Annotated in this window: 42 protein-coding genes; 32 read left to right on the forward strand and 10 right to left on the reverse strand. The window is 67.6% G+C overall.

Features of this window, described 5'->3' with window-relative positions; translation table 11 throughout:
- The first annotated feature begins 125 nt into the window (after positions 1-125).
- Together KGR00_RS15480 and KGR00_RS15485 are read left to right on the forward strand one after the other, a co-directional pair.
- The gene (locus KGR00_RS15480) at positions 126-1,001 is read left to right on the forward strand and encodes an alpha/beta hydrolase (protein ID WP_224419570.1); all 876 of its coding nucleotides are present in this window, start codon (positions 126-128) and stop codon (positions 999-1,001) included.
- Positions 1,002-1,017: 16 nt separating this feature from the next.
- Positions 1,018-2,043 carry a patatin-like phospholipase family protein gene (locus KGR00_RS15485; protein ID WP_224419571.1) on the forward strand — a complete coding sequence of 342 codons (1,026 nt, stop codon included), beginning with the start codon at positions 1,018-1,020 and terminating at the stop codon, positions 2,041-2,043.
- Positions 2,044-2,068: 25 nt separating this feature from the next.
- Here the strand turns inward: KGR00_RS15485 and KGR00_RS15490 are convergent, their stop codons facing one another.
- The gene (locus tag KGR00_RS15490; protein ID WP_129142180.1) at positions 2,069-2,641 is read right to left on the reverse strand and encodes a Smr/MutS family protein; all 573 of its coding nucleotides are present in this window, start codon (positions 2,639-2,641) and stop codon (positions 2,069-2,071) included.
- Between the two features lie 132 nt (positions 2,642-2,773).
- Between KGR00_RS15490 and prmB the strand changes: the two genes are divergently transcribed.
- From prmB to phaC, 5 genes are all read left to right on the forward strand, one after another.
- Positions 2,774-3,727, forward strand: a complete 954-nt coding sequence (gene prmB, locus KGR00_RS15495; RefSeq protein WP_224419572.1) for a 50S ribosomal protein L3 N(5)-glutamine methyltransferase — start codon at positions 2,774-2,776, stop codon at positions 3,725-3,727.
- 19 nt (positions 3,728-3,746) lie between these two features.
- Positions 3,747-4,832, forward strand: a complete 1,086-nt coding sequence (gene aroC / locus KGR00_RS15500; RefSeq protein WP_224419573.1) for a chorismate synthase — start codon at positions 3,747-3,749, stop codon at positions 4,830-4,832.
- A gap of 201 nt (positions 4,833-5,033) precedes the next feature.
- Complete coding sequence (locus tag KGR00_RS15505; RefSeq protein ID WP_129142177.1) at positions 5,034-5,372, forward strand: hypothetical protein; 339 nt, start codon at positions 5,034-5,036, stop codon at positions 5,370-5,372.
- Between the two features lie 108 nt (positions 5,373-5,480).
- On the forward strand, positions 5,481-5,924 hold the full coding sequence (locus KGR00_RS15510) for a phasin family protein (protein WP_129142176.1): 444 nt from the start codon (positions 5,481-5,483) through the stop codon (positions 5,922-5,924).
- A 144-nt stretch (positions 5,925-6,068) separates the two neighbouring features.
- Positions 6,069-7,907: a class I poly(R)-hydroxyalkanoic acid synthase gene (gene phaC, locus KGR00_RS15515; RefSeq protein WP_224419574.1), complete on the forward strand. Its 1,839-nt coding sequence runs from the start codon at positions 6,069-6,071 to the stop codon at positions 7,905-7,907.
- Positions 7,908-7,949: 42 nt separating this feature from the next.
- Here phaC and KGR00_RS15520 read toward each other — a convergent pair whose 3' ends face one another.
- Positions 7,950-8,843, reverse strand: coding sequence for a LysR family transcriptional regulator (locus tag KGR00_RS15520; RefSeq protein ID WP_129142090.1), 894 nt, complete (start codon positions 8,841-8,843; stop codon positions 7,950-7,952).
- Positions 8,844-9,021: 178 nt separating this feature from the next.
- Here KGR00_RS15520 and leuC point away from each other — a divergent pair, with 178 nt between their 5' ends.
- The 22 genes from leuC (at position 9,022) to KGR00_RS15630 (ending at position 33,215) form a co-directional block, all read left to right on the forward strand.
- Positions 9,022-10,461 carry a 3-isopropylmalate dehydratase large subunit gene (gene leuC, locus KGR00_RS15525; protein ID WP_129142089.1) on the forward strand — a complete coding sequence of 480 codons (1,440 nt, stop codon included), beginning with the start codon at positions 9,022-9,024 and terminating at the stop codon, positions 10,459-10,461.
- 3 nt (positions 10,462-10,464) lie between these two features.
- The gene (leuD, locus tag KGR00_RS15530; RefSeq protein ID WP_129142088.1) at positions 10,465-11,112 is read left to right on the forward strand and encodes a 3-isopropylmalate dehydratase small subunit; all 648 of its coding nucleotides are present in this window, start codon (positions 10,465-10,467) and stop codon (positions 11,110-11,112) included.
- Positions 11,113-11,247: 135 nt separating this feature from the next.
- Positions 11,248-12,327: a 3-isopropylmalate dehydrogenase gene (gene leuB, locus KGR00_RS15535; protein ID WP_224419575.1), complete on the forward strand. Its 1,080-nt coding sequence runs from the start codon at positions 11,248-11,250 to the stop codon at positions 12,325-12,327.
- Between the two features lie 115 nt (positions 12,328-12,442).
- Positions 12,443-13,555: an aspartate-semialdehyde dehydrogenase gene (gene asd, locus KGR00_RS15540; protein WP_224419576.1), complete on the forward strand. Its 1,113-nt coding sequence runs from the start codon at positions 12,443-12,445 to the stop codon at positions 13,553-13,555.
- A gap of 242 nt (positions 13,556-13,797) precedes the next feature.
- A complete protein-coding gene (locus KGR00_RS15545) occupies positions 13,798-16,248 on the forward strand; it encodes a FimV/HubP family polar landmark protein (protein ID WP_224419577.1) in 2,451 nt (816 codons plus the stop codon).
- Between the two features lie 45 nt (positions 16,249-16,293).
- Complete coding sequence (gene truA / locus KGR00_RS15550) at positions 16,294-17,229, forward strand: tRNA pseudouridine(38-40) synthase TruA (protein WP_224419578.1); 936 nt, start codon at positions 16,294-16,296, stop codon at positions 17,227-17,229.
- A gap of 4 nt (positions 17,230-17,233) precedes the next feature.
- Positions 17,234-17,878, forward strand: coding sequence for a phosphoribosylanthranilate isomerase (locus tag KGR00_RS15555; protein WP_224419579.1), 645 nt, complete (start codon positions 17,234-17,236; stop codon positions 17,876-17,878).
- 28 nt (positions 17,879-17,906) lie between these two features.
- Positions 17,907-19,121, forward strand: a complete 1,215-nt coding sequence (trpB, locus tag KGR00_RS15560) for a tryptophan synthase subunit beta (RefSeq protein WP_129142082.1) — start codon at positions 17,907-17,909, stop codon at positions 19,119-19,121.
- A 10-nt stretch (positions 19,122-19,131) separates the two neighbouring features.
- Positions 19,132-19,935, forward strand: coding sequence for a tryptophan synthase subunit alpha (trpA, locus tag KGR00_RS15565; RefSeq protein ID WP_129142081.1), 804 nt, complete (start codon positions 19,132-19,134; stop codon positions 19,933-19,935).
- Positions 19,936-20,019: 84 nt separating this feature from the next.
- Positions 20,020-20,997: an acetyl-CoA carboxylase, carboxyltransferase subunit beta gene (accD, locus tag KGR00_RS15570; RefSeq protein WP_224419580.1), complete on the forward strand. Its 978-nt coding sequence runs from the start codon at positions 20,020-20,022 to the stop codon at positions 20,995-20,997.
- A complete protein-coding gene (gene folC / locus KGR00_RS15575) occupies positions 20,998-22,305 on the forward strand; it encodes a bifunctional tetrahydrofolate synthase/dihydrofolate synthase (protein WP_224419581.1) in 1,308 nt (435 codons plus the stop codon). It begins immediately after the preceding gene.
- Between the two features lie 9 nt (positions 22,306-22,314).
- A complete protein-coding gene (locus KGR00_RS15580) occupies positions 22,315-22,986 on the forward strand; it encodes an SPOR domain-containing protein (protein ID WP_224419582.1) in 672 nt (223 codons plus the stop codon).
- A complete protein-coding gene (locus tag KGR00_RS15585) occupies positions 22,983-23,540 on the forward strand; it encodes a CvpA family protein (protein ID WP_224419583.1) in 558 nt (185 codons plus the stop codon). The genes KGR00_RS15580 and KGR00_RS15585 overlap by 4 nt, the downstream gene beginning before the upstream one ends.
- A 62-nt stretch (positions 23,541-23,602) precedes the next feature.
- Positions 23,603-25,120 carry an amidophosphoribosyltransferase gene (gene purF, locus KGR00_RS15590; RefSeq protein WP_129142076.1) on the forward strand — a complete coding sequence of 506 codons (1,518 nt, stop codon included), beginning with the start codon at positions 23,603-23,605 and terminating at the stop codon, positions 25,118-25,120.
- A gap of 11 nt (positions 25,121-25,131) precedes the next feature.
- Positions 25,132-26,328: an O-succinylhomoserine sulfhydrylase gene (locus KGR00_RS15595; RefSeq protein ID WP_224419584.1), complete on the forward strand. Its 1,197-nt coding sequence runs from the start codon at positions 25,132-25,134 to the stop codon at positions 26,326-26,328.
- A gap of 146 nt (positions 26,329-26,474) precedes the next feature.
- Entirely contained in the window at positions 26,475-27,158 is a 684-nt protein-coding gene (locus KGR00_RS15600) for a type 1 glutamine amidotransferase domain-containing protein (RefSeq protein WP_129142074.1), read from the forward strand.
- A 149-nt stretch (positions 27,159-27,307) separates the two neighbouring features.
- Positions 27,308-27,868: a cytochrome b gene (locus KGR00_RS15605; protein ID WP_224419585.1), complete on the forward strand. Its 561-nt coding sequence runs from the start codon at positions 27,308-27,310 to the stop codon at positions 27,866-27,868.
- A 37-nt stretch (positions 27,869-27,905) separates the two neighbouring features.
- Positions 27,906-28,484, forward strand: coding sequence for a YceI family protein (locus KGR00_RS15610; protein WP_129142072.1), 579 nt, complete (start codon positions 27,906-27,908; stop codon positions 28,482-28,484).
- A 223-nt stretch (positions 28,485-28,707) separates the two neighbouring features.
- Positions 28,708-29,847, forward strand: a complete 1,140-nt coding sequence (locus KGR00_RS15615) for an ABC transporter ATP-binding protein (protein ID WP_224419586.1) — start codon at positions 28,708-28,710, stop codon at positions 29,845-29,847.
- Between the two features lie 90 nt (positions 29,848-29,937).
- Positions 29,938-31,038 (forward strand): extracellular solute-binding protein, encoded by a 1,101-nt coding sequence (locus tag KGR00_RS15620; protein WP_224419587.1) that lies wholly within the window; start codon positions 29,938-29,940, stop codon positions 31,036-31,038.
- 67 nt (positions 31,039-31,105) lie between these two features.
- On the forward strand, positions 31,106-32,359 hold the full coding sequence (locus KGR00_RS15625; protein WP_129142069.1) for an ABC transporter permease: 1,254 nt from the start codon (positions 31,106-31,108) through the stop codon (positions 32,357-32,359).
- Between the two features lie 4 nt (positions 32,360-32,363).
- Positions 32,364-33,215: an ABC transporter permease gene (locus KGR00_RS15630; protein WP_129142068.1), complete on the forward strand. Its 852-nt coding sequence runs from the start codon at positions 32,364-32,366 to the stop codon at positions 33,213-33,215.
- Positions 33,216-33,237: 22 nt separating this feature from the next.
- Here the strand turns inward: KGR00_RS15630 and KGR00_RS15635 are convergent, their stop codons facing one another.
- A complete protein-coding gene (locus KGR00_RS15635) occupies positions 33,238-34,371 on the reverse strand; it encodes an FAD-dependent oxidoreductase (protein WP_162500929.1) in 1,134 nt (377 codons plus the stop codon).
- A gap of 345 nt (positions 34,372-34,716) precedes the next feature.
- Between KGR00_RS15635 and dkgB the strand changes: the two genes are divergently transcribed.
- Together dkgB and KGR00_RS15645 are read left to right on the forward strand one after the other, a co-directional pair.
- A complete protein-coding gene (dkgB, locus tag KGR00_RS15640) occupies positions 34,717-35,565 on the forward strand; it encodes a 2,5-didehydrogluconate reductase DkgB (RefSeq protein WP_224419588.1) in 849 nt (282 codons plus the stop codon).
- Between the two features lie 129 nt (positions 35,566-35,694).
- Positions 35,695-36,996, forward strand: coding sequence for an MATE family efflux transporter (locus tag KGR00_RS15645; RefSeq protein ID WP_224419891.1), 1,302 nt, complete (start codon positions 35,695-35,697; stop codon positions 36,994-36,996).
- Positions 36,997-37,104: 108 nt separating this feature from the next.
- On the opposite strand, the gene KGR00_RS15650 is transcribed toward KGR00_RS15645, so the two are convergent.
- Genes KGR00_RS15650 through KGR00_RS15660 form a run of 3 tightly spaced genes read right to left on the reverse strand, consistent with a single transcriptional unit; the run spans position 37,105 to position 38,831 of the window.
- Positions 37,105-37,746: a LysE family translocator gene (locus KGR00_RS15650; protein WP_224419589.1), complete on the reverse strand. Its 642-nt coding sequence runs from the start codon at positions 37,744-37,746 to the stop codon at positions 37,105-37,107.
- 34 nt (positions 37,747-37,780) lie between these two features.
- Entirely contained in the window at positions 37,781-38,362 is a 582-nt protein-coding gene (locus KGR00_RS15655) for an exopolysaccharide biosynthesis protein (protein WP_224419590.1), read from the reverse strand.
- Between the two features lie 58 nt (positions 38,363-38,420).
- A complete protein-coding gene (locus KGR00_RS15660) occupies positions 38,421-38,831 on the reverse strand; it encodes a TM2 domain-containing protein (RefSeq protein ID WP_129142063.1) in 411 nt (136 codons plus the stop codon).
- Positions 38,832-39,324: 493 nt separating this feature from the next.
- Between KGR00_RS15660 and KGR00_RS15665 the strand changes: the two genes are divergently transcribed.
- A complete protein-coding gene (locus tag KGR00_RS15665; protein ID WP_031382855.1) occupies positions 39,325-39,528 on the forward strand; it encodes a cold-shock protein in 204 nt (67 codons plus the stop codon).
- 236 nt (positions 39,529-39,764) lie between these two features.
- On the opposite strand, the gene KGR00_RS15670 is transcribed toward KGR00_RS15665, so the two are convergent.
- The 4 genes from KGR00_RS15670 to KGR00_RS15685 all read right to left on the reverse strand — a co-directional run.
- On the reverse strand, positions 39,765-41,342 hold the full coding sequence (locus tag KGR00_RS15670) for an aldehyde dehydrogenase (NADP(+)) (RefSeq protein WP_224419591.1): 1,578 nt from the start codon (positions 41,340-41,342) through the stop codon (positions 39,765-39,767).
- A 28-nt stretch (positions 41,343-41,370) separates the two neighbouring features.
- Positions 41,371-42,369 carry an AraD1 family protein gene (araD1, locus tag KGR00_RS15675; RefSeq protein ID WP_224419592.1) on the reverse strand — a complete coding sequence of 333 codons (999 nt, stop codon included), beginning with the start codon at positions 42,367-42,369 and terminating at the stop codon, positions 41,371-41,373.
- A 23-nt stretch (positions 42,370-42,392) separates the two neighbouring features.
- A complete protein-coding gene (locus tag KGR00_RS15680) occupies positions 42,393-43,694 on the reverse strand; it encodes a TRAP transporter large permease subunit (protein ID WP_224424449.1) in 1,302 nt (433 codons plus the stop codon).
- On the reverse strand, positions 43,694-44,227 hold a 534-nt coding region (locus tag KGR00_RS15685), incomplete at its 5' end, for a TRAP transporter small permease subunit (RefSeq protein WP_224417646.1). The genes KGR00_RS15685 and KGR00_RS15680, both read right to left, overlap by 1 nt.

The following is a 44,227-nucleotide window of genomic DNA, read 5'->3' on the forward strand; positions in this document are numbered from 1 at the left end:
ATGGTAAACCCGTTAGCCTGCTAGTCCCAGCCGGATCGCCGGGGTGGGCCATCGGGGCCGCCCATGGCGCCGCCGCGAACCTTCGCCGCCCGTGCTGTCCATCACTCGCTTGGAGATTCCTGCCCATGACCGAACCCGTCGACATCACCCTGGCCGGAGGGCGCCTCGCCGGCCTGAGCTGGGGGCCGCAGGCGGCGCCGATCTGGCTGGCCCTGCATGGCTGGCTAGACAACGCCGCGAGTTTCTCGCGCCTGGCGCCATTGCTGGTCGAGCGGCTGGGCATTCGCCTGGTCGCCCTGGATTTCGCCGGGCACGGCCTGTCGCGGCACAAGAGCGTCGACAGCGACTATGCGATCTGGGACTTTCTGCACGACGTGCTCGACGCGATGAGCGATCTGGATCTGACGTCCACCACCGTGGTGGGCCACTCGATGGGCGCGGGAGTCGCCGGGCTGCTGGCGGCGTCGGTCCCCGAACGGGTGGAAAGGCTGATACTGCTCGACGGCCTGGGGACGCTCAATACCCCCGTGGAGCAGACCGCGTCGCAACTGCGCAAGGGGCTATTGGGGCATCGTCGTCCGTTGTCGGCGCCGCCGCGCTATGCTGACATCGAGGCCGCCATCGCCATGCGGGTCAACGGCGGCGTGACGCCCATCGACGCGGTCACCGCCGAACCGCTGGTCCGGCGCAACGTGATGCTCGAGGCCGATGGGGCGTGTCGTTTCCGGACCGACGGTCGCCTGCTGCGCCCCTCGCTGGTGCGCTTCAGCCCCGAGCAGATCGTGGCCCTGCTGTCGAGCATCGAGGCGCCGGCGCTGCTGGTCGAGGGCGAGCAGGGGATCCTCGGCGGACGCGAATTCGCCGGGCGGGCCCGTCAGGCCGTGAGGCGTCTGGAACGTCGGGTTCTCGCCGGCGGTCACCACCTGCATCTCGAGCCCGGGGCCGTCGACGCGGTGGCCGAGGCCATCGTGGACCACGTGCAAGCGTCGCAAGGTCGATAGAGGGGGGCGAAAGGGCATGAACAAGCGGGTCGCGCTGGTGCTGGGCAGTGGTGGAGCGCGGGGCTACGCCCATATCGGAGTCATCGACGAACTCGAGAGTCGCGGTTACGAGGTGGTGGCGATCGCCGGCTGCTCGATGGGGGCGGTGATCGGCGGGGTCTATGCGGCCGGCGAGCTCGAGGGCTACCGCGACTGGGTCACCCGCCTCGACTACTTCGACGTCCTGCGGCTGGTCGACGTCACCTGGAGCCCGATGGGCGCGATGCGTGCCAGCAAGGTGATGTCCAAGCTCGAGAGCCTGCTGGGCAGGCTCTCGATCGAGGATCTGGCGATTCCCTTCACCAGCGTCGCCACCGACCTGCTGCGTCAGCGTGAGGTGTGGTTCCAGTCCGGGCCGCTGTTGCGGGCGATCCGCGCCTCGATCGCCGTGCCGGGCCTCATCACCCCGGTCCACCATGGCGATCAGGTGCTGGTCGACGGCGGGTTGATGAACCCCTTGCCGATCATCCCCACCGTGGCGGCGCACGCCGACCTGATCCTGGCGGTCAACGCCACCGCCCAGACCCACCGGCCGGTCAGCCTGGAAGAGCTGCTGCCGCCCGCCGAGGCGGCCGAGGAGCAGGCGCGCGAGGCGCAGCGGGGTGGCGAGGGCAGCGGTCTCGGTGAGTGGTTCAACGGCGTCAGGACCCGTGCCCAGAAGATGTTCAGCAATGGCACAGGGGAGGGCGATGCGGGCGACGAGCGCCATTCGGCGCGTGCCGTCGAGCGAGCCTGGGGCAAGCTCGACATCATGCTGACCTCGTTCGAGATCACCCAGGCAGCGCTGGCCAAGTACAAGATCGCCGGCTACCCGCCGGACGTACTGGTCGAGATTCCCAAGACGGTCTGCGGCGCCTACGAGTTCCATCGCGCCGAGGCGCTGATCTGCCTGGGACGGCATCTCGCCCGCCAGGCGCTGGATCGCTACGAGGGCCCGGGCGGCGCCTTGTCCGAGGGGCAGGCCATGGTCAGCGCGCCGGATACCGGCAAGCCGGCCAATTGAACGCCGGCAGGTTTTCGTAAAGCACCTAGTGCTCGCCGCGCCGGCGCAGCAGCACGTAGACCGCGCCGGTGCCGCCGTCGGCGTCGGTGGCCGAACAGAAGGCCAGCACGCTCGGCCATTCGCGCAGCCAGGCGTTGACGTGGCTCTTGATCACCGGATAGTCGGCCATGCCCGTCCACGCCTTGCCGTGGACCACCAGGACGCAGCGCAGGCGTTGGCCGCGGGCATCGTGAAGGAAGGTCTCGAGCTGGTCACGTGCCTCGTCGAGGGTATAGCCGTGCAGGTCGAGGCCGGCCTCCCAGTCGATCCGCCCGCGTTGCAGGGCGCTACGGGTGCGGTAGGGCAGGTCGGGGACCGCGAAGTCGAGTCGCGCACTGGGGCGTACCGGTTCGACGCGGCCGTCGCTGGTGCGGCTGGACGGCGCATCGCTGGCCGACGACATGGCGGCATCGCGGCGCGCGGCCACCCGCTCCCGGTCGTCGCGACGCGGCTTGCCGGGGTCGGCTCGGTCGCTGGTCAGGCGTCTGACGCCGGCCTCTTCCAGGGCCTGGCGAAACAGCGAGACCTCCTCATCGGACGCGCCGCGGCGTCGGCTCATGCGACCCTCTCCTGGCTGGTTCCGGGCGGTGAATGGCGAGCGCCCCAGTATAGCGGCTGCACACCGACTGTGAAGCGTGATCCCGGACGGGTACAATCCCCGCTCACCCTTGGCATCAGCACAGGACTCCGTGTGAGCGCTTCCCGTTCTTCTCCCGACAGCACCCTGACACTCGACGACGCCCGGATCGCCGCGCAACTGGTCACGCTGCGCGACTGCCTGCGCTGGGCAACCAGCGAGTTCCACGTCGGTCGGCTGCATTTCGGCCACGGTACCGCCAGTGCCTGGGACGAAGCGGTGGCGCTGGTGCTCGGCGCGCTGCATCTCCCCTGGGATGTCGATCCCGCGGTGCTCGACGGTCGCCTGCTGGACGTCGAGCGCGCCCGCATCGTCGCCCTGGTGCGCGCACGCATCGAGACGCGCAAGCCGTTGCCCTACCTGCTGGGCGAGGCCTTCTTCGCCGGTTATCCGTTCGTGGTCGACGAGCGGGTGCTGATTCCGCGCTCGCCGATCGCCGAGTTGATCGAGCATGACTTCGCGGCCTGGTTCCCCGACCAGCCGCCGGCCCGGGTGCTCGACCTGTGCACCGGCTCGGGCTGCATCGGCATCGCCACGGCGCTGCATCTGCCCACCGCCGAGGTCGACCTGGCCGACATCAGCCCCGATGCCCTGGCGGTGGCCAAGATCAACATCACCCGCCACGAGGTCGGCTCCCGCGTGCGTGCCGTGGCCTCGGACCTGTTCGAGAGGCTGGCCGGCCAGCGCTACGACCTGATCGTCGTCAATCCGCCCTACGTCGATGCGCGCGACTTGACCGGCATGCCCGCCGAGTTCCGCCACGAACCGTCGCTGGCGCTGGGCGCCGGCCAGGATGGCCTGGACATCGTGCGCCGGCTGCTGCGCGAGGCGCGCAGCCACCTCGAGGACGACGGGGTGCTGATCGTCGAGGTGGGCAACTCGGACCGCCATCTCGAGGCGGCCTATCCCGAGGTGCCGTTCCTGTGGCTCGAGTTCGAGCGCGGCGGCCACGGCGTGTTCGCGCTCACCGCCGCCGAGCTCGACGAATACGCCGCCCATTTCGCCTGAGTCTATCGAGGATCGCTGCATGTCCGGCAACACCTTCGGCAAGCTGTTCACCGTCACCACCTTCGGCGAGAGCCACGGCCCGGCACTGGGGGCCATCGTCGACGGCTGCCCGCCGGGGCTCCCGCTGACCGAGGCCGACCTGCAGCGCGATCTCGACCGCCGGCGGCCGGGCACCTCGCGTCACACCACCCAGCGCCGCGAGCCCGACGCGGTGCGCATCCTCTCAGGCGTCTTCGAGGGCGTGACCACCGGTACGTCGATCGGACTGTTGATCGAGAATACCGACCAGCGCTCCAAGGATTATTCCGAGATCAAGGACCGTTTCCGGCCGGCGCACGCCGACTACACCTACCATCACAAGTATGGTCTGCGCGACTACCGGGGCGGGGGCCGCTCCAGCGCCCGCGAGACGGCGATGCGCGTCGCCGCCGGGGCGATCGCCAAGCAGTACCTGGCCACCCAGGGCATCCGGGTGCGCGGTTACATGAGCCAGCTCGGCCCGCTGACCCTCGACTTCAAGAGCTGGGAGGCCGTCGACGACAATGCCTTCTTCTGCGCCGACCCCGAGCGTGTGCCGGAGCTCGAGGCCTTCATGGACCAGCTGCGGCGCGATCAGGACTCGGTGGGCGCGCGCATCAGCGTGGTCGCCGAAGGCGTGCCGGTGGGGCTGGGCGAGCCGGTGTTCGACCGCCTGGATGCCGAGCTCGCGCATGGCCTGATGAGCATCAATGCCGTCAAGGGCGTCGAGTTCGGCGACGGCTTCGCGTCGGTCGCCCAGCGCGGCAGCGAACATCGCGACGAGATGACCCCGGCGGGTTTTCTCTCCAATCATGCCGGCGGGGTGCTGGGCGGCATCAGCTCGGGGCAGACGCTGATCGCTCACCTCGCCTTGAAGCCGACCTCGAGCATTACCGTGCCCGGGCGCTCCATCGACGTCGCCGGCAACCCCGTCGAGGTCGTCACCAAGGGGCGTCACGACCCCTGCGTGGGCATCCGCGCCACGCCGATCGCCGAGGCGATGATGGCGCTGACGCTGATGGACCATCTGCTGCGCCATCGTGCCCAGAATGCCGATGTCCGGGTCGATACGCCGCGGCTGACCTGAGTCGTTTTCCGCGCCCGGCGTTCGCCGGGCGCACCCTGCCTTTTCCGTCGCTTTTCCCCAGCCGCCGGCTTTGTCGGCACCCGGGCCATCCCGGTCGGCTTCGCCGGTCAGGACGCCTGGCGAGGCGTTGTCCAGGGCGTTGGCCGGCAGCCGTGCCAGGCCTGCTACACTCAGGGCAACACACCCGAGACGAGTCATGCCATGAAGATAAACGTCGAGTTCGATCTCACGCCGGCCGAGTTTCGACAGTCGTTGGGGTTGCCCGATGTCGATGCTTTCCAGCGCGACATGCTCGCGCGCATTCAGGAGCAGATGGAAGCCGGGGTCGAGGGCTATGACCCGTGGAGCCTGATGCAGCCGTTCTTCCAGCAGAGCATGACCCAGGGCATGGCCAACTTCGGCAATTACCAGCAGATGATGATGGACATGCTGCGCAAGGCGGGCAGTGGCCGTTCGACCGGCAACGACGAGGCGTCGGCCGAGTCGACGACGCGCCCGTCGAGTGCCCAGGCGACGTCGCGTCAGGGGCGCAAGACGTAAATTCGCGGCCGGCTGTTGCAAGCCAAGGGGTCTCGGACTACGCTTTGTGCGGTGCAGCAATCGACGTTCGCTGTCTCGACCACGCCGTTCCTCCAGGGGGGATTCGTGATGCAACAAGACCAGATGTTCAACGCCTTCGCCGACCAGGCCAAGAGCTTCTTCGAGCCGATGCGCAAGCTCAACGGCCTGATGCTGGACAACATGGAGAAGATGACCCAGTACCAGCTCGAGGCCATGAAGCGCTATACCCAACTGGGTACCGAGCGCATGCGTGCCGCGTCGGAGATCAAGGACGCCGACGACATGCGCGACTTCACCACGCGCCAGGCCGAGTTGATGAACGAGCTGTCCAAGCAGATGATCGAGGACGCTCGCGCCATGACCGAACTGAGCATGGCCTTCAAGTCGCAGGTCGAGACCACCTTCAACGAAGTCTCCGAGAAGGCGGTCGACCAGGCCAACCAGACGGTGGAGAAGGCCGCCCAGACGGCGAAGGAATCCACGGCTTCCGCCAAGTCCACCAGCCAGTCGTCGTCTCGCAAGTCGAGCTGATCCGACGACCGTGGTCACGCTGGCATCGGGGCCTTCGTCGGCCCTGGTGAGCGACGCCATTGGCGACGACATGTCGATGCCCCAGGGGGCGTCGACATGTCTTGGCGTGTCTGGCGCATCACAATGACAGGGGGAGGAGGGTCTATGACCTCGGAGTTGCCCAATGAACTGGGTGTCCCGGTGAACCCGGAACTGGCCGCCCAGATCGAGGCCATCAGTCAGGAATACCACAGCCTGATGCAGGAGATGTTCACTCGATTGTGGCCGAGCGAGGCGGCTTCGGCGGTCTACAGCGACGTCCGGGACAGCGTGATGGCTGCCCTGGAAGCGCTCGCCCAGCGGCCCGAGACGATCTATGGCGCCCAGGTTCGTCTCGCTCAGGATCAGTTGCAGCTCTGGCAGCAGACGATGCGCGAGATGATGGGCGAGCCCGGCGAGATGGTCGTCGCGCCCGATCCCAAGGACCGGCGTTTCCGCGACGAGGCCTGGCAGCAGGACCCCTTCTATCGCAACATCCTCCAGCAGTACCTGATGTTCGCCCGGCTGGTGGAACAGCTGGTCGAGGGCGCCGACAACCTGCCCGACAAGCAGAAGCAGAATCTGGCCTTCTACGCCCGCCAGTACGTCAGCGCCCTGGCGCCGACCAACTTCGTCACCACCAACCCCGAGGTGATGCGGCTCACCCAGGAAACGCAGGGGCAGAATCTGGTGGACGGCCTGGCCCGCCTGCGCGAGGACCTGGCCAACTCGGCCGAGGGCATCAACGTGGCGATGACCGACCGCGAGGCCTTTCAGGTCGGCACCAACATCGCCGTGACGCCGGGCCAGGTGATCTACGAGAACGAACTGATCCAGCTGATCCAGTACACCCCGACCACCGAGGAGGTGTTCAAGACACCGCTGCTGGTGGTGCCGCCCTGGATCAACAAGTACTACATTCTCGACCTGCGCCAGGACAATTCGCTGATGAAGTGGCTGGTCGATCAGGGCCATACGGTGTTCCTGATCTCGTGGCGCAACCCCGGCCCCGAGCAGCGCGACATGACCTGGGCCGACTACATGCAGCTGGGGCCGATCGCCGCCATGGGGGCGATCGAACAGGCCTGCGGCGAGAAGTCGGTGAATCTGCTCAGTTACTGCGTGGGTGGCACCCTGGCGGCGAGCACGGTGGCCTATCTGACCAGTACCCGGCGCGGGCGCAAGGTGCGCTCGGTCACCTACATGGCGACCCTGCAGGACTTCAGCGATCCCGGCGAGATCGGCGTGTTCATCAACGAGCCGGTCCTTCAGGGCATCGAGCGGCAACTCGAGGCCGACGGCTATCTCGACGGCCGGGTGATGGCGTTCAGTTTCAACCTGCTGCGCGAGAACGACCTGTTCTGGTCGTTCTTCGTCAACAACTACCTCAAGGGCGAGACCCCGGCGGCCTTCGACCTGCTCTACTGGAACACCGACGGCACCAACCTGCCGGCGGCCACCCATGGCTGGTACCTGCGTCACATGTATCTGGAAAATCGGCTGGTCGAGCCCGGCGGCATCGAGCTCGACGGGGTCAAGATCGACCTGCGCAAGATCTCCACGCCCAGCTACTTCGTCTCGGCCCGCGACGACCATATCGCCAAGTGGAACTCCACCTACTACGGCACCCAGTACCCCAAGGGGCCGGTGACCTTCGTGCTCGGCGGCTCCGGCCACATCGCCGGGATCGTCAATCCGCCGAGCAAGAACAAGTACGGCTACTGGACCAACGACGCACTGCCGCCGACGCCGCGGGAATGGTTCGAGGGCGCCACCCAGCATGAGGGATCCTGGTGGCCGCACTGGCAGGCCTGGATGACCGACAACAAGTACGCCGACCCCGACAAGCGGGTGCCGGCCCGTCAGCCGGGCGACGGCGAACTGGAACCGATCGAGGCGGCGCCGGGGCGCTACGTGCGCCAGACCATTCCCGAGGTGCTCGCTTCCCAGGCCGCTGCCGACTAGATCCCTTCGTAAGCCTCACCCGTCGTATCGTGAAGCCCGCCGTCATTCCCGACGGCGGGCTTCCTGCGTTCGGGCCTCGTCGAGCATCGCGATCATCGAGCGGGCCGCGTTGGACAGGGTGCGGCTCTTGTGGAACAGGTAGCCCAGCGGGCGCTCGATGGGGCGGTGCTCGATCGGCAGGACGCTGAGCTCGTCGTCGATCAGCGATTCCGGCAGCACACTCCAGCCCAGGCCGATCGCGACCATCATCTTGAGGGTCTCGAGGTAGTTGGTCGACAGGGCCACCTCCACCTGCAGCCCCTCCCGCGCGAAGGACTCGACGACGATCCCGCGGGTGAAGGTCAGCGGTCCCGGCAGCACCGCATCGAAGTCCGACAGCGCGGCGAGCGGCAGTGTCTCGTGCCTGGCCAGCGGGTGCTCGTTGCCGCACACGAAGCGTAGCTTGTCGACCCATACCGGCACCACGGTGAGCTGTGGATTGGGGGAGGGCGCCAAGGTCACCACGGCGAGCTCCAGTTCACCGTCCAGCACTCCCTGATAGGCCTGTTCGGAATCCAGGAAGCGCATGTCCATGCGCACCTCGGGGTGTGCCTGGGTGTAGGCCTTGAGCAGCGGCGGCAGGCGGTGCAGGCCGATGTGATGGCTGGTGGCCATGGTCAGGCTGCCGCCGACGTCGCCGGACAGGTTGGCCAGGGCCCGGCGGCTGTCGTCGACCATCACCAGGATCTCGCGGGCCCGGCCGAGCAGCAAGCGACCGGCTTCGGTGAGGGTGACGCGGCGTCCGATGCGATCGAACAGCCGGGCGCCGACCTGATCCTCCAGGCTGGCGATACGCTTGCTGACCGCCGGCTGGGTCAGAAACAGCTGCTCGGCGGCCAGCGAGAAAGAGCCGTTGTCGGCCACGGCGACGAAGGCCTGAAGGCTTTGGGTGTCCATGGGGCTCGCCTGACTTGATGAATTCCTGTTTGGAATCCAAAGAATGAAAAACATGAATTGCTTTCATGATGGCAACTTCTTAGGCTAGTCGGCAAGCAAGACATCCCAGAATGTCGATATGCCGGACGCCCCGGCCCACGTGACAACCCGGCTCGGACGAGCCCGCTGGAGGAGACCCATGGCAGGCCAGACGCTTTACGACAAGTTGTGGTCGCAACACTTGGTCAAGCAGCGCGACGATGGCAGCGCCCTGATCTACATCGACCGCCACCTGCTGCACGAGGTGACCTCGCCGCAGGCCTTCGAAGGGCTGCGTCTGGCCGGCCGCCGGCCGTGGCGACTCGACGCCAACCTGGCCACGCCGGATCACAACGTGCCGACCACGCTGGTCGAGCGCGCCGAGGGCAATGCCGGCATCAAGGATCCGGTATCGCTGATCCAGGTCCAGACCCTGGACGACAATTGCGAGAGTTTCGGCATCGAGGAGTTTCGCATCAACGATGCCCGCCAGGGGATCGTGCACGTGGTGGGCCCCGAGCAGGGCGCCACGCTGCCGGGCATGACCGTGGTCTGCGGTGATTCGCATACCGCCACCCACGGCGCCTTCGCCGCCCTGGCGCACGGCATCGGCACCTCCGAGGTCGAACACGTGCTGGCCACCCAGTGCCTGGTGGCGCAGAAGATGAAGAACCTGCGGGTGCGCGTCGAGGGCCAACTGGGCGCCGGCGTCACCGCCAAGGACATTGTGCTGGCGGTGATCGGCCGCATCGGTACCGCCGGCGGCACCGGTTACGCGGTCGAGTTCGCCGGCAGCGCGATCCGCGACCTGTCGATGGAAGGGCGCATGACCATCTGCAACATGGCCATCGAGGCCGGCGCGCGGGTCGGCCTGGTGGGCGTCGACGACACCACCATCGACTACCTGCGCGAGCGTCCCTTCGCGCCCGCCGCCGACATCTGGGAGGCCGCGGTCGCCGACTGGCGCGAGCTGGTCTCCGACGACGACGCGGTATTCGACAAGGAGGTGGTGCTCGACGCCGCCGAGATCGCCCCGCAGGTGACCTGGGGCACCAGTCCCGAGATGGTCGCGCCGATCACCGGCGAAGTCCCCGATCCGGCGGCCGAGGCCGACGAGACGGTCCGCGGCGGCGTGACCCGAGCGCTCGACTACATGGGCCTGGCGCCGCGTCAGAAGATCGCCGACATCCGCCTCGACAAGGTGTTCATCGGCTCGTGCACCAACTCGCGCATCGAGGACCTGCGCGAGGCCGCCCGGGTGGCGCGTGGCGGCAAGGTCGCCGACTCGGTCAAGCTGGCGATGGTCGTGCCGGGGTCCGGTCTGGTCAAGCGCCAGGCCGAAGCCGAGGGACTCGACAAGATCTTCATCGAGGCCGGTTTCGAGTGGCGCGAGCCGGGCTGTTCGATGTGCCTGGCGATGAACGCCGACAAGCTCGAGCCGGGCGAGCACTGCGCCTCGACCTCGAACCGCAACTTCGAGGGGCGCCAGGGCTACGGCGGGCGTACCCATCTGGTCAGCCCGGCGATGGCCGCCGCCGCTGCCCTGGCCGGGCATTTCGTCGACGTCCGTGAATTCAACCGCCAGCCCGAGGAGGCCTGAGCCATGCAAGCACTGAAACAGCACCAGGGCCTGGTGGCCCCGCTCGACCGGGCCAACGTCGACACCGACCTGATCATTCCCAAGCAGTTCCTCAAGTCGATCAAGCGCACCGGCTTCGGGCCCAACCTGTTCGACGAGCTGCGCTATCTCGACGAGGGCTATCCGGGGCAGGACGCCAGTCAGCGTCCGCTCAACCCCGACTTCGTGCTCAACCAGCCCCGTTACCAGGGGGCCAGCGTGCTGTTGGCACGGCGCAACTTCGGTTGCGGCAGCTCCCGCGAGCATGCCCCCTGGGCGCTCGAGGACTTCGGTTTCCGGGTGATCATCGCGCCGAGCTTCGCCGATATCTTCTACAACAACTCGTTCAAGAACGGCATCCTGCTGATCACCCTCGACGAAGCCACGGTCGAGCGGCTGTTCCGGGAAGTCGAGGCCAACGAGGGCTACCGGCTCGACGTCGACCTCGAGGCGCAGACCGTGACCACGCCGAGCGGCGAGGTGCTGACCTTCGAGCTCGACGCCTTCCGCAAGCACTGCCTGCTCAACGGGCTCGACGACATCGGTCTGACCCTGCAGCATGAGGAAGCGATCCGCGAGTTCGAGCAGGCGCATCGGCAAAAGCGCCCCTGGCTGTTCCGCCAGGCGGGCTGATCGGCGCTTGTCAGCGCCCAGACAACCACAACGCTGGACACAAACCGGGACACCGTCGCACGACGGCCGCGCAAGGACAGCGCCCCATTCACGACGCGTCGGCCCAGCGGGGCCGACGCCATTCAGGAATCGCTCATGAGTCGCAAGATTCTCGTTCTGCCGGGTGACGGCATCGGTCCGGAAATCACCGCCGAGGCGGTCAAGGTACTCGAGGCCTGCCGCGAGCAGGGGCTCGACGTCACCCTCGAACAGGGCCTGGTCGGCGGTGCCGGCTATGATGCCCACGGCGAGCCGCTGCCGGCCGAGACGCTGGCCAAGGCGAAGGCCGCCGACGCCATCCTGCTGGGCGCCGTGGGCGGGCCCAAGTGGGACAAGCTGGAGGACATCGCCAAGCGCCCCGAGAAGGGCCTGCTGGGTCTGCGCAAGCAGCTCAATCTGTTCGGCAACCTGCGCCCGGCGCTGCTCTACCCGCAGCTGGCCGAGGCCTCCAGCCTCAAGCCGGAAGTGGTTTCCGGGCTCGACATCATGATCGTGCGCGAACTCACCGGCGGCATCTACTTCGGCCAGCCGCGCGGCATCGAGGAACGTGACGGTCAGCGCGTCGGCTACAACACCTACGTCTACTCGGAAGCCGAGATCGAGCGCATCGGTCGGGTCGCCTTCAAGATGGCCCAGAAGCGCGGCAAGAAACTGTGCTCGGTCGACAAGGCCAACGTCCTCGAGGTCACCATGCTCTGGCGCGAGGTGATCGAGCGCCTGGCGGCGGAGTATCCGGACGTCGAGCTGTCGCACATGTACGTCGATAACGCCGCCATGCAACTGGTCCGCGCGCCCAAGCAGTTCGACGTGATCGTCACCGGCAACATGTTCGGCGACATCCTCTCCGACGCCGCGGCGATGCTCACCGGCTCGATCGGCATGCTGCCTTCGGCCTCGCTCAACGAGCAGGGGCAGGGCATGTACGAGCCGTGCCACGGCAGCGCGCCGGATATCGCCGGCCAGGGCCAGGCCAACCCCTTGGCAACCATTCTCTCGGTGGCCATGCTGCTGCGCTACAGCCTCGGCGAGGGCGAACTGGCCGCGCGCATCGAGCGCGCCGTGGGCCGGGTGCTCGACGATGGCCTGCGTACCGCCGACATCGCCTACGCGGGCACGCGGCGTGTCAGTACGGCGGAAATGGGCGATGCTGTGGTGGCGGCCTTTCGGCAGGCCTGATATCCGCGATGAGTCATCTGAAGCATAGCGTCAGATTATTTGTTACCCTGGTTTTCAATAATTCACGATTATCCCGGTTCACGGGGCAACCCCAGAACGTCAGGAGGACAGTTTCATGTTGAAAGTCGGTTTCGTCGGATGGCGGGGCATGGTGGGCTCCGTTCTCATGCATCGCATGCGTGAGGAGAACGACTTCGCCGGTCTCGAGCCGGTCTTCTTCACCACCTCGCAGGTCGGCCAGCCCGGCCCGGACGTGGGCGTCGACGTGCCAGCGCTCAAGGATGCCTTCGATCTCGAGGCGCTCAAGGCGCTCGACGTCGTCGTCACCTGTCAGGGCGGCGACTACACCGAGAAGGTCTATCAGCCGCTGCGCGAGTCAGGCTGGAAGGGCTACTGGCTGGATGCCGCCAGCACCCTGCGCATGAGCGACGACGCGACCATCGTTCTCGATCCGGTCAACCGCCACGTGATCGATGCCCAGCTGGCCCGGGGCACCCGCACCTTCACCGGCGGCAACTGCACGGTCAGCCTGATGCTGATGGGTCTGGGTGGTCTGTTCGAGGCCGATCTGATCGAGTGGATGACCTCGATGACCTATCAGGCCGCCTCGGGCTCCGGCGCCAAGCACATGCGCGAACTGCTCAACCAGATGGGCTCGCTGCGCGACAGCGTCAAGAGCGAGCTCGACGATCCGGCCAGTGCGATCCTCGACATCGATCGCAAGGTCGCCGAGACGATGCGCGGCGACGGTTTCCCGATCGACAACTTCGGCGCGCCGCTCGCCGGCGGGTTGCTGCCGTGGATCGACAAGCCGATGGACAACGGCCAGAGCAAGGAAGAGTGGAAGGGCGGTGTCGAGTCGAACAAGATCCTCGGCCACACCGACAACCCGATCCCCATCGATGGGCTCTGCGTGCGTATCGGCGCCATGCGCTCGCACAGCCAGGCCTTCACCATCAAGCTCAAGAAGGACGTGCCGCTCGACGAGATCGAGGATCGCATCGCCAGGCACAACGACTGGGTCAAGGTCGTGCCCAACGAGAAGGAAGCCACCCTGCGCGAGTTGACCCCGGCCGCGGTGACCGGAACCATGACGGTACCGGTGGGGCGTCTGCGCAAGCTGGCGATGGGCGGCGAGTACCTGACCGCTTTCTCGGTCGGCGACCAGTTGCTGTGGGGCGCCGCCGAGCCGCTCAAGCGCATGCTCTCGATCCTGCGCGAGCAGTGAGCGCCCGGCGCGACCCGGTCGCGCCGCTCGGCCATGACGAACGCCTCCTCCGGGAGGCGTTCTTGTGTTGACGAGGCATGAATAGCGAACGCTTTCGGTCGCTGTTATCGCGATTTCGAATGAGGTCGTGTAGTAATGATAGTGTCTGACCATTCCGATACGAAAAAACGACGCCGTCACGATCTCGCCAAGACGCCATGAGAGCGTTGCGAGAGTGACGTGGAACCGGCGCGGGGAAAACGATGAGACGTACACTTTCCTGGGGCGCCTGCCTGGCGTTGCTGGTGGCCAGCCCCGTGACGCTGGCGCTGGGGCTGGCCGAGCCGGAGGTTCGCTCCAGCCTCGATGCGCCCCTTCGGGCACGCCTGCCGTTGACCGATCTCGGCGGGCTGGATCCGTCGCTGCTCAAGGCTCGTCTGGCCAGTGCCGCGGCCTTCGACGAGGCGGGCATTCCCCGCACCACCCTGGCGGAGAGCGTCAAGGTGGCCATCGAGCGCAGCCGCGGCGATCTGGCGGTGACACTCACCACCCGCCAGCCGGTCAACGAACCCTATCTCGACCTGCTGCTGACGCTGGAATGGCCGGGGGGCCGCCAGCGTCGCGAGATCACGCTGCTGCTCGATCCGCCCGGCTACGCACAGATGCCAGCCCTGGCGCCCGGCGCGGCGACGCCGGCCCGGCCCGCGAGCTCCGCCGGCAGCGTGGCGACCGGCGAGTCGTCTTCCCCGGCGGAGGGCGCCGCCGCATCGGCCGCCGCGACACCGCAGTCGCTGCGCGTCGCCCCGGGCGACACCCTCTCGGGCCTGGCCAGCCGGGTCCGGCCAGCCGGCGCGAGTCTCGAACAGACCATGCTGGCGTTGCAGCGTGCCAACCCCGATGCCTTTGCCGACGGCAACGTCAACAACCTGCGCGCCGGCGTCACGCTGGACGTGCCTTCCCGTGACGCGATTCTGGCCCGTGAGCCCGAGGTCGCCGATCGACAGATTCGGGACCAGACGCGCCAATGGCAGAGCGAGGACTCGACGTCGCCACCGGACACCGCGACATCATCGGGTACCGGCGAAGCGAACGCGGCCACGAACGAGGGCCCGGCGTCGCAACCCGACGCGGACGACGGCGAGCCGTCGCCGGGAGGCTCGCGGCTGAGCGTGCTCGACGACCGGGCGCTGGCCGCCGGGAGCGCGGCGGACGCCGGTCGTCAGCCGCTGTCGCCGGCAGCGCTGGCCGCCGCCCTGCAGGCGAGCCAGTCGACACGCCTCGCCGAACTCGAGTCACAGCTGCAGACGACCCGACAGCGCTTGAACGACGCCCGCGCCCAGCGTGACCAGTTGACCGAGCAGGTCGGCGAGCTGCGCACCGAGATCAGCGGGCTGCGCGATCAACTGGCCACGGCCCTGACCACACGCCGCGAGGCGCCCGCCAGCGATGCTGGCCGTGATGCGCCGACGGCGGCGCCGAACGAGAGAGACGCTGCCCCCGAGCGGGGCATGCTCGACTGGCTGGTCGACAACCTGGCCCTGCTGGGCGGTGCCGCGATTGCCCTGTTGCTGGGGCTCTGGGCCTGGCTGAGGCGTCGCGAGCACCGTCAAGCGTCCGACGAACCGCCTGCCAGGCCGTTCTCGTCACTCCAGGGGACGGCGGCCGGCGATCGGCGGTCGGTGGACGAGCCGGGCGTCGTGCCGGCGTCGCGGCCCGTGGCGGAGACGCAAGCCGCGTCTTCCCGGCAGGCGCCAGCGTCGGCCAGCGAGATGCCTCCCGAGGCGGAGGCGATCAGCGAGGCGGAGATCTACATGGCCTACGGGCGCTACGATCAGGCTCGCGAGCGCCTCGAGCAGAGCCTGGCCCGGGAACCCGATCGTCAGGATCTGAGGCTCGAGCTGCTGGGCGCCTGTGTGGCGCTGGGCGATCGCGCGGCCGCCGAGCGCGAGGCGGCCGAACTCGAACGCCAGGGCGACGAGGCGCAGCGCCGCGAGGCTCGCGATCTGCTGGAACGACTGGTACCGGCCGGCGCGGCAGACCCTCACGCCGCCGGGAAGGCCGATATCACCGAGCGGGCCGATGACGCCGAGCGAATCGACCTCGCTGAGGCGGATACGGGCATTGCAGTACCGAACGGGGCTGACGAGGAGGCGCTCGTCGACGATACAACGGCCGCCGCCGACACCCGCGGCATCGCTCCCCGGTCGGCCGAGAGACACGACGAGCCCGACGAAGCCCCGATGGACGACGAGGGGGAAGCGCCATCCGCAACGGCAGCCGAGCGAAGCGAAGGCGACACGGCGAGCGCCGAAAGTGTCATCGACTACGAGCCCCCCGTTCTCGAGCCGAGCGACGCGCTCTCCCACGAGCCACGGCTGGCCCAGCCGGTGGTCGATTACCCCGAGGATTTCACCGGGCTCGACAATCCCGCGCTGGGCGAGTCGGCGAGCGCCGGCGCCGCCGAATCGGGCGTCGATGCCGGGCAGGGCTGGATCGTCGAAGAGGTGGCGTTCGATCCGCTCGATCTGGATAATGAGCGCTCCACGGCCAGCGCTTCGCCTGCCGATGCCGAACGACGTCTCGCGCAGGCTCGCCAGCATCTCGACGACGGCGAGTCGCATGCCGCCCGAGCCCTGCTGGAACCCCTGCTGGAGTCGGGGGACGACGAGCAGGCCGGCGAGGCGCGGGCTTTATTAGATCGTCACGGCCTGTAGGGCGGCTCACCGGGCGCCTTGCCGGTCCCGAATCCGTAGTGAGCGATGTCCCTTTTCGAGTTTCTCGATGAAAAACGCCCGTTGACCGGCCGCCTCGCCATGGCGGTCGAGTACGACGGTACCGGCTACTGTGGCTGGCAGCGTCTGAAGCACTCGCCGTCGGTTCAGGCAGCGCTGGAAACCGCCCTGGGCAAGGTCGCCAACGCGCCGGTCAAGGTATTGTGCAGCGGGCGTACCGACTCCGGCGTCCATGCCACCCGGCAGATCGTGCATTTCGATGCGCCGGTGCCGCGTTCCAACAAGGCCTGGGTCTTCGGCGCCAACGCCAACCTGCCGCGCGACATCGCCGTGCGCTGGGTCAGGCCGGTGCCCGACGATTTCCATGCGCGCTTTCTGGCGCTGGCGCGTCGCTACCGCTACCTGATCCTCAACCAGCCCAACCGGCCGGTGCTCGAGCGGGCCAACGCCACCTGGTGTCGCGAGCCGCTGGACGTGCCGCGCATGCACGCCGCCGCCCAGGCGCTGGTCGGCGAGCACGACTTCTCGAGCTTTCGCGCCGCCGGCTGTCAGTCGAAGTCGCCGATTCGGCATGTCCACTTCATCGAGGTCAATCGCTACGGGCCGCTGGTCGCCATCGACATCCAGGCCAACGCCTTCCTGCACCACATGATTCGCAACATCGCCGGCGCACTGGTGGCGGTGGGGCGCGGCGACCAGGGCGGTGATTACCTCGCCGAACTGCTGGCCATGCGCGACCGGGCGCGCGGCGACGTCACCGCGCCGGGCTGCGGCTTGCATTTCGTCGACTCGATCTACGACGAGCGCTTTGCGCTGCCCAGCGAGCCGCTGGGCCCCAACCTGCTGGCCTTCCTCGGCGAGTGGACCGGCGAGCGGCCGCTGCCGGACACGCCGATGGTCCGCTACCGGCGGGGCGAGGCCGGCGCCCGCCACCCGGCGGCGATCGCCAACGACGGCGGCTGAGCCGATGTCGGCAAGGAGACTCCACATGCCGCGTACCCGCATCAAGATCTGTGGCCTGACCCGCGAAGCGGACGTCGACGCGGCGGTGGCCGCCGGTGCCGATGCCCTGGGCTTCGTGCTCTGGCCGGGCAGCGACCGCGCCATCGATCCCGGGCGCCTGGCGCACCTGGCCGCGCGGGTGCCGGCATTCGTCACGCGCGTGGGACTGTTCGTCGACCAGGAGCCGGCATTCATCGAGCGCTGTGCCCCTTGGCTGGATCTGATCCAGTTCCACGGCGACGAGACCCCCGAGCAGTGCCGGCACGCCCCGCGTTCCTGGATCAAGGCGCTGCGCATGCGCGACGACGTGGACCTGCCCGCCGCGGCGGCGGCCTACAAGGACGCCCGGGCGCTGCTGCTCGACGCCTACAAGCCCGGCGTGCCGGGGGGCACCGGCGAGGTCTTCGACTGGTCGCGAATCCCCGCAAGCCTGGCAAAACCTGTTATCCTCGCCGGAGGTCTCGACCCGAGCAATGTCGGCGAGGCCGTGCGTGCGGTACGCCCCTTCGCGGTCGATGTCTCGGGTGGCGTCGAACGCTCCCGGGGCGTCAAGGACCCCGCCAAGTTGCACGCGTTCATCCACCAAGTGACCCTGACTCAAACCCCTTGAGCCCAAGCGACCCTGTGAGGTGTCTTTCGTGACCAAGTTCAGCGACCTGACCCGATTGCCCGATGCACGCGGCCATTTCGGCCCCTACGGCGGTCGGTTCGTTTCGGAGACCCTGAGCTTCGCGCTGGAGGAACTGGAGAAGGCCTATCGGGACCTTCGCGACGACCCGGACTTCCAGGCGGAATTCGACCGTGACCTGGCGACCTACGTGGGCCGCCCGTCTCCGCTGTACCACGCTGAACGATGGTCCAGCCAGCTCGGCGGCGCGCAGATCTGGCTCAAGCGCGAGGACCTCAATCACACCGGCGCCCACAAGGTGAACAACACCATCGGCCAGGCGCTGCTCGCCAAGAAGAGCGGCAAGCCGCGGGTGATCGCCGAGACCGGCGCCGGCCAGCACGGCGTGGCCACCGCCACCGTCGCCGCGCGCCTGGGCCTTACCTGCGAGGTCTACATGGGCGCCGAGGACGTCGAGCGGCAGAAGCTCAACGTCTATCGCATGCGCCTGCTGGGGGCCAACGTGATTCCCGTGGAATCCGGCTCGCGGACCCTCAAGGACGCCATGAACGAGGCGCTGCGCGACTGGGTGACCAATGTCGACGACACCTTCTACATCATCGGTACCGTGGCCGGGCCGCACCCCTATCCGATGCTGGTGCGCGACTTCAACGCCGTGGTCGGTCGCGAGGCCCGCGAACAGTCGCTGGCCCAGATCGGCCGGTTGCCCGACGCCCTGATCGCCTGCGTGGGCGGCGGCTCCAACGCCATGGGCCTGTTCTATCCGTTCGTCGAGGACGAGGACGTCGCCATGTACGGCGTCGAGGCCGGCGGTGACGGCGTCGAGACCGGTCGCCACGCCGCGCCGCTGACCGCCAACGCGCCGCGTGGCGTGCTCCACGGCAACCGCACCTACCTGATGTCCGACGAGGCCGGCCAGATCACCGACACCCACTCGATCTCGGCGGGACTCGACTACCCCGGCGTGGGCCCCGAGCATGCGCTGTGGAAGGACGTCGGGCGCGTGCAGTACGTGGCCGCCAACGACGACAAGGTGCTCGAGGCGTTTCGCGAGCTGACCCGTCTCGAAGGCATCATGCCGGCGCTCGAGTCGGCCCATGCCCTGGCATATGCCAAGGTGCTGGCGCCCACCCTGCGCCCCGACCAGCACATCGTCGTCAATCTGTCCGGGCGCGGTGACAAGGACATTCTGACGGTGGCCAAGATCGATGGCGTCGACATCTGAGAGGGCAACAATGAATCGTATCGACCAGCGTTTCGCTGCCCTCAAGGAGCAGGGCCGCACCGCACTGATTCCCTACATCACCGCCGGTGATCCGGCACCCGCGCATACCGTGGGCTTCATGCACGCCCTGGTCGAGGCCGGGGCCGACATCATCGAGCTCGGCGTGCCGTTCTCGGACCCGATGGCCGACGGGCCGGTGATCCAGAAGGCCTGCGAGCGTGCGCTCGCGCACGGCACGCGGCTCGCCGACGTGTTCGCCATGGTCCGCGAGTTCCGCCGCGACGACGCCGAGACGCCGGTGGTGCTGATGGGCTATCTCAATCCCATCGAGCGCTTCGGCTACCAGCGCTTCGCCGACGAGGCCGCCGAGGCCGGGGTCGACGGCGTACTGGCGGTCGACATGCCGCCGGAGGAGGCCGACGAGATCGCGCCGCTGTTCAAGGCCCGCGGCCTGCAGGCGATCTTCCTGGTCGCCCCTACCACCTCGCGCTCGCGTGCCGCTACAATATGCGACCACGGTGAAGGGTACCTGTACTACGTCTCCCTCAAGGGCGTCACCGGGGCCGCTACGCTCGACGTCGATGCCGTCGACCGGCAGCTCGGCGGCTTGCGCGAGCTGACCCGGCTGCCGCTGTGCGTCGGCTTCGGGATCCGCGACGGGGCCACGGCCGCGGCGGTGGGGCGGGTTGCCGACGGCGTGATCGTCGGCAGTGCGCTGGTGTCGCGGATCGCCGAAGGCGCCGAGGCGCCCGAGGCGATTCCCGATGCGCTCAAGCGCGTGCTGGGCGAGATGCGTCAGGCGCTGGACGCCTGAGCCCCACACCCTTCGTAACCAACGCGTCGGCCCGGCCGAGTCTCGTCCGGGTCGCGACAGCAGCAGAACGGATACCTTCTGACCATGAGCTGGCTAGACAAGATCGTGCCGTCGATGGGGCGCATCCAGCGCAATGACCGCCGTACCAGCGTGCCGGACGGCCTGTGGCGCAAGTGCCCCAAATGCGACGCGGTGCTCTACCTCCCCGAACTCGAGAAGCACCACAACGTCTGTCCCAAGTGCGACCATCATCTCCGCCTGACGGCCCGCAAGCGCCTCGACTGGTTCCTCGACGACGAGGGCCGCGAGGAGATCGCCCAGGACCTGCAACCGGTCGACCGCCTCAAGTTCCGCGACTCCAAGAAGTACAAGGACCGCCTGGCGGCGGCCCAGAAGGAGACCGGCGAGAACGACGCCCTGGTGGTGATGCGCGGCCGGCTCGACGGCCTGCCGGTGGTCGCCGTGGCCTTCGAGTTCACCTTCATGGGCGGCTCGATGGGGGCGGTGGTCGGCGAGAAGTTCGTGCGTGCCGCCAGCCTGGCGCTGGAAGAGGGCGTGCCGCTGATCTGCTTCGCCGCCTCGGGGGGGGCACGCATGCAGGAGGCGCTGTTCTCGCTGATGCAGATGGCCAAGACCTCGGCCGCGCTCGAGAAGCTCAAGCAGGCCGGTGTTCCCTACATTTCGGTGCTCACCGACCCGGTGTTCGGCGGTGTCTCGGCGTCGCTGGCGATGCTCGGCGATCTCAACGTCGCCGAGCCCAACGCGCTGATCGGTTTCGCCGGGCCGCGGGTCATCGAGCAGACCGTGCGCGAGCAGCTGCCAGAAGGCTTCCAGCGCAGCGAGTTCCTGCTCGAGCATGGCACCGTCGACATGATCGTGCACCGTCACGAGATGCGCGAGCGACTCGGCGGCGTGCTGCGCAAGCTGAGCCACTGGCCGCTCGAGGGGCTGCCCGACGCGGCCGAACCGGTCGTCGAGACGGACGACGACGAGCAAGTCGGTGAGGCGCAGGCCGAACAGGAGACCTTCGCCGATGACGAGTCCCGGGGCGATACCCGCTGAATGAGCGAACCGGTGTCACTCAATGACTGGCTGGCGCGTCTCGAGCGCCAGCACCCGGTCAGCATCGATCTGGGCCTCGAACGGGTCGCCGTGGTGGCCGAGCGGCTGGGGCTATGCGAGCGGGCGATCGCCGGTCGGGTGATCACCGTCGCCGGGACCAACGGCAAGGGCTCCACGGTGGCGATGCTCGAGGCGCTGGCACGGGCCCACGGTCATTCCACCGCCACCTACACCTCGCCGCACCTGCTGCACTACAACGAGCGTCTGCGCCTGGACGGCCGCGAAGCCGACGACGCCCTGCTGGTCGCCGGCTTCGCGCGGGTCGAGGCGGCGCGACTGGCGCCCGAACCGATCAGCCTGACCTACTTCGAGGCCGGAACCCTGGCGGCACTGTGGGCGATCGCCGAGTGTCGTCCCGACCTGGCGATCCTCGAGGTCGGGCTGGGCGGGCGGCTCGACGCCACCAACGTCGTCGATGCCGACATCGCCGTGGTCACCACCGTGGCGCTCGACCACGCCGATTTCCTGGGCAGCGACCTGGCCACGATCGGCCGCGAGAAAGCCGGCATCCTGCGCGCCGGCCGTCCGGCGGTACTGGGCCGGGACATCACCGACAGCGTCTTCGACACCGCCCGCGAACTCGGCGCCCGGGTCCACGCCCTGGGCGCGGATTTCCGGCGTCGCGACACCGCATCCGGCTGGTCCTGGCAGGGCCGTGACGCCCACGGCCGGGTGCTGACGCTCGACGGCCTGACCGACCCGCATCTGCCGCTGGACAACGCGGCCATGGCCCTCCAGGCCCTGGCCCTGGCCGAGGTGACGCTCGACGCCGCGCGCTGTCGTCGCGCGTTGGCCGACGTGACGCTCCCCGGGCGCATGCAGTGGCTGGACAACTGGTGTCTCGACGTCGCCCACAATCCGCATGCCGCCGGCTATCTGGCCGAACGGCTCGCCGACTCGCCCCGCCCGGCACGACGCCTCGCGCTGCTGGGCATGCTTGGCGACAAGGATGCCGCGGGCGTGATCGACGCGCTATCCTCGCAGGTGGACGGCTGGGTCCCGGTGGGGCTGGACGGGCCGCGCGGGCGCAGCGCCGAGGCGCTGGCTTCGCTGCTCGTCGAGCACCAGCAGGACGTGCTGCACCGGGCCGAGTCTCCCGCAGCCGGTGCCGAGTGGCTCGCCGCCCGGACCGCGGCCGACGATCAGGTGCTGGTCTGCGGTTCCTTCTTCACCGTGGCCGAGGTACTCGGCTGGCATGCCGCGCGGGAAGGGAAGGGTTCCCGCCACGGGCCCCAGGCCCATCGCTAGGAGGCAAACATGAAGTACGGAATGCGCGAACGTATCAGTGGCGCCGTGATCCTGCTGGCGCTGGGTGTCATCTTCGTGCCCATGCTCTTCGACGAGCCGCCGGCGCGGGAAGAGCGCCCGCAACCCTCGCTGACCATCGACCAGCCGATCGATGTCGAGCAGGCGCCGGTCGAGGCCCCCGAGCCGCCGTCGAGTCTCGGTCAGATCCAGTCGCCGCAGGCCTCGTCCGGAACGTCCCGGGAGCCGGCGGCGTCGGGTGACGAGGCCGCATCGCAGTCGGCCCCGTCGCAGGCCGTCAGTCAGCCCAAGTCGGATCCGATCGCCGAGATCGCCCGTAACGCCGAGCAGCAGGGCGAGCGCGGCGAGTCGTCCCCCGAGGCATCGCAGGCGGCGTCCGAACCCGACGCGCAGACGCCGTCCTCGCCCACCCCGGCGACCACGGAGAACGGCGACTGGGCGGTCCAGGTGGGCAGCTTCGGCGAGCCGGGCAATGCCGAGCGGCTCGAGAAGAAGCTCAACGCCCAGGGCTTCCACGCCTATAGCCGGCCCCGCGACAACAACCTGACCTCGGTCTACATCGGGCCCTTCGCCAGTTCCGAGGCGGGCGAGAAGGCCCGTGCCGCGCTCAAGGAGAAGGTCAACATCCAGGGGCTGTTGATCCGCGTCCAGGAGGGGGGATGACCTTCACCTGGCTGGACTGGCTGTTCCTGGCCGTTCTCGCGGCCTCGATGATGGCCGGTTTCCTGCGCGGGCTGGTCCGCGAGGCGCTGGGCCTGGGGGCGTGGATCCTCGCCCTGCTGGCCTCGCGATTTCTGGCGCCGCCGGTCGCCGACTGGCTGGCCGGGTTGATCGACAGCCCCGACGTCCGGCTGATCGTGGCCTTCGTGCTGGTGATCTTCGCGGTGATCATGCTCTGCGGCATGGTGATTCGCGGTGTCCAGGCGGCCATCGAGTGGGTCGGCATGGGCTTCTTCAATCGCGTCGCCGGGGCCGCTTTCGGCGTGCTGCGCGGCGGGGCGATCCTGGTGCTGGCCACGGTGCTGATCAGTCTGACACCGCTGGTCCAGCTGCAGGCCTGGCAGGAGGCGCGGCTGCGCCCGACCTTCGAGGACCTGCGCGACTGGGCCGTGGCCCGGTTCACCGACTGGCAGCAGCGCAACCCGCAGAAGGTCGACGAATGGCGGGCCCTGTCGCTGCCGGTGCGGCTGCCCGGCGAGCGGCAGCCCACGCAGTAATCTTCACCGACGCGATGTCCGAGACGGGCATCCCGAGTCCATTGCAAGCGAGGAAAGGCGGAATGTGCGGTATCGTGGGCCTCATGGCCACTCAGCCGGTCAATCAGGCGCTCTATGATGCGTTGACGGTGCTCCAGCACCGGGGGCAGGACGCCGCCGGAATGATGACCTGGCACGAAGGACGTTTCCTGCTGCGCAAGAGCAATGGACTGGTGCGCGACGTCTTCCACACGCGTCACATGACCCGGCTCAAGGGCAACCTGGGCATCGGTCACGTGCGTTATCCGACGGCGGGCTCCTCGAGCGAGGCGGAGTCGCAGCCGTTCTACGTCAACTCGCCGTACGGCCTGGCCCTGGCGCACAACGGCAACCTGACCAACTCCGACCAGCTCAAGCAGGAGCTCTACACCACCGACCTGCGCCACATCAACACCAGTTCGGACTCCGAGGTGCTGCTCAACGTCTTCGCCCACGAGCTGGGCAAGCAGGGCCATCACCTCAACCCCGAGGACATCTTCGACGCCGTGCGTCGGGTGCATCGTCGCTGCCGGGGCGGTTATGCCGCGGTGGCGATGATCAACGGCTTCGGCATGGTCGCCTTCCGCGATCCGCAGGGCATCCGCCCGGTGGTGTTCGGCACCCGCGAGACCAGCGAGGGGCAGGACGTGATGATTGCCTCGGAATCGGTGGCGCTGGACGTCGGCGGCTTCGAGCTGACTCGGGATCTGGCGCCGGGCGAGGCGATCTTCGTCGACATGCAGGGGCGTATCCGTACCCTGCAGTGCGCCGATAATCCGGTACTCGCGCCGTGCATCTTCGAGCACGTCTACCTGGCGCGCCCCGACTCGATCCTCGATGGCGCCTACGTCTACGGCACGCGCATGCAGATGGGCCGTCGCCTGGGCGATCGCATCCTCCAGGAGTGGCCGGAGCACGACATCGACGTGGTGATCCCGATCCCCGACACCTCGCGGACCTCCGCGCTGGAGCTCGCCCAGCACCTGGGGGTGACCTTCCGCGAAGGCTTCATGAAGAACCGCTACATCGGGCGGACCTTCATCATGCCGGGACAGACCCAGCGCAAGAAGTCGGTGCGCCAGAAGCTCAACGCCATCGACATCGAGTTCGCCGGCAAGAACGTGCTGCTGGTCGACGACTCTATCGTGCGCGGCACCACCTGCAAGCAGATCATCCAGATGGCCCGCGAGGCCGGTGCCAACAAGGTCTACTTCGCTTCCGCGGCGCCTCCGGTCCGCTATCCCAACGTCTACGGCATCGACATGCCGGCGGCCAGCGAGCTGATCGCCCACGGCCGCAGCGAAGCCGAGGTCGGCGAACTGATCGGCGCCGATCGGATCGTCTATCAGGACCTCGAGGATCTCAAGGCGGCGTGTCGCGAGGTCAACCCGACGCTCGAGCAGTTCGACTGCTCGGTGTTCGACGGTAAGTACATCACCGGCGACATCGACGAGGCCTACCTGGCGGCGCTGGAGGCCTCGCGCAACGATGCCGCCAAGACCCAGGGCGACAACGTCCATGCGGTGGTCGACCTGCACAACGACGTCGAGGACGACGGCTAGGGAGCGCTTCCATGCAACACGACGATTTCGACACCGACGCCCTGTCGCTGGAGACGCTGGCGGTTCGCGCCGGCCACGTGCGTACCGCCGAGCAGGAACACGGCGAGCCGATCTTCACCACCTCGAGCTTCGTCTACCGCAGCGCCGCCGAGGCGGCGCGCAAGTTCGGCGGCGAGGAGCCGGGCAACATCTACTCGCGCTTCACCAACCCCACGGTGCGCATCTTCGAGCAGCGTCTGGCGGCGCTCGAGGGCGGCGAGCGTTGCGTGGCCACCAGTTCCGGGATGGCGGCGATTCTGTCCACGGCACTGGCCCTGCTCGAGGCCGGCGACGAGATCGTCGCCTCGCGCTCGCTGTTCGGCTCCACGGTGAGCCTGTTCAGCAAGTATCTGGGCAAGTTCGGGATCACCACCCGCTATGTGGAAGTCGATGATCTCGACGCGTGGGAGGCGGCGATCACCCCGCGCACCAAGCTGCTGTTCGCCGAGACGCCGTCCAACCCGCTCTCCGAGCTGGTGGACATCGCCGCGCTGGCCGAGATCGCGCATCATCACGGCGCCTGGCTGGCGATCGACAACTGCTTTCTGACGCCGGCTCTGCAGCGCCCGCTGGAGCTGGGGGCCGATCTGGTCATCCATTCCGCCACCAAGTACCTGGACGGCCAGGGGCGGGCGATCGGCGGTGCCGTGGTGGGCCGCGACAAGGAGCTCGAGGAGCTGTTCGGCGTGGTGCGCACCTGCGGGCCCTGCATGAGTCCGTTCAATGCCTGGATCTTCCTCAAGGGGCTGGAGACGCTGGGCGTGCGCATGCGCGCCCACTGCGAGAACGCCCTGGCGCTGGCGCGCTGGCTCGAGGCCCATCCGGCGGTCGAGCGGGTTCACTACAGCGGGCTCGAGAGTCATCCGCAGCACGCCCTGGCCACACAGCAGCAATCGGGCTTCGGGGCCGTGCTGGGTGTCGAGGTGACCGGCGGCCGCGAGGGTGCCTGGGCGGTGATCGATGCCACCCAGTTGATGTCGATCACCGGCAACCTGGGCGACGTCAAGACCACCATCACCCATCCCGCCACCACCACCCACGGGCGGCTCTCGGCGGAGCAGAAGACCGCCGCCGGCATCAGCGAAGGCCTGATCCGCATCGCCGTGGGCCTGGAGGGGCTCGACGACCTCAAGGCCGATCTGGCCCGCGGGCTCGACACCCTGGTCTGACGCGGCCGGCCGCCACGCCTAGCGGTTGTCGTGCCCGGACCCGCGAGGCCCCGCCTGACGGGGCCTCGTGATGGCGGCTTGAAGCCAGGGCGCGTCATCACCATATCCAGGGTCAGTCACCCATCTCCCGCCAAGGAGGGAATGCGATGAAGATCCTGATGGTCCTCACCTCTCACGACAGTCTCGGTGACACCGGCCAGAAGACCGGTTTCTGGCTCGAGGAATTCGCCGCGCCGTATTACGTCTTCAAGGATGCCGGCGCCGAGATCACCCTGGCGTCGCCGGCCGGCGGCCAGCCGCCCGTGGATCCCAACTCCACCCAGGAAGACGCCCTGACCGAGGCCACCCGGCGCTTCGAGCAGGATGACGCGGCCCGCGAGCAACTCGCCAATACCCGGGTGCTGGCCACGGTCAATCCCGAGGACTTCGACGCCGTGTTCTTCCCCGGCGGTCACGGCCCGCTGTGGGACCTCACCGGCAATGCCGACGCCGGCAAGCTGATCCAGGCGTTCCTGGCCGCCGAGAAGCCGGTCGCCGCGGTCTGCCATGCCCCGACCGTGCTGCTCGAGGTGCGTGACGAGGCCGGCAAGCCGGTCGTCGAGGGTCGTCGCGTCACCGGCTTCACCAACAGCGAGGAAGCGGCGGTGGGGCTGACCGAGGTGGTGCCGCATCTGCTCGAGGACGAGCTGGTCAAGCGCGGAGCCCGGTTCGAGCGCAGCGAGGGCGACTTCACCGCCTTCACCTTGCGCGATGGACTGTTGATCACCGGGCAGAATCCCGCCTCCAGCGCACCCACTGCGGATCTCCTGCTCCACGTGCTGCGGCAGTGACCGCCCGCTTTTCCGTCTCACGCGAAGATGATCCGGGCTTTCGGGCCCGGATTGTTTCGTCTGGGTAAAGGCTGCCTTTCCACTCGGGTGGCTGTCCGACATCGCTGGCGCCGCTATGCTGGATCCCTCGACCACCTCGGAGACGACCCATGTGGCGCAATACGCTTCACGGCTGGGGACTGCTCAGCATCGTCATCCATGGCCTCAGCGCGTTGGCCGTGATCGGCCTGTTCGCGCTCGGCTGGTGGATGACCGGCCTGGGCTACTACGACGGCTGGTACCACCTGGCGCCATGGTGGCACCGCTCGCTCGGCCTGTTGCTGCTGGGTGTCACGCTGCTGCGGGTGCTCTGGCGGCTGGTACAGCCCACGCCGAGGGCTCCCGGCTCGCGTCTCGAGGCGCGCCTCGCCCATGCCGGTCATCTGCTGCTCTACGCCCTGCTGTTCGTGGTGCTGGTCAGCGGCTATCTGATTTCCACCGCCGAAGGGCAGGGCATTCCCGTCTTCGAGTGGTTCACGGTGCCTGCTCTGGTATCGGGGTTGCCGAACCAGGCGAGTATCGCCGGCGACGTTCACTGGTACGTGGCCTGGGCGCTGATGATCCTGGTGCTGGGCCACACCCTGGCGGCGTTCAAGCATCACTGGATCGATGGCCACGATACGCTGCGTCGCATGTTCGATCCGCGTTTGTCACAACGCTCACCCGAGTGACGGCACCTCGCGTGCCGCTGTCCAAGGAGTTCATCTCATGTTGAAAAAGACCGCCATCGCCCTGCTGGGTGCCTCGAGCCTGTTGCCACTGGCGACACAGGCCGCCGAGTACAAGATCGACAGCGAAGGGCAGCATGCCTTCATTCAGTTCAAGATCAGCCATCTGGGCTATTCCTACGTGCTCGGTAACTTCGATGACTTCACTGGTTCGTTCGACTACGACCCGGATCAGCCCGAGCAGTCCAGTGTCGATGTCACCGTCGACGTCGCGAGCCTCGATTCGGCCCACGCCGAACGTGACAAGCACCTGCTCAGCAGTGATTTCCTGAATGCGTCCAAGTATCCGCAGGCGACCTTCGAGTCGACCGGTTTCGAATCGACCGGCGACGGCGAGGGCAAGCTCGAGGGCAACCTGACGCTGCACGGCGAGACGCAGCCGATCGTCATCGATGTCGATCACATCGGGGGTGGCGAGGACCCGTGGGGGGGCTATCGTCAGGGCTTCGAAGGCACCACGACCCTGACGTTGTCCGATTTCGGCATCGATACCAGCAAGCTCGGGCCGACGGCCAAGACCGTCGATCTCTATCTGGTCGTCGAGGGCGTACGCCAGTAATCCCGCCGGTGGCCGAGCGAGCCGACGCTCGCTCGGCCGCTTCCTAGTCAATGCACGGTCAACGTGCAGTGCCCCCCTTCAACGCTGATTGTCCCCTGGGGCGGTTGTGGATCGCCGCTTTCGGCGCGTAGAGTCATTGGAAAGCGACAAAAAAAGATCTCCCTGCAGTCCGGCACGCCGAGTAACAACATCCAATAAAGACACTTTGCGTAGGGATCACTGCATGACCCAAACCCTAGAAGCCGAGCCTCGGGTCTCCCGGGCCGACTCCCCCGACGAACCCTGTTTCGCCCGCTTCATCGACGTGCAGAAGAGCTACGACGGTGTCGAGCTGGTGGTCAAGGGCTTCAATCTCGACATCCGCCGTGGTGAATTCGTCACCCTGCTGGGCCCATCCGGCTCCGGCAAGACCACCTGCCTGATGATGATGGCCGGGTTCGAAACCCCCACCCACGGCCAGATCCTGCTCAAGAACGAACCGATCAACGACCTGCCGCCGCACAAGCGCGGCATCGGCATGGTCTTCCAGAACTACGCGCTGTTCCCGCACATGACGGTGGCCGAGAACCTGGCCTTTCCCCTCGAGGTGCGACATCTCTCCAAGGCCGAGATCGAGCGCAAGGTCGAACGCGCCCTGGCCATGGTGCGGCTCGAGGGTTTCGGCGATCGACGCCCGGCCCAGCTCTCCGGCGGTCAGCAGCAGCGCGTCGCCCTGGCTCGGGCGTTGGTCTTCGAGCCCGAACTGGTACTGATGGACGAACCGCTGGGGGCGCTCGACAAGAACCTCCGCGAGGAGATGCAGTACGAGATCAAGCGCATCCATGCGGACCTGGGGGTGACGATGGTCTACGTCACCCACGATCAGACCGAGGCGCTGACCATGTCGGATCGTATCGCCGTGTTCAACGATGGTGTGGTCCAGCAGCTCGCCTCGCCCGACACGCTCTACGAGCAACCCGACAACGCCTTCGTCGCCTACTTCATCGGTGAGAACAACCGCCTCCAGGGCGAGGTCGTCGAGCTGGACGGCGAACGCTGCGCGGTGCGTCTCGACAGCGGCGAGCACGTGATCGCCAAGCCGGTGGCCATCGACGCCGTCGGCGCGCGCACGACGCTGTCGCTGAGGCCCGAGCGGGTCGCGCTGGTGAGCGCCGAGTCGGCGCAGCCGCTCGACAACCGCTTCACGGCGAAGGTGCTCGAGGTGATCTATCTCGGCGATCATCTGCGCACCCGGCTGTCGGTGTGTGGCAACGACGAGTTCATCATCAAGACGCCCAATGCGGATGGCTTCGCGACCCTGCGGCCCGGCGACACCGTCGATGTCGGCTGGACGTTTCGCGACTGCCGCGCGCTCGACGCCTGAACGATCCCGATCCTCCTTTCCCGAATGGTCCTGCGGCGGCGCAGCGCAGGCCGATCAAGAGGCATGCCAACAACAAGCGGAGAAACGAGCATGATCAAGAAAACGCGATTCAAGGGAACCCTGGCCGGCGCCGTGGGTGTCTCGGCCCTGGTGGCCGCCGTGGCGGCGCAGGCCCAGACGCTGAATATCGTCTCCTGGGGCGGGGCGTACAGCGAAAGCCAGCAGAAGGCCTATCACGAGCCGTGGATGAAGAAGACCGGCGACGAGATCGTCAACATCGATCGCAGCTCGAACGCCTTGGCGGGGCTGCGTGCCCAGAGCCAGGCGGGCAACGTTACCTGGGACCTGGTCGACATGCTGCCGGCCGATGCCATGATCGCCTGCGACGAGGGACTGGCCGAAACGATCGATGCCGACGCCTTGCTGACCGACGCGCCCGACGGCACGCCGCCGAGCAAGGATTTCATCGCCGGCTCGCTGGGTGAATGCTTCGTGCCGCAGATCGTCTATTCCAATGTCGTCGCCTTCAATACCGAGATGTTCCCCGCGGATCATCAGCCCAGCACCATCGCCGACGTCTTCGATCTCGATAAGTACCCCGGCAAGCGGGCGCTGATGCGCAAGCCGATCAACAATCTCGAATGGGCGCTGGTCGCCGACGGTGTCGATCCCAAGGACGTCTACGATGTGCTGTCGACCGACGAAGGGGTGGCGCGGGCCTTCGAGAAGCTCGACACCATCAAGGACCAGGTGATCTGGTGGGAGGAGGGCGCGCAACCGCCGCAACTGCTCGCCGATCAGGAAGTCGCCTTCGGGTCCGGTTACAACGGGCGCTTCTTCAACGCCGCCGTCGCGGAGGGGCAGCCGTTCAAGATCATCTGGGACGCCCAGGTCTTCGAGCTCGACGGCTGGGTGGTACCCACCGGCAAGCTCGACAAGGTCAAGGACTACCTGAAGTTCGCCACCGATACCCAGCGCCTCGCCGACCAGGCCAAGTACATCTCCTACGGGCCGGCGCGCAAGTCGTCCTCGGCGATGGTCACCACCCATGCCGCGACGGGCATTCCCATGAAGACGCACATGCCCACCTTCCCGCCCAACTTCAAGACCGCGATCCCCAAGGACAACACCTTCTGGGCCGACCACAACGACGAACTGACCCAGCGCTTCAACGCCTGGCTGGCCATGTGAGCCCGGCACGCCGCTCCCGCCGGGAGCGGCGTGTCCGTCGTGTCGATTTCCTGACGGAGGGGCCCGCGTGTCCGATTCATCCTCGTATCCCCTGACCACCGCCGACGGCGTGCCGCTGAAGACCAGCCTGCGCCGCGCCGTCCGGCGTTCCAGGCTCAAGGCGCTGCTGCTGGTATCGCCCTTGCTGGCCTTTTTGCTGATCGCCTTCGTGATGCCCATCGCCGAGATGCTCTGGCGCAGCGTCGACAATCCCGAGGTGGCCACCGCGCTGCCGCGCACCGCCGAGGCGCTGGCCGACTGGAACGGCGAAGCGCTGCCCGACGAAGCCGTCTACGCCGCCCTGGCCGCCGATCTCGAGGCGGGCGACAAGGCGCGCAGTCTGGGCAAGATGGCCAGCCGACTCAACTACGAGAAATCCGGGATGCGTTCGGCGGTGATGGGCACCGCGCGGCGCATCGAGGGGGTCGAGCCGCCCTACAAGCCGGCGCTGATCGCCATCAACGCCGACTGGGGCGAGCTGGCCACCTGGCGCGTCATCCAGCGCGAGTCCTCACCCTATACGCTCTCCTATTACCTGGCCGCGATCGATCGTCAGTATTCGCCCGACGGTGACATCGTCGCGGTGCCGGAGTACATGCAGGTCTACGTCGGGCTGTTCTGGCGGACCTTCTGGATGAGCGCGGTGATCACGCTGTTGACGCTGTTGCTCGGCTATCCGGTCGCCTTCCTGCTCGCCAACCTGCCGCTGCGCCACTCCAATCTGCTGATGATCCTGGTGCTGCTGCCGTTCTGGACGTCGCTGCTGGTGCGCACCACCACCTGGATCGCGATTCTCCAGTCGCAGGGGGTGCTCAACGACATCATGGTGGCGGTGGGGCTGATCGCCGACGACGCCCGCTGGCAGATGATCCACAACAAGACCGGCACGATCATCGCCATGACCCACATCCTGTTGCCGTTCATGATCCTGCCGCTGTATTCGGTGATGAAGACCATCCCGCCGAGTTACATGCGCGCGGCGCGCTCACTGGGCGGCAAGCCGCTGCTGAGCTTCCGGCGGGTGTACTTCCCGCTGACCATTCCCGGTATCGCCGCCGGCGGCATCCTGGTGTTCATCCTGTCGATCGGTTACTACATCACGCCGGCCCTGGTGGGCGGCCAGTCCGGTCGCTTCATCACCAACTACATCGCCTATCACATGCAGACCTCGCTCAACTGGGGCCTGGCGGCGGCGATCGCGTCGATCCTGCTGCTGGTGGTGATCGTGCTCTACATGCTCTTCAATCGCCTGATCGGCGTCGACAAGGTCAAATTGGGGTGATTCCATGGCTCTTCCATCCTACGCCACGCGCGGCGAGCGCCTCTGGCACTACGTCTTCCTGGGCTTGTGCGCGCTGATCTTCCTGTTCCTGATCGGCCCGCTGCTGGTGATCATCCCGCTGTCGTTCAACGCCGAGCCCTATTTCACCTTCACCCGGGCGATGGCGCATCTCGATCCGTCGGGCTACTCCCTGCGCTGGTACCATGAATTCTTCACCTCCAGCGCCTGGCTCGACTCGATCAAGAACAGCTTCATCATCGGCATCTCGGCGACGCTGCTGGCCACGGTGCTGGGCACCATCGCCGCGCTGGGACTGACGAGCCGGCACATGCCGGCGCGCGGGCTGATCATGGCGCTCTTGATCTCGCCGATGATCGTGCCGCTGATCATCTCGGCGGCGGCGATGTTCTTCTTCTTCTCGAAGATCCACCTGACCCAGACCTACCTCGGAGTGATCCTGGCGCACACCGCGCTGGGCATCCCCTTCGTGGTGATCACGGTCACCGCCACGCTGTCGAGCTTCGACACCACGCTGATCCGGGCCGCCCACAGCCTGGGCGCGAACCCGGTGCGGACCTTCTTCAAGGTGGTACTGCCGCTGGTGACGCCGGGGGTGGTCTCGGGGGCGCTGTTCGCCTTCATCACCTCGTTCGACGAGGTGGTGGTGGTGCTGTTCGTCTCCGGACCCGAACAGCGCACCATGCCGATCCAGATGTGGTCGGGCATTCGCGAGGAGATCAGCCCCACCATCCTGGCGGTGGCGACGCTGCTGGTGGGGCTGTCGATCCTGCTGTTGACCACCCTGGAGCTGCTGCGGCGTCGCGGCGAGCGCCTGCGCGGCCTGAGCCCGGGGTGAGTCGCGTGCACCGGACGGGGCCTCAGCGGCCCGTCCCGGCGCGGTAAGCGGCCATGAAGCGGTGGTCGAGTCGGCGCTTGAGGGCGAGTGCCGAGCGCCCCCGCCACCAGAACCGCCCCCACAGGCCGAGGCCGCGTCCGTCGCCCAGGTTGAGAATCGACAGGTAACGCCGCTGTGGCTGGAAATGGCGCGGGGCGGCGCCGGTCAGCCGGGCCTCCAGATTGGCGAGCAGCACCGGCCCCTGGCGAACACCGAACACGCCCAGCTTGGGGTAGGGGGCGTGTTCGAGCCAGGCGCAGTCGCCGACGGCGAAGATCCGCGGGTCTTCCGGAGCATGCAGGGCCGGCGTGATCGCGAGCCCCTGACGGGCATCGCTGCGCAGGCCGAGTTCACCCACCAGGTCGGGCGCCACTAGACCGCTGGCGAGAAGCACATGGTCGGCGCCGACCTCGCTGCCGTCGTCGAGTCTCAGCCGCCCGGGCTCCCAGGCCACCGCCGAGGCCGCCAGTTCCAGCCGGGCGCCACGGCGGTACAGACGCCGGGCGACCCAACGACTCGCGCTGCGTGGCGCCTCGGGAAGCAGGCGCTCACTGGCGCTGACCAGGCTGATCTCGAGTTCGCGGCCATAGCGTTCGCCCAGACCCAGCAGGTTGGCGGTGAGCTCGACGCCGGTGGGGCCGCCGCCGATCACGGCGAGTCGGGGCAGGGGGGCCTGTTCGGCGAGCGCCGTTTCCAGCAGCTGGCGCAGCCGCCAGAGTCGCCCGACCGGCTTGGCCGGCCAGACGTGAGCGTCGCCGCCGATGCCGATGATGGCGTTGGTGGCGACACGGCTGCCCAGGTTGAGCGACAGCAGATCGTAGGCCAGGGGCGGTGACTCGGCCAGGCGCAGTTGCCGTGCCTGGCGGTCGATGCCGACCACCCGGTCGTCGATCACCTCGCCGCCGCCGGCGCGGATCAGCGCCGCCGGGTCGAGACGATCCTCGTCGTCCCGGTAATCGCCGCCCAGCATGCCGCTGGCCATGCCGGAGTACCAGAAGTCCCCCGGCGAGATCAGGGTGACGTGGGCCCCCCGCTCGATCAGGCGCTCGACCCGGGCGGCCAGGTGCAGGTGGGCGTGGCCGGCCCCCACCAGCACGATGTTGGTGGTCTCGTCCATGGCGTGTTCTTCGCTGCTAACCTGACACGAACCTACCATCGTCCGTCCCCGGGGCGGAATTTTTTTACCCCGGATCAGTCATTAGAGAACTAAGGAAATGCTGAATAAATCGACGAGCGTGATGAAGCGCGAGGCGCATGGAACGCAGAAAACGAGACATAACATGAAGTTAGGCGAGTTTTCGACCGGGCTGGCGCCCCAGTACCACGCAACGAAGCGATTCGTTGGGGACGCCGAGTCCGCGCAGGCATTTATGCAGCGTTTCCCTAAGCATCCCGCAAGACACACCGCTGCCGGTCGTCCGCCGCCCGACAGCGTCTTCACCGCAAGGAAAGGAGTCACGCAATGGCCCAGGCAGACATTCCCGACATCGGTATGGGCACCTATAGGCTCAAGGGTCAGGAGGCCGTCGCTGCGGTGTCCTCGGCGCTCTCGCTGGGGTACCGGCACATCGATACCGCCCAGATGTACGACAACGAGGCGGCGGTCGGCGAGGCGATCCGCCGCAGCGGCGTTCCGCGCGACGAGATATTCTTGACCACCAAGGTGTGGTGGGACCGTCTGCGCCACGACGACCTGATCGCCAGTCTCGAGGAAAGCGTGCGGCGACTGGGCGTCGAGGGCGTGGATCTGGCGCTGATCCACTGGCCGTCACCCGGCGACGAGGTGCCGATGTCGGAATACATCGGTGCCCTCGCCGCAGCCCGCGACAAGGGGCTGACACGCCACATCGGCGTGTCCAACTTCACCATCGCCCATCTCGACCAGGCGCTGTCGGTGCCCGGCGGCGAGCACATCGTCACCAACCAGGTCGAAGTCCATCCGTTTCTCGCCAACCAGGCACTGGTCGAGGCCTGCCAGGACCAGGGGGTCACCGTCACCGGCTACATGCCGCTGGCGGTGGGCAAGGTGATGAACCAGCCGATACTGCACCAGATCGCCGCCGATCACGATGCCACGCCGGCACAGGTGGCACTGGCCTGGGTCGCCGCCCGCGGCATCGTGCCCATACCCTCGTCCTCGCAACCCGAACACCAGAAAGCCAACCTCGCGGCGCTCGACCTGACGCTGTCGGACGAGGCCATGGCGCGAATCGAGCACCTCGATGTCGGCGAACGGATCGCCAATCCCGGCTTTGCCCTCGCTGGGACGAGTGACGGTTCGAGGGTCGCTGCCGAGGCCGGTTCCCAGTAGCCGGCCTTTTTCACGGCCTGCGATTGGGCTGTCATCCGCGACATGCCAGAATGCGCCACCCCGCATGTCCGATAGGGAGAACGCGTGAGTTCCTCGTTACCTCGTCAACTCTGGCGACAGACCTGGCCGATGGCGGTGGGCGTGCTGTCGCTGCTGGGTTTCCAACTGGTCGACAGTGCCTTCATCGCCCGGCTGGGGACCGCGCCGCTCGCCGCGCAGTCGTTCACCTTCCCGCTGTCGTTTCTGCTCATCGGTGTCCAGGTCGGTATCGGCATCGCCATCGCGGCGCTGATCTCGCGGGCCCTGGGGGCCGGGGAGGCGGACCGGGCCCGCCGGCTGGGGGCGCTGGTGCTGATCGGCGGCGGCCTGCTGGTGGCCGTGCTGGCACTGGTTCTGTATGGCCTGCAGACCCCGCTGTTTCGCGGGCTGGGTGCCCAGGCGACGCTGCTGCCGCTGATCCGCGACTACTGGAACCTGCAACTGCTGGCCGCCTGGCTGGGGGCGGCGTTGTATTTCGGCTACAGCCTGTTCCGCGCCCACGGCGATACCCGGCTGCCCGGCAAGCTGATGGTCGTGACCAGTCTGATCAACCTGGTGCTGGATCCGCTGCTGATCTTCGGTATCGGTCCCTGGTCGGGGCTCGGGCTGCCGGGCGCGGCCCTGGCCACGGCCATCGCCTTCGCCATCGGCCTGCTGGTGGTGGGCAATCGGGTGCGCCACACCGACTGGTTGACCGGCCGCGGGCTCGTCGCCGAAGCCCGGGTGTCGACCCGTCCCTTCCTCGCCATCGCCGGCCCGGCGATGGTCAGCCAGTTAATGCCGCCACTGGCCGCGATGCTGGCCACCGCGGTGGTCGCCGATCTGGGCGAGAGCCGGGTGGCGGCCTGGGGGCTGGCCAGCCGGCTCGAGACGGTATCGCTGATGGTGGTGCTGGCGCTGACCATGTCGTTGCCACCCTGGCTGGGGCGCTGCTACGGCGCCGGTGACTGGCCGCAGATTCGACGCCTGATGGCGCTGGCCTTCAGGGTGGTGGTGATCTGGCAATTGTCGCTGGGCGTGATCATGGCCCTGCTGGCCCCCTGGCTGGCCGTGCTGCTGTCGGGCAATCCCGACATACAGCATGGCCTGGCGACCTTGATTCGCGCACTGTTGCCCAGTTATGCGCTGCTGGGGGTGTGCATGATCGTGGTGTCCGCCGCCAATGCACTGGGCTGGCCGCTGCGCGCGATGCTGATGTCCGGTGTTCGGCTGTTCGTCTGCTATCTGCCGTGCCTGTGGCTGGGCACGCAGTGGGCCGGCGACATCACCGGTACGGCGCTGGGGGCCGCGCTGGGCAACCTGCTGGCGGGCGGAGCGGCCTGGTTGCTCTTCCGCCGCTCGCTGGGGGAGCGTGGGAAGCTAGTGGAAGGAGCCGAGTCAGGGCGGGTTTGACCCGCTTATCGTCCGTCGAGGAACCGCTTGTTGGAGCGCTATGCGGTCAACCAGGAGCGCATGATACGTATCACGGCCGTGCCGGCACGGGGCGGCGACCCTTGAGGGTCAGGGCCGCTGCTGCAGGGCCAGCTTGATGCCGAAGGCCACCAGCACCGTGCCGGTCACCGTGTCGAGGGTCCGGGAAAGCCAGCGCTTGGCCAGCCAGTGGCCGGCGCGACCCACCATCAGGGCGATACCGATCTGCCAGAGGTTGGCGATCACGAAGTGCACCCCGGCCAGCCACAGCGACTTCAGCAGCGCCGGATCACCGGGGGCGATGAACTGCGGCAGGAAGGCCATGTAGAAGACCACGGTCTTGGGGTTGAGGACGTTCGACAACAGGCCTTCGCGGACCGGTTGCCAGACGCCGACCCGTTGCTTCGCGCCGGTCACGCCGGCCACCGGCAACGGCGTGCCGCGCCGGGCGCTGAGCAGGCTCTGTACGCCCAGCCAGACCAGATAGGCGGCCCCGGCAAGCTTGAGCGCAGCGAAGGCCCAGGCCGATTGCAGCAGGATCAGCGAAATCCCCAGCGCCGACACCGTGGCATGCACGAACAACCCGCAACAGATCGCCAGACTGGTGAGAATGCCGTCGCGCACGCCGCCGCGTGCGGTGTTGCGGATCACCAGCAGGGTGTCCACGCCCGGGGTGATGCTCAGCAGCGTGATGGCGAGCAGAAAGGGCAGGAACTGGGCATCGATCAGCATGAAGGTCCTCTTTGGCCGGGGGCGAGAAGCCGACTCAGGGTAACAGCCAGCGCCAGATCACCAGGGCGCCGATCACCACCACGGCCAGGCCGAGCACCATCAGCAGGCCATCCTCCGCGGCCAGGCCAAGGCCCATCAACGCGATGGCCAGCGCCGGCAGGACGGCGGCGAAAGGCAGCAGCTCCAGCGGCATCATGGAAAGCGCGAGCAGGGCGGCCAGCAGGGCGATCAGTCGCCGCGATACCGGATTGAGGAGCCCCACCAGGCGCGGCTTCAGCAGCCGGTCGAAGCGTTGCGTCCAGGGGCGTACCTGGACGACCGCTCGATGGAAGCGTTCGTGGTCGAAGCCGCGCTCGCGCAGGCGGCGCGGCAGCCAGGGCGAATCCTTGCCGAGTGCGAGCTGGATGGCCACCATGGCGATGAACAGGCCGCACAGTGTCGGGATCCCGGGAATGGCGCCCGTGGGCAGGACCACGATCAGGGCGGGGACCACCAGCAAGGGCCCGAAGCCGCGCGAGGCGAAGGTGTCGACGATATCCTGCAGGCACAGTTTGCTCCCGGAGTGGGCTTCATCCATGCCATCGAGCAAGCCGGTCAGGGCCATGCGTTCGGCCATGTCATACTCTCCTTGTCGTTGCAGTGGGCGTTTCCCTACGCCCGTGGCTGGGCGGCGCTTACAGGCCGCGACGCGCGTTCTTGTAGGAAATCTGGTCGTTGAGCGTCCAGAAATCGTAGAGGATCCCGATCAGGAACAACCCGCCGGTGATCAGATAAAGGAAGCCGGTCACCCACTTGCCCATGTACATGCGATGGATGCCGAACACGCCGAGGAAGGTTAGCAGCACCCACGCCGCCGTGTAGTTGATCGGTCCCGCGCGAAAGCGGATGTCGGCCTGACGGTCCATGGCCGGGATCAGGAAGAGGTCGATCAGCCAGCCGATGCCCAGCAGGCCCAGCGTCAGAAACCAGATCGTGCCGGTCACCGGCTTGCCGTAATAGAAGCGATGGGCGCCGGTGAAACCGAACAGCCACAAGAGATAGCCGATCGCCTTGCTGTGAGTGTTGCTGGATGCCAGTTGTGTCACGCCGCTTCCTCGTTGGTTCCGGGATCTAGGGATGGCCGGACGATACCATGTTCGGCAGGTGAAGCAGGAGTGCGTCCAGGTTCACGCCGGGTGATGCCGCCGCCCGCGCAAGCGATGACTCACCTCGGCCGATTCGCTGTCGCGCGGGGCCGGGGCGGGGCGCTATCGCCCGGCACGAGCGAGGTCGCGAAGCCTCGGCCCGTCTCGCCAAACAGGGTGTCGACTTTCTGGACGTCCCCGGTTTTTCCATCTATGGTGCTTTGTGCGGGCATCGTAACGCGTAAGACCCTCTCAACGTAGCTTGACGTGGTTCGAGGCAATGATGCATCATCCGCTGCGTTGGTTAGCAAGTAGAATAGCGTCAGTTGTTGTCGACCCTTCGAAGACTCTGAGTGCGCATTCCCCTCTTGTCTTACCCGCGCAATTTGGGCAAATGGCGTGGAATGGTCCGCGTTAGCCCAGCACCATCATCCGCAAGTAAGGAAATCGACAAATGGCAACTGGCACTGTCAAGTGGTTCAACGACACCAAAGGCTACGGCTTCATCTCTCCCGATGACGGTGGCGATGACCTGTTCGCTCACTTCTCCGAAATTCAAGCTGAAGGCTTCAAGACCCTGCAGGACGGCCAGAAGGTCTCCTTCGAAGTCACTCAGGGCAAGAAAGGCCTTCAGGCTGCCAACATCAAGGCGCTCTAAGCCCTGATGGCGCGCATGCGCCGCTATCGCCTCTCCAGAGGGTGAATCGCGACATGCGTGCTTGACCGTTCAAGACGGTAAGGACCCCGGCACATTGCCGGGGTCTTTTCGTTGGGGCGTCCTTGGCGATCCGCTGACACGCGGGTGCCAGCGTGTCGGGCCAACTGCGCGATCAAAAAACGGGACGGCCGAAGCCGTCCCGTTGTTGCGGTGATGCGCGAGTCGCGCCGGCTCGCTCAGTCCTCGCGCCGGCCGTCGACCAGCCGCTTGAGTGCGAGCGGATTGCTCTCCTTGAGTGCCTCGGGACGCAGCGCGTCCGGCAGGTTCTGGTAGCACACCGGGCGCAGGAAGCGATGGATCGCTGCCGTGCCCACCGAGGTGGTGCGCGAGTCCGAGGTCGCCGGGTAGGGCCCGCCGTGAACCATGGCGTGGCACACCTCGACCCCGGTCGGCCAGCCGTTGACCAGGATCCGCCCGGCCTTGCGCTCGAGGATCGGCAGCAGCGCCCGGGCGCTGTCGAGATCGGCGTCGTCCATCTGCAGGGTGGCGGTGAGCTGGCCTTCCAGGTGCTCGGCGACCTGCCGCACTTCCGCCTCGTCGGCGCACTCGACGATCAGCGAGCTGGCGCCGAACACCTCGGCCTGCAGCCGCTCGTCGGCGAGGAAGTCGCTCGCCGCGGTGACGAACAGCCCCGGCTGGCACTGGTTGGGGCTCTCGCCCAGGTTGCCGCGGGCCACCTCGCGGGTCTTCTCGTGGCTCGCCAGGCTGCTCACGCCCTGTTCGTAGGCGTCATGGATGCGCGGGGTGAGCATGGTCTGGCTGGCGCTGTCGCGCACCGCCTGGCCGGCGGCCTCGACGAAGGCGTCCAGCTCCGGGCCCTGGACCGCGATCACCAGCCCCGGGTTGGTACAGAACTGCCCGGCGCCCATGTTGAGCGAGCCGACGAAACCCTCGGCCATGGCCCGACCGCGCTCCTTGAGCGCCGCGGGCAGCGGGAACACCGGGTTGATCGAACTCATCTCGGCATAGACCGGGATCGGCTCGGGGCGTGACTGGGCGGTGGCCACCAGCGCCTGACCGCCGCCGCGGGAGCCGGTGAAGCCCACCGCCTTGATGCGCGGGTCGGCGACCAGTGCCTGGCCGACCTCCTGACCGGACCCGAACAGCAGCGAGAACACCCCCTCGGGCAACTGGCACTTGGCCACCGCTGTCTGGATGGCGCGACCCACCAGCTCGCTGGTGCCGGGGTGGGCGGAATGCGCCTTGACCACCACCGGGCAGCCGGCGGCGAGTGCCGAGGCGGTGTCGCCACCGGCCACCGAGAACGCCAGCGGGAAGTTCGAGGCGCCGAACACCGCCACCGGGCCCAGCGCGATATGGCGCTGGCGCAGGTCGGCGCGCGGCATCGGCTGGCGCTCGGGGAGTTCCGGATCGACGCGCACGTCGAGCCACTCGCCGGCGCGCACCACCGAGGCGAACAGCCGCAGCTGGCCGCAGGTCCGCCCGCGCTCGCCCTCGATGCGCGGGATCGCCAGGCCCGACTCGTCGCTGGCGCGCTCGATCAGGTCGTTGCCCAGCGCCTCGATCTCGTCGGCGATGGTCTCGAGGAACGTTGCACGTTCCTCGAGCGAGGTCTCGCGGTAGGTGTCGAACGCCGCCCAGGCCAGCTCGCAGGCACGGTCGACCTCCTTGGCGGTGCCGCCGGCATAGACCGGCTCCATGCGCTGGTTGGACGACGGATTGATGGCCTGGATCGGGTCGCTCGATCCGGCGACGGCCTGTTGGCCGATCAGCAGTTTGCCTTCCAGTGTCATGATTCCCTCCTGACGTAATAGCTCTGGTCTAGAGCGTGTTGACCGCGGTCACGGTGTCGCGATCGCCGTCATCGAATTGCAGTGGATTGCGCAGGGGCCGACCGAAGGCCGGCAGCTCGATGTCGAAGCGGTCGCCGTCCCGGGTGCGGACGGCGTCGGCGAAACTCAAGGTCGCGGTGCCGAAGAAGTGCACGTGGACGTCGCCGGGGCGCCGGAACCCCGGATACTTGAAATGGTGGTGTTCGAGGTTGGCGAGGCTGTGGGCCATGTTGGCTTCACCGGTGAGGAACGGTTTCTCCCACAGCGTCTCGCCGTCGCGGACGATGCGGCTCACGCCCTCCAGGTGCGCGGGCAGCTCGCCGACCAGCAGTTCCGGGCCGAAGCTGCACGCGCGCAGCTTGGAGTGCGCCAGCCACAGGTAGTTGTGGCGCTCGGTGACGTGATCCGAGAATTCGTTGCCCACCGCGTAGCCGATCCGCCAGGGCTGGCCGGTGTCGTCGATCACGTAGAGCCCGGCGAGTTCCGGCTCCTCGCCGGCGTCCTCGGCGAAGGCGGGCACGGGGATGGCGGCCTCGGGGTCGACGACGCAGTCGCCGTCGCCCTTGTAGAACCATTCCGGCTGGGCGCCGACCTGACGGGGGTCGGGCTTGCCGCCCTCGACGCCCATCTTGAACATGCGCATCGAGTCGGTCAGCTGGCTGTCGTCGGCCTGGGCCTGGCTGTGCATCGCCGAGCGGGTATCGGCGCTGCCCAGGTGGGTCAGGCCGGTGCCGGTGACCAGGCAGTGGGCCGGGTCGGGGTGGCTGAACGGGGCGCGCAGGCGGCGCTCGCGGACCAGCTCGGCGTAGGCGAGGCGTTCCCCGGTCAGCGCCGCCTCGACCACCTCGGCCAGCGGGCGATGCTCGCGGATGGCGCGGCGTGCCAGGCCGTAGGTACCGTCCTCGCCGGCGATCAGGCGGACCCGGTCGGGGCTTTCCACCACGGCCACCCGCAGTCGACCTTCGTGTTCACACTGGATGAGTCGCATGACGACCTCCAAGAATTCGAATGTTACACCAGCCACATGGCCAGCTCGGGGAAGAACAGCAGCGCGAACAGCACCACCAGCTGGATGGCGATGAACGGCAACAGCGAGACGAAGATGTCCTTGAGACTCACGCTCGGTGGCGCCACCCCCTTCAGGTAGAAGGCGGCCGGGCCGAACGGCGGCGACAGGAACGACACCTGCATGTTGACCGCGAACAGGATGCCGAACCAGATCGGGCTGTAGCCCAGCTGGTCGACGATCGGCACGAAGATCGGCAGCGTCAGCATCGCCACGCCGATCCAGTCGAGGAACATCCCCAGCACCAGCAGGATCGCCATCATCACCAGCAGGATGGCGATCGGCGGCACGTCGAGGCCGAGGATCAGCTGCGAGATGAAGCGGTTGCCACCCATCAGGTTGTAGACCCCGACCAGGGTCGCCGCGCCGATGCCGATCCAGATGATCATGCCGCAGGTCATCAGCGTCTGGCCGAGGCTCGCGTGCAACGTCTTGAACGAGAACTCGCCGCGCCCGATCACCGCCAGCAGCACGCCGAACACGCCCATCGCCGCGGCTTCGGTGACCGAGGCCACGCCGCCGTAGATCGAGCCCAGCACCAGGAAGGCGATCAGCCCCGGGACGACGATCGCCTTGAGCGCCTGGCCGCGGCTCGAGAAGCCCTCGTCACGGTCGGCGTCGGTCAGCGGCGGGCCGAGCTTGGGGTTCTTCAAACAGCGCACCAGCACATAGGCGATGTAGCTGCCCATCAGCAGCAGCGCCGGGGTGATCGCCGCGGTGAACAGGTCGGCGATCGACTGGCTGGCGATCAGCCCGTAGATGATCAGCACGATCGACGGCGGCATCATGGTGCCCAGCGAGCCGCCGGCGCACACCACGCCGATCGACAGGTGCTTGTCGTAGCCCAGGCGCAGCATCTGCGGCAGGGCGAGGATCCCCAGCAGCACGATCTCGCCGCCGATGATGCCCGACAGCGCGGCGAGGAAGAACGCCACCACCACGGTCTGGATCGCCACCCCGCCGGGCAGGCGCCCGGCGAACACACGCATGGCGTTGAAGAGGTCCTTGGCGATCCCCGATCGGTCGAGCAGCGAGGCCATCAGCACGAACATCGGCACCGCCACCAGCGAGTACTCGGTGACGAAGCCGTAGACCCGGGTGGTGACCAGCGGCAGGGCGTTGGGGCCGAACCAGCCGAAGGTGAAGCACAGCGCCACCAGGCCGGTGATGAAGGCCAGCGGCAGGCCGGTGACCAGCAGGGCGAAGATCGCCCCGACCATCAACAGGGTTCCGTCGGCGATACTCATTACGCGGTTCCTTCCGTGTCGGCGGCCACGGGGGCCGGCTTGCCGCGCAGCGACTGGATCAGGTGGATGAACGCCTGAATGCACATGATCATCAGCGCGACCATGATGATGCCCTTGATCAGTGCCGGGAACGGCGGGTTCCAGGCGGTCCCGGAGCGCTCCAGCGACCACTCGCCGAGCGGGTTGTGGGAGGACTCCCAGAACATGGTGTAGGCGGCGTAGCTCATCGCCAGGCAGAAGCCGAAGGTGACCAGGTCGTTGAAGCGGTCGAGCCACAGTCGCAGCCGCGGGCCGGCGCTGTCGTAGAGCACCCGCACGCGGATGTGGCGGTTGCTGGCCAGCGCCGCCGGGCCGCCCAGCGCGAAGGTCACCGCGACCAGCATCACGGTGGTCTCGTGGACCCAGGAGGTCGGCGAGTTGAAGCCGTAGCGCATGATCACCTCGAAGACGCTGATCGCCATCGAGATCGCCACCAGCCAGGCGGCGACGCGGGCGCAGGCCACCACGCCGCGGTCGAAGGTGCTGCGCACCGG

Origin of the sequence: Modicisalibacter sp. MOD 31.J, from assembly GCF_020147985.1 — a bacterium.
Lineage (GTDB): Bacteria > Pseudomonadota > Gammaproteobacteria > Pseudomonadales > Halomonadaceae > Modicisalibacter > Modicisalibacter coralii.

Excerpts from the sequence above, each read along its gene's own strand:
- KGR00_RS15505 (WP_129142177.1), top strand. The coding sequence starts at position 5,034 with ATGAAGATAAACGTCGAGTTCGATCTCACGCCGGCCGAGTTTCGACAG.
- KGR00_RS15555 (WP_224419579.1), top strand. The coding sequence starts at position 17,234 with ATGTCGGCAAGGAGACTCCACATGCCGCGTACCCGCATCAAGATCTGT.
- KGR00_RS15655 (WP_224419590.1), bottom strand. The coding sequence starts at position 38,362 with ATGGCCGAACGCATGGCCCTGACCGGCTTGCTCGATGGCATGGATGAA.
- KGR00_RS15680 (WP_224424449.1), bottom strand. The coding sequence starts at position 43,694 with ATGAGTATCGCCGACGGAACCCTGTTGATGGTCGGGGCGATCTTCGCC.
- KGR00_RS15520 (WP_129142090.1), bottom strand. The coding sequence starts at position 8,843 with ATGGACACCCAAAGCCTTCAGGCCTTCGTCGCCGTGGCCGACAACGGC.
- truA (WP_224419578.1), top strand. The coding sequence starts at position 16,294 with ATGTCCCTTTTCGAGTTTCTCGATGAAAAACGCCCGTTGACCGGCCGC.
- KGR00_RS15635 (WP_162500929.1), bottom strand. The coding sequence starts at position 34,371 with ATGGACGAGACCACCAACATCGTGCTGGTGGGGGCCGGCCACGCCCAC.
- KGR00_RS15595 (WP_224419584.1), top strand. The coding sequence starts at position 25,132 with ATGCAACACGACGATTTCGACACCGACGCCCTGTCGCTGGAGACGCTG.
- dkgB (WP_224419588.1), top strand. The coding sequence starts at position 34,717 with ATGGCCCAGGCAGACATTCCCGACATCGGTATGGGCACCTATAGGCTC.
- KGR00_RS15485 (WP_224419571.1), top strand. The coding sequence starts at position 1,018 with ATGAACAAGCGGGTCGCGCTGGTGCTGGGCAGTGGTGGAGCGCGGGGC.
- KGR00_RS15650 (WP_224419589.1), bottom strand. The coding sequence starts at position 37,746 with ATGCTGATCGATGCCCAGTTCCTGCCCTTTCTGCTCGCCATCACGCTG.
- KGR00_RS15605 (WP_224419585.1), top strand. The coding sequence starts at position 27,308 with ATGTGGCGCAATACGCTTCACGGCTGGGGACTGCTCAGCATCGTCATC.
- KGR00_RS15615 (WP_224419586.1), top strand. The coding sequence starts at position 28,708 with ATGACCCAAACCCTAGAAGCCGAGCCTCGGGTCTCCCGGGCCGACTCC.
- KGR00_RS15480 (WP_224419570.1), top strand. The coding sequence starts at position 126 with ATGACCGAACCCGTCGACATCACCCTGGCCGGAGGGCGCCTCGCCGGC.
- KGR00_RS15510 (WP_129142176.1), top strand. The coding sequence starts at position 5,481 with ATGCAACAAGACCAGATGTTCAACGCCTTCGCCGACCAGGCCAAGAGC.
- phaC (WP_224419574.1), top strand. The coding sequence starts at position 6,069 with ATGACCTCGGAGTTGCCCAATGAACTGGGTGTCCCGGTGAACCCGGAA.
- aroC (WP_224419573.1), top strand. The coding sequence starts at position 3,747 with ATGTCCGGCAACACCTTCGGCAAGCTGTTCACCGTCACCACCTTCGGC.
- KGR00_RS15490 (WP_129142180.1), bottom strand. The coding sequence starts at position 2,641 with ATGAGCCGACGCCGCGGCGCGTCCGATGAGGAGGTCTCGCTGTTTCGC.
- KGR00_RS15580 (WP_224419582.1), top strand. The coding sequence starts at position 22,315 with ATGAAGTACGGAATGCGCGAACGTATCAGTGGCGCCGTGATCCTGCTG.
- leuB (WP_224419575.1), top strand. The coding sequence starts at position 11,248 with ATGAGTCGCAAGATTCTCGTTCTGCCGGGTGACGGCATCGGTCCGGAA.
- KGR00_RS15665 (WP_031382855.1), top strand. The coding sequence starts at position 39,325 with ATGGCAACTGGCACTGTCAAGTGGTTCAACGACACCAAAGGCTACGGC.
- KGR00_RS15670 (WP_224419591.1), bottom strand. The coding sequence starts at position 41,342 with ATGACACTGGAAGGCAAACTGCTGATCGGCCAACAGGCCGTCGCCGGA.
- KGR00_RS15630 (WP_129142068.1), top strand. The coding sequence starts at position 32,364 with ATGGCTCTTCCATCCTACGCCACGCGCGGCGAGCGCCTCTGGCACTAC.
- accD (WP_224419580.1), top strand. The coding sequence starts at position 20,020 with ATGAGCTGGCTAGACAAGATCGTGCCGTCGATGGGGCGCATCCAGCGC.
- trpA (WP_129142081.1), top strand. The coding sequence starts at position 19,132 with ATGAATCGTATCGACCAGCGTTTCGCTGCCCTCAAGGAGCAGGGCCGC.
- asd (WP_224419576.1), top strand. The coding sequence starts at position 12,443 with ATGTTGAAAGTCGGTTTCGTCGGATGGCGGGGCATGGTGGGCTCCGTT.
- leuC (WP_129142089.1), top strand. The coding sequence starts at position 9,022 with ATGGCAGGCCAGACGCTTTACGACAAGTTGTGGTCGCAACACTTGGTC.
- araD1 (WP_224419592.1), bottom strand. The coding sequence starts at position 42,369 with ATGCGACTCATCCAGTGTGAACACGAAGGTCGACTGCGGGTGGCCGTG.
- KGR00_RS15620 (WP_224419587.1), top strand. The coding sequence starts at position 29,938 with ATGATCAAGAAAACGCGATTCAAGGGAACCCTGGCCGGCGCCGTGGGT.
- purF (WP_129142076.1), top strand. The coding sequence starts at position 23,603 with ATGTGCGGTATCGTGGGCCTCATGGCCACTCAGCCGGTCAATCAGGCG.
- KGR00_RS15585 (WP_224419583.1), top strand. The coding sequence starts at position 22,983 with ATGACCTTCACCTGGCTGGACTGGCTGTTCCTGGCCGTTCTCGCGGCC.
- leuD (WP_129142088.1), top strand. The coding sequence starts at position 10,465 with ATGCAAGCACTGAAACAGCACCAGGGCCTGGTGGCCCCGCTCGACCGG.
- folC (WP_224419581.1), top strand. The coding sequence starts at position 20,998 with ATGAGCGAACCGGTGTCACTCAATGACTGGCTGGCGCGTCTCGAGCGC.
- KGR00_RS15645 (WP_224419891.1), top strand. The coding sequence starts at position 35,695 with ATGGCGGTGGGCGTGCTGTCGCTGCTGGGTTTCCAACTGGTCGACAGT.
- KGR00_RS15545 (WP_224419577.1), top strand. The coding sequence starts at position 13,798 with ATGAGACGTACACTTTCCTGGGGCGCCTGCCTGGCGTTGCTGGTGGCC.
- KGR00_RS15610 (WP_129142072.1), top strand. The coding sequence starts at position 27,906 with ATGTTGAAAAAGACCGCCATCGCCCTGCTGGGTGCCTCGAGCCTGTTG.
- KGR00_RS15600 (WP_129142074.1), top strand. The coding sequence starts at position 26,475 with ATGAAGATCCTGATGGTCCTCACCTCTCACGACAGTCTCGGTGACACC.